Origin of the sequence: Comamonas sp. lk (assembly GCF_900564145.1) — a bacterium.
GTDB lineage: Bacteria > Pseudomonadota > Gammaproteobacteria > Burkholderiales > Burkholderiaceae_C > Comamonas.
This window is the reverse complement of sequence record NZ_UOOB01000002.1, coordinates 280,402-336,571: the sequence shown is the minus strand read 5'-3', so window position 1 is coordinate 336,571 and position 56,170 is coordinate 280,402. Positions and strand designations below refer to the sequence as shown.

Genomic DNA, 56,170 nt, shown 5'->3' with positions numbered 1-56,170 from the left:
CAAGCAGGGCATTGCGATTGCCGGCGCCCACGGCAAGACCACCACCACCAGCCTGGTCACCAGCGTGCTGGCCGAGGCGGGGCTGGACCCCACTTTCGTGATCGGCGGCAAGCTCAACAGCGCCGGCGCCAATGCCAAGCTGGGCCAGGGCGACTACATCGTGGTCGAGGCCGACGAGTCCGATGCCTCCTTCCTGAACCTGTTGCCGGTGATGGCCGTGGTCACGAACATCGACGCCGACCACATGGAAACCTACGGCCATGACTTCGGCCGTCTCAAGGGCGCTTTCGTCGATTTTCTGCACCGCATGCCTTTTTATGGCCGTGCCATCGTCTGCATAGACAGCCCGGCCGTGCGCGAGATCCTGCCCCAGGTGGCGCGTCCCGTGACCACTTACGGTTTTGCCGAAGATGCCCAGGTGCGCGCCGTCAATGTGCGCGCCGAAGCCGGCCGCATGCGCTTTACCGTGCGTCGCCAGAACGGCCAGAGCTACCCCGATATCGAAGTCGTGCTGAGCCTGCCCGGCGAGCACAACGTGCTCAACGCCCTGTCGGCCGTGGCTGTGGCCATGGAGCTGGAAATCTCGGACGAAGCCCTGCTGCGTGCTCTCGATGGTTTCAAGGGCGTGGGCCGCCGCTTTCAGCGCTACGGCGATCTGCCTGCCAGCAATGGCGGCACCTTCACCGTCATCGACGACTACGGCCACCACCCGGTGGAAATGGCTGCCACCCTGGCTGCGGCCCGTGGTGCCTTCCCCGGTCAGCGCCTGGTGCTGGCCTTTCAGCCGCACCGCTACAGCCGCACGCGCGACTGTTTTGAAGATTTTGTGAAAGTCATAGGTAGCGCGGATTCCGTGCTGCTGGGCGAGGTGTATGCCGCCGGCGAAACGCCCATCGTGGCCGCTGACGGCCGCTCCTTGGCACGCGCTCTGCGTGTGGCCGGCAAGGTGGAGCCGGTGTTTGTGGAAAACATTGCCGATCTGCCAGCCGCCATCGCGGCCAATGCGCTCGGCGGTGATGTGTTGCTGTGCATGGGTGCGGGCTCCATTGGTGCCGTGCCCGGAAAGTTGGTTGAGATGCTTCAAAAAAATGAGCTGGACGCGCAGCAAGGGAGCGCGCAATGAGCACATTCGGTACCAGTATTGATGTCAAGGCCCTGGGCAAGGTGGCCGTGCTCATGGGCGGTCGCTCGTCCGAGCGCGAAGTCTCGCTGATGTCCGGCACCGGCGTGCTGGCGGCGTTGCAGTCCAAGGGTGTGGATGCCCACAAGTTCGACCCGGCAGAGCAGGGGCTGGACCAGCTCAAGGCGCAAGGCTTTGACCGCTGCTTTATCGCCTTGCACGGCCGCTTTGGCGAAGACGGCACGGTGCAGGGTGCGCTGGAGTTGCTGGGGATCCCCTACACCGGTTCTGGCGTCATGGCTTCCAGCATTGCCATGGACAAGATCATGACCAAGCGCATCTGGCGCTTTGAGGGTCTGTCCACGCCCGACTGGCGCATGGTCGCCAGCGCCGAAGACACGCTGGCCGCGTTTCAGGCTCTGGGTGCGCCCATGATCGTCAAGCCGGCACGCGATGGCTCCAGCATGGGCCTGACCAAGGTGATGACGGCCGATCAATGCGCCCAGGCCTATGCGCTGGCGGCCCAATACGACGCCGAAGTGCTGTGCGAGGAATTCATTGCCGGCGACGAGACCACCTGCCCGGTGATTGGTAGCGGTGCTGCTGCCCATGCCTTGCCCGTGATCCGCATCGTGGCGCCCGAAGGCAATTACGACTATCAGAACAAGTACTTCACGGACACCACCCAGTACCACTGCCCCAGCGGACTGCCCGAGCAAGAAGAAAAAGCCATTCAGGAACTGGTGGAAAAGTCCTTTCGCACCCTGGGCTGCCGGGGCTGGGCGCGTGCCGACATCATGATCCGCGCCAGCGATCGCAAGCCTTTCTTGCTGGAGATCAATACCTCGCCGGGCATGACCGGGCATTCTCTCGTCCCCATGGCTGCGCGTGCCACCGGCGTGAGCTATGAAAACCTGTGCCTGGGCCTGTTGGCCAGCAGCGCACTGGACGACGGAGAAGCGGAGCACGTATGAATCGCAGCCAGCCCTCAGCCGTTCCCTTTGACGTCAGACTCATGAATATCACCGCCACGGTGCTGTTCATGGGTTGTCTGGCGTTGCTGGTGGCTGCGCTGGGCTGGTGGCTGATGCGAACGCCGGCTTTCAACATCGGGCGCATCGTGGTCGAGGGTGAGCTGCAGCACAACAACGCCGTGACGTTGCGTGCCAATGTGGCGCCGGTGCTCAAGGGCAACTTCTTTACGGTCAACCTCAAGTCCGCCAAGGAAACCTTCGAGCAAGTGCCGTGGGTGAGGGAGGCGCAGGTGCGCCGCGAGTACCCCAACGGTCTGCGCGTGATCCTCAAGGAGCACACGGCCGAGGCCTTCTGGGGTCCCGAGACCGGCTCGGGTCTGGTGGACAACGCGGGCGAAGTGTTTGAAGCCAATCTGGGCGAGCTCGATCGCGAAGGCCTGCCGCGTCTGCAAGGGCCTGAAGGCTCGGCGCCCCGCATGCTGAAGATGTACCGCCAGATGGTTCCGGCCTTGAAGCCGCTGGATGTAAGCGTGGATGGCCTGGTGCTCAACGCGCGCGGCAGCTGGCAGATGACGCTGGACAACGGCGCGGCCCTGGAGCTTGGCGGCGGCACGCATGAAGACGTGATGCAGCGCGTGCAGCGCTTTGTGCGCACGCTGCCGCAGATCACCTCCCAGTACCGGCGCACGGCCGAAGCGCTGGAGTCCGCCGATTTGCGTTACGAAGAAGGCTATGCCTTGCGTCTCAAGGGTGTGACCACGGGCTCCGGTCCCGCTGCGGCTGCAGCGCGGGCGCGGCGCTGACAGGAGTCGGGGGCGCAGATGCAAGGCAGTCAACAGACAGACAAAGACAAGACAGAACCTACCGGGGGCGGATGCTGATATGGCAAGAGAATACAAGGATGTGATCGTTGGACTGGACATCGGCACGGCCAAGGTGATGGCGGTGGTGGCCGAGGTCGGGTACAACGGCGAGCTCAAGCTGGCAGGGCTGGGCGTGGCTCCCAGCAACGGCTTGAAGCGCGGCGTGGTGGTCAATATCGATGCCACGGTGCAAAGCATTCAGCAGGCTTTGAAGGAAGCCGAGCTGATGGCCGACTGCAAGATCCAGCGCGTATGCACAGGCATCACGGGCAGTCACATCCGTGGTCTCAACTCCAGCGGCATGGTGGCCATCAAGGACAAGGAAGTCTCGCCCACCGATCTGGCCCGCGTGATGGAAACCGCCAAGGCCATCAACATCTCGTCCGACCAGCGTCTGCTGCTGGTGGAGGCCCAGGAATTCGTGATCGACGGCCAGGAGGTGCGCGAGCCTATCGGCATGAGCGGCATCCGTCTGGAAGCCAAGATTCATATCGTGACCGGTGCGCAGAGCGCGGCCGAGAACATCATCAAATGCGTGCGCCGCTGCGGCCTGGAAGTGGAGCAGCTGCTGCTCAACCCCCTGGCGTCGGCGCAGGCCGTGCTGACCGATGACGAGCGCGAGCTGGGCGTGGCCGTGGTCGATATCGGTGCCGGCGCCACCGACGTGGCCATCTTCACCGGCGGCGCGATTCGCCACACGGCCGTGATCCCGATTGCCGGCGACCTGATCACCAGCGATATCGCCATGGCGCTGCGCACGCCGACCAAGGATGCTGAAGACATCAAGGTTGAAAGCGGCTATGCCAAGCAGCTGCTGGCCGACCCTGATGCCCAGGTGGAAGTGCCGGGCCTGGGCGACCGCAGCCCCCGCATGATCAGCAAGCAGGCGCTGGCCGGCGTGATCGAGCCCCGCGTCGAGGAAATCTTCTCGCTGGTGCAGCAGGTGATTCGCGAGTCCGGCTACGAGGAAGTGCTGTCCTCGGGCATCGTGCTGACCGGCGGCAGTGCCGTCATGCCCGGAATGATCGAACTGGGCGAGGACATCTTCCTCAAGCCCGTTCGCCGCGGCATTCCCAAGTATTCAAGTGCGCTGGCCGACATGGTCGCCCAGCCACGTGCCGCCACCGTCATGGGCCTGCTGGAAGAAGCACGCCTGGCGCGCTTGCGCGGTTTCAAGGTAGCCCAGAAAAGCGGAACCATGAAGACCGCTTTCGGCCGGTTCAAGGACTTCATCGTGGGGAACTTCTGATATGCGCAGCCATCGCTTGTTTATCACCGGTCCGCCCCAGATGGACTTTTCGCGTTTTCGGCGACGAAGACGACGAACACCTGACGAATCAATGATTGTTTTTCCACAGCAGCGACTATCCACCACTAAAGAACAGGAGCACCACCATGCCCATCGACATGATTGAAGTTGAAGAGTTCAACCAAGGCACGCAGATCAAAGTGATCGGTGTTGGCGGCGGCGGCGGCAACGCCGTCGACCACATGATTGAACGCGGAGTGCAGGGCGTGGAGTTCATCTGCGCCAACACCGATGCGCAAGCTTTGCTGCGCAGCCGTGCTCACAGCACCATTCAGCTCGGTGGTAGCGGCCTGGGCGCTGGCAGCAAGCCAGACAAGGGTCGTGAGGCTGCGGAAGTTGCTGTGGAAGACATTCGCGCCGCCATCGAAGGGGCGCACATGCTCTTTATTACGGCCGGCATGGGTGGTGGTACGGGTACGGGCGCAGCTCCTGTGATTGCGCGCGTGGCCAAGGATATGGGCATCCTGACGGTGGGCGTGGTGACCAAGCCCTTCGAATGGGAAGGCGGCCGCCGCATGCAGAACGCTGACAACGGCCTGGCTGAGTTGGAAGCCAATGTGGACTCGCTGATCGTTGTGCTCAACGAAAAGCTGCTGGACGTGCTGGGTGACGATATCTCGCAAGACGAGGCTTTTGCTCATGCCAACGATGTTCTGAAGAACGCCGTGGGCGGTATTGCGGAAATCATCAACGAGTACGGCCATGTGAACGTCGACTTTGAAGACGTGCGCACCGTGATGGGCGAGCCCGGCAAGGCCATGATGGGTACGGCCAAGGCCTCCGGCCCCGACCGCGCCCGCATTGCCGCCGAACAGGCCGTGGCCTGCCCGCTGCTGGAAGGCATCGACCTGTCCGGCGCCAAGGGCGTGCTGGTGCTGGTGACTGCCGCCAAGGGCAGCCTGAAGCTGTCCGAGTCGCGTCTGGCCATGAGCACCATCAATGCCTATGCCTCGCCCGATGCCCACGTGATCTACGGCGCTGCTTATGACGACACCCTGGGTGACGATATCCGCGTGACGGTGGTGGCCACCGGCCTGTCGCGCCCCAGCATGCGCCGTCAGAACATCCAGGTGGTGCAAGGCGGTTTGCGCACCGGTACCGACAATATGACGGTGAGCATGCCTCCTCTGGGTGCCGGCGTGGACTTTGGCACGGCCAACACCAATGTGCCCAGCGTGTGGCGTACCAACCGTGCCCAGGCTTCGGAGCGTGTGAGCGCTCTGTCTTCCGGCGGCATGGACGACGTGGAAATCCCCGCTTTCCTGCGCAAGCAGGCGGACTAAGCCAAGCCCCTGAGGAGAGCGGCGCTGCCCACGCAGTCAGCTGCCATGGCCCTGGTTCCGTTAAGGACTAAGGCCTTCATCAGTTCGCTGTATCGCAGCGATTAACACAACCCTGTGTCGACGTAAGCCGCCACGGGGTTGTCCCATTTAAAATAGCGCCATGCTCCAACAACGAACCATCAAGACCATTTCCCGTGCCGTAGGTGTGGGCCTGCACAGCGGTCAGCGCGTCGAGTTGACGCTGCGCCCTGCCCAGCCTGATACCGGCATCGTGTTCCGTCGAGTGGATCTGCCGGAGCCGGTGGAGATTCCGATTTCCGCCGACGCGGTGACTGATACGCGCATGGCCTCGACCATAGGCAGCGGTGGCGCCAAGGTGCACACGGTGGAGCATCTGATGTCGGCCATCGCCGGCCTGGGTATCGACAACCTCTATGTGGACATCACGGCCGAAGAGGTGCCGATTCTCGACGGCTCCTCGTCCTCTTTTGTATTTTTGCTGCAAAGCGCGGGCGTGGAGCTACAAAAAGCGCCCAAGCGCTTCATCCGCGTGAAAAGCCCGGTGGAAGTGCGCGAAGGCGAGGGCAACAACCTCAAATGGGCGCGTTTTGATCCCTACCACGGCTTCAAGCTGCGCTTCGAGATCGACTTTGCCCATCCGGCCGTGGATTCCACCGGCCAGTGCGTGGAGTTCGACATGGGTCTGGACAACTACACCCGCGACATCGCCCGTGCCCGCACCTTTGGCTTTACCAAGGATGTGGAGATGCTGCGCAACAACGGCCTGGCGCTGGGTGGCGGGCTGGACAATGCCATCGTCATGGACGACTACAAGGTGCTCAACAGCGACGGTCTGCGCTATGACGACGAGTTTGCCAAGCACAAGATCCTGGATGCGATCGGCGATCTGTATCTGATAGGCAAGCCCATCCTGGGTGCCTACAGCGCATTTCGTTCCGGCCACGGCCTGAACAACAAGCTGTTGCGCGCCATGCTGGAGCAGCCCGAGACCTGGGACGTGGTGACGTTTGACAACGAGAAGCAGGCTCCCAAAGGCTTTGTCCTGTCCTCGCTGGCCTGGTAAGCACAAGACACGATCATGCTGATCTTTCGCTGGCTGGCCACCTTGCTGGTGCTCTCATCGGCGCTGGCTTTCATCTTTTACCTGGGCACAGGCCGGCCGCACTATAAAAAGCTGGGTTTTCTGATCCTCAAGTGGACGGTGGTTGCCGCTCTGGCCTTTTTTGTCGTGCTGTTTGTCGGGCGTATTGCTTGAGATTTAGGCCAAAAAAAGCAGTTAGTGCTTGATGTACATGCGCTTGTAGCTATCAATTTCACAGTTGTTGCCTGCCACTGTTACGGCTGTTTCTGCCTTGTAAACCTGTCGAAAAATGCCGGTAAAGCGGCACTCTCTCACGTCACAGCAGAGTGAAAGCGCGTGATCATGGGCTTGTGGCATCCGCATGGGCTTCTGTTTGAAGAACGCCGGATCGCCAGATTTCTTGAGAAAGGAAACAAGCCATGTCCCGTCTGACTCACCGAATTCTTTGCGCTTCCATGGCCGCCTGCCTGGGTCTTGGCAGTTTGGCCGCTTATGCCCAGCCCGGCCCGCCGCGTGAGGGCCGCGGCAGCGAGCGAGCGGATGATCGTGGCCACTACGACAACCAGCACCAGGACCGAAACCGTTATGACAACCGCCATGACGGTCGCCATATGGGTCGCGACGAGCATCGCGGCGCAGGTCCCGATCACCGCTGGACCCGGGGCACACGCGTGCCGCCGCAGTACCGGGGTCACAACTATGTGGTGAATGACTGGCGTGCTCACCGCCTGCCGGCTCCACCGCGCGGCCACCACTGGATTCAGAACGGCAGCGACTATCTGCTGGTGGCGATTGCCACGGGCGTGATTGCCTCCATGGTGCTCAACAGCAGCTATTGACGGGCTGCTGCGCCGATAGAAATAAAAAAAGCCGTGGTCTGGGCCACGGCTTTTTTGCAGGACAGGGGCTGGCTCAATCCTCGGTCACGCGCTCCACCTTGCCGACCAGCAGGATGTAGGAAAGTGCGCCCAGCAGCGCCAGTATGGCGACATAGGCGATGGCCGGGGCAAAGCTGCCGCCCTGTACCAGGATGCCGATGATCAGCGGCGTCACGATGGCCGAAAGATTGCCGATCAGATTGAACACGCCACCGGTCAGGCCCAGCAGGCGGGTAGGTGCCAGGGCCGAAACCAGAGACCAGGTAATCGATGCCAGACCGTTGCCAAAAAAGGCCAGGGCCAGGAAGAAGATCACCCAGGAGGTGGACTCCACATAGTTGGCGCCGATCATGGCGGTCGAGATCAGCAGGCCGGTGATGATGGGTGTCTTGCGTGCGGCGCCCAGGCTTGCGCCGCGACGAATCATCCAGTCCGAAAGAAAGCCGGAGCAGAGCACGCCGACAAAGGCGGCCAGAAACGGCAAAGAGGCCAGAAAGCCCGATTGGATGTAGTCCAGGCCGCGGTACTTCACCAGGTAGGTGGGGAACCAGGTCAGGAAGAACCACAGGGTGGAGGTCAGGCAGAACTGGCCCAGGTACACGCCCCAGAGCTTGCGGCGCGACAGCACCAGACGGAAGTCCTTCCGGTTGAATGCCTGCTTTGTCTTGGCCGCACTTTGCTTGCCCAGATCCACCAGGCCGCCGCCGGCACGGATGTGCTCGATCTCGGCCGCGTTGGCGCCCTTGAAGTCACGTGGCTCACGGTAGATCAGCCACCAGATCACTCCCCAGGCAATGCCGGTGGCCCCGGTGACGACAAACACCATATGCCAGCCATGGCTGTGTTGCAGCCAGCTGAGCACCGGCGTCAAAAAGGCCAGGCCGACAAACTGCCCCGAGGTACAAAAACCAATGGCGGTGGCGCGTTCCCGCTCGGGAAACCAGGCCGTGACCACGCGGTTGTTGATGGGGTAGGCGGGGGCCTCAACCGCGCCCACCAGCAGGCGCAGGCCCACCAGCACGGCAAAGCTGGTGCCAAAACCCATGAGCAGCGTGGCGGCCGACCAGAAGATCAGTGCCAGCGCATAGAGCAGACGCGGGGCAACCCGGTCAACCAGCCAGCCGCCGGGGATCTGCATGGCCGCATAGGTCCAGCCGAAGGCAGAAAGAATCAGGCCTTCCTGCACGGTCGTCAGGCCAAATTCGTCCTTGAGCGCGGGCAGGGCGATGGAGAGGTTGTTGCGGTCCAGGTAGTTGATCACCACGGTGATGAACAGCATCACCATGATCAGGTAGCGGCTGCGGGTCGGCTTGTTGAGGCCGGCCATGCCTTGAACAGTGGCGCTTGTCATGGGTCTTGTCGCCGAGCAGATGGGCTGGTGCAATCCCGTTGCAAGGATCAGGGCGCAGGATTAATTGGGGCGGGGAAACAGGGCACGGGTGTCTGCCAGGATGGCGCGCATCCAGAGGCTGGCGTCTTCGCTGTTGCGGTTGCGTATGGCCTCAAAAACCTTGCGGTGCTGTGGCAGAGCTTCGTTGAAATGGCGTGCCTGTTGGGCGTTGGTGGATAGCAGGCTCTCGAGTGCGGAGGCAATCATGGCACCCAGTGAGGCGATCAACGGGTTGTTGGTGGCGTTGAGAATGGCTTGGTGAAAGCGCAGGTCTGCACTGACCCATTCATGGATGTCCTGGGCGGATTCCATGAGGGTGAAGGCTTGTGTCAGTTGTTCAATCTGGCAAGGGGTGTGGATTCTGGCGGCGATGGCGGCAGCGGCGGGCTCCACGATCTCGCGCATGGTGGTGAGGTGGGGGATGAGTGCCTGGCCCATGTGCTGCTGGTTGATCCAGCGCAGCACGTCGGGGTCGAACAGATTCCATTGCTCGAATGGGCGCACGCGGGTGCCTGCACGTGGTTTGGCCTCCAGCATGCCTTTGGCGCCCAGAACCTTGATGGCTTCGCGAATGGCGGTGCGGCTGACGGAAAGGCGGGTGCACAGCTCCTCCTCGTTAGGGAGGGTGGTGTTGGGGCCGAAAGGAGGTGCGACGATGAGCTGGCCTATGGCGTCGACCACCTGGGTGTGAACTTTGCTACTGCCCTGGCTGCGTGGGGCGTTGAGGGTGTGAGGCATTTTCCCGGCTGGCAATGGTTTGTTTGTCATGCAAATTGATGAGATGTCTGAATCAGCAAGACATCGGTCTGCATGACTTTTGGTGACGGTAGGCTCAGTACACCCGTCCGCCTCGGTACATGGCGTGCTGCTTGCGGTTCAGATCGGTGGCCTTGGCCATCAGACTCAGGGCTGCAGAGGCATGGGCATGGGTAATGGCCAGCCCCAGGGCGTCGGCGGCATCGGTGCCGGGCAGGCCCGGTAGCTGCAGCAGGCGTTTGACCATTTCCTGGATCTGGCTCTTGGCCGCGCGGCCATGGCCAACCACGGCCTTCTTCATCTGCAGGGCCGTGTATTCGGCAACCGGCAGATTGGCATTGACAAGGGCGGTCAGTGCCGCGCCGCGGGCCTGGCCCAGCAGCAGCGTGGATTGCGGGTTGACGTTGACGAAGACGATTTCAACGGCCGAGGTCTGGGGTTGGTAGCGCTGCGTCACTTCCGAGATGCCGTCAAACAGCACTTTCAGGCGGCCTGGCAGGTCGCCCAACTCCATTTGGGTGGTGCGAATGGTGCCGCTGGCCACATAGGACAGGCGCTGGCCGTCCATGTCGATGACGCCGAAGCCCGTGGTTTGCAGGCCGGGGTCGATTCCTAGAATACGCATGGTGTTTGATTATCCATATTGCCGCCGGCCGGCCGCTGTGCGCCGAAGATGGCGGTGCCGGGCCAAGGTCACCTTGTAAAACCGGGCTTGAGCGCGCCCCTTCATTCATGGCGCTGCCGGCAGGGCATGTCAGGGGATGGCCACCATGGGTATATAGCGTGCAATCGTGCGCGAGCGCTGCGCCAGATACCCCGATTGCTGCATTTTTTCAAAGCGCTTGGGCTGGGGCAGCATGGCCGCCAGGCGAGCGGCTTCCAGGGGGCTGAGCTGGGCTGCGCTTTTGCGAAAGTAGCGCTGTGCGGCCGCTTCGGCGCCGAATATGCCCTGGCCCCATTCCACGTTGTTGAGGTAGATCTCCAGAATCCGCTGCTTGCTCAGAAACAGCTCCAGCAGCTGGGTCAGCACCAGCTCCTGCCCTTTGCGCAGAAAATTGCGCTCCCCCGACAGCAGCAGATTCTTGGCCAGTTGCTGGCTGATGGTGGAGCCGCCATAGATCTTGGCGGGGCGGTCTGTCGCCTCGGCACGGGCTTCGGCGCGGACATTGCGCTTGTAGGCTTTCTCTATGGCTTCCCACTGTACGCCGCCATGCTCCATGAAGCCCGCATCCTCCGAGGCAATGACGGCGCGCTTGAGGTTGTCGGCAATGCGGTCGTAGCCCACCCATTGCTGGCGCCAGTGCAGACCGTCCTTGCTGTGCAGCATCTGCCAGATTTCAGAGCGCTGAAAAGTGGTGGATTTCGGGTCCCAGGCCGCCATCAGCGCAATACGCAGCACAAAAAACAGCTGCAGCAGCACAAAGGCGCAAAGCACCAGAACCAGCAGGCGGGTGAAGGCTTTCATGAGAGAGAAATCAGGCGTGGCGGGCTTCAGTCTGCAGCAGCGCACGCAGCTCGTCCAGTACCTGGGCCGAGGGCGGGCGAACGCCGCGCCACAGCGCAAAGGATTCGGCGGCTTGCTCGACCAGCATGCCCAGGCCGTCGCGCGCTAGCGCGCCATGGCTGCTGGCCCAGTCCAGAAAATTCTGGGCAGCGGGGCCATACATCATGTCGTAGGCCAGACTGCGTGCGTGCAGCACGCTGGCGGGCGCGGGCACGTCAGCCCCGGCCAGGCTGCTGGCCGTGGCGTTGATGATGATGTCAAAATTCTGAGTTAAATCGGTCTCAAGCGCAGATTTTTCAAGCGCAAGCAGCTCTACTTTATGTAGCGAAGCCATGGGCGCGTGCTGTTCCACCAGAGCCTCGGCCCTGGCATGGGTGCGGTTGACCACGGCAATGCGGCGGGGCTTTTGCTCGATCAGCGAGCCCAGGGCACCGGCTGCCGCGCCGCCTGCGCCCAGCAGCAGCACATCGCATCCGGCAATCTGCACGCCGGCATTGCGGGTGATGTCGGCGACTATGCCCAGACCGTCGGTGTTGTCGGCGTAAATGCCGTCGGCACTGAACACCAGGGTGTTGGCGGCCCCTGCCAGACGCACGCGCTCGCTGGCGCTGCTGGCCAGCTCGGCCGCCTGCAGCTTGAAGGGCACGGTCACATTGCAGCCCTTGCCGCCGCGACGGGCAAAGTCCTGGGCGAAAGCCGTAAAGCCATCGAGAGGCACCAGGGCGCGCTCATAGTTCAGGGCCTGGCCGGTGAGCTCGGCAAAGCGGGCATGAATCCAGGGCGAGCGGCTGTGCGCCACCGGGTTGCCCATGACGCAGTAGTGATCAGCAGACAAAGTCATATAGCGTGGGGCGCAATGCCCGGGTGTGATGGCCGGCAGAGGAGCTGCCAGCCGCGTTGGGTTTATTGCACCCTGGTTTCCAGAGTGCTGTCGCGGGTGAATTTGAAGCGCGAGACCACGGCGATCTGATCGGCCTTGCCGCGCATGGCCTTGCCAAAGCGACCGTAAGGCCCGGCGGCGCGGGCAATGCTTTCGGCGCGGCCATCGAGCAAGGGGTTGCCCGAGCTTTGCACCACGTCGGTCGAGAGCACGCGGCCATCGTGGTTGACGGTCAAAATCATGACCAGCTCGCCATACAGCTTCTGGCCTTTGCTGTTGGGGAAGTTTTCCGTGCCTTTGTCTTCCACCTTGCGGCGCAGCGCATCGTAGTAGACGGCGTACACCGCTTCCCTGGTGGCCGGGCTGATGTAGCGCTTTTTGGGGCGGGCGTTTTCGGTATTGATACGGCGCTCGATCTCGGCCAGCAACTTGACCAGCTGGCGGCGCTTTTCTTCCTGTGCCTCGTTTTCCTGCGCTTCGGCCGACAGGCGCGGGTCCAGCGGCGGCAGGGCCGATACCTGCTGGCGCAGCTGGGTCAGCAAGTGATTCTGCTGTTCCTGCATGGCGTCTATCTGCTGCTGCTTTTCCTCGACGTCATCGCCCACGGCCGTCAGAGCCGAATAAGGCATGGGGCTGGTGGCCCGGCCTTTGTCGGCCTCGCCGCCGCCGGCCAGCGAGGTCTGGGCAATGGCCTGGGCCTTGTCCGGCAACTCGCTGGCACGGGCGTTGACGAGAATGACTTCCAGCGGCGTGTCCTGAAACACCCGGTCAAAGCGTTCCGGGTCCACAAACCTGACGGTCAGTGCAATTGCATGGAGCGCAATGGAGACGCCCAGCGCAATCTGCAGCGTGCTAAAGCGTCGGAGAGTGGAGGGCGGGTTCACGGCAGCGCGTTGGGCGAAGGAAGGCGATGGTCAGACTCAGGCTTTGGGCGCGTCGGCGGCCGGCGCATCCGCATCGTTCATGTCCACCGCAATGGCAATCGGGCCGGCCACGGTTTCCTCGTCGTCATCGCCGGCATCGTCGTCGGCGGGCGCCGGTGTTTCGGTATCCAGGCGCTCGATCAACGTGCCGGAGATATCCAGCGATATTTCGTCGATCTCGCCCAGCTTGATGCGCACATGGGCGCCGCGCGGCAGATTCTGCGCACCCAGCACCGGCAGCACCAGGGGCAGATTGTCGGCGCGCACCAGGAAGGAGCCGTTGGGGCCTTCCTTGAAGACGCTGGCCGTCAGTTCGGTAATGCCGTTCTGCTCCAGGTATTTGAGCGTCCAGAAACGCTCCATGCCGGCCTGATAGCCGTTGTAGGCGCTGTAGGCACCATCAAAGCTGCTGATGATGCCGAACAGCTCGGCATCCTTGGGCTTGAAAGGCGCAGCCAGAGCGGCTGTCTTGCCGTGGCGGGCGCAGGCAATGATCTGCCACTGGTTGACCAGATCCACATAGCGGCGCAGCGGCGAGGTGGCCCATGAATAGGCCTTCACGCCAATGCCTGCGTGGGGCAGGGCCTTGGTGCTCATGCGCACCTTCACGCCGGGGGCCAGGCTGGCCTGGCTGCGGTAAATGCCGGGCACGCCGTGCTCGGCCAGCATCAGGCCCCAGGTGCTGTTGGCCACGATGGCGGCCTCGGCCACGATCAGGTCCAGCGGTGCGCCGCGCTTGCGCACGGTGATCTGCACCTGCTCGTCGCCCTTGGGCTCGGCACCGTCGTTGCCGATCAGGCGGAAGTTGTAGTCCGGGCGGTTGAAGTTCTCGGGCTTGCCGCGCACCACTTCGCGGCCGGCTTTGAGATGCTTGGACCAGCGCTGCAAAAATGTGAGCTCCTGGCGCTTGTTCAACAAGGACTGGGGTGTGTTTTCAACCTCAATCGATGGATCGGCCAGCCATTGCTCGGTCACGATGTGGTCGAGCTTGTCGTAGCGGAAGTTGACCTCCACCGGCACGCGCTCCAGGCGGGTTTCGGTGGCCGTGATCTCCAGCGTCTCTTCGTTGATGGTCACATACAGCGACACGGCAGGATTGGCGCGGCCTTCATCCAGGGTGTAGATGTGCACCACCTCGTCGGGCAGCATGGTGATCTTGTAGCCAGGCATGTACACCGTGGACAGGCGGGCGCGGCCCAGCTTGTCCAGCTCGCCACCGGGCGTGATGGCCAGGCCGGGAGCTGCAATGTGAATGCCCACGGTGACCGTGCCGCTGCCCAGGCCGCGCACCGACAGGGCATCGTCGATTTCCGTCGTGGCCGAATCGTCGATGGAGAAAGCCTGTACCTCGGCCAGCGGCAGATCGTCCGGCGGCAGGGGGGCGGTAACCGAGGGGAACTGGGTGCCCTTGGGGAAGTTGTCGAACAGAAAGCGCTTCCAGTGGAACTGGTAGGCGGAGTCGATCGCTCCTGCGCGGTGCAGCAAGTCCAGGGGCGCCATCTTGGTGGCGCGGCTGGCCTCGACCACGGCCTTGTATTCGGGCGCGTTCTTGTCGGGCTTGAACAGAATCTTGTAGAGCTGCTCGCGAATCGCCTGCGGGCATTCGCCGCGGCCCAGGTCCTGGGCCCAGGCATCGATCTGGGCCTGAATCTGCTTTTTCTTCTCTATGGCCGCCAGTGCCTGCTGCACGATCTCGGCGGGCGCCTTCTTGAAGCGGCCCTTGCCTGCGCGGCGAAAGTAATGCGGTGCTTCATAGAGACGAAACAGCGCGGCGGCCTGCTCGATGAGCGTGGCCGACGCGGAAAAGTAGTCGCGCGCCAGGTCGGCAAAGCCGAACTCTTCTTCGGGGGCGAACTCCCAGGCCAGGTCCAGTTCGATCTCGTCGGCCTTGGCCTGACCCTGGGCGATCAGCTCGGCAGGAGCCGGCTTCTCGAACTTGAGCAGGATATTGGCGGCCTTGACCTTGACCCGCTTGCCCGAGTCCAGCTCGATTTGGGCAGAGGTGTCGGCTTCAGAGAGGATGCGCCCGGCGAGGAATTTGCCGGCTTCTTCAAACAATGCGTGCATAGCCGGGCATTTTCCCACGAGCCGGGCCGGGTGCGATGGTGCTCAGGTTCCGCGTCAGAAATCAGTGGCCCTGCATGCCTCTGTAACCAGAGGCCGGGCAGGCGGTTTTCAGGCCAGGGCCAGAAACTCGTCCACGCGTGTCAGGTATTCCTCGAAATTGGACAGGGCATGGTCTCCGCCTTCCTGCACGATCTGCAGGGCATGGGGATAACGCTCGCTCATCTCGCGCCAGTCCAGCACTTCGTCGTTTTCGGCGATCAGCACCATTTCGGGGGCGGCCGGCGTCAGGGCGCGGGTATCGAGCTGGCGCAGCTCGTCTATGTATTCGGGGCGAAAGAAAAAGCTGACGTCCGGGTCATGCCACTGGGTTTGTTCGCCTATGCAGCGCTCAAGGTCCCGGGCGGGGTTCACGGCGGGGTTGATCATCACGCTTTTGCAGCGCGCCAGCTGGGCCACCCAGCTGGCGTAGTAGCCGCCCAGCGATGAGCCGACCACGGCCATGGTCTCGCGCGGCCAGCTGGCAATGCCTTCGACAATCAGGGCTGCTGCCTCGCGCGGAGAGGGCGGCAGCTGCGGGCACCACCAGCGTACGCGGGAGTGCTGGGAGCCCACGTAATCGGCCAGGATGCGGGCCTTGTTCGATTGCGGCGAGGAGCGAAAGCCGTGCAGATACAGCAAATGGGTGGTGGTCATGGCGGCAATCTCCTCTTGTTGATATGGGTTACAGCAACGACATTGTGGCCCCGAGTCGGCGGCAATGGCCCGGCTCCGGCGTTCGATGGCGGCAGCTTGTCAGCAAAGCTCAACCCTGCAGCGAACACGGCGGCTCGCTCCCACGATAATTGCCGCCCATGTCTGCCAGAGAATTCGACAAGCCTTCGCTTTTGCAACGCATCATCCCGCTGTTTCGCGGTTTTGATTTCATGCTGCTTTTGTTGGTCTTGGCTCTGGCCGGGATCGGTCTTTTAGCCATGTATTCCTCGGGTTTTGACCATGGCACCCGCTTTACGGACCACGGCCGCAACATGCTGATTGCTGCCGCCCTGCTGTTTGTGGTGGCCCAGATCCCGCCCGCACAGCTGATCAAGGTGGCGGTGCCGCTCTACACCCTGGGCGTGGCCTTGCTGGTGATGGTGGCGCTGTTCGGCATTACCAAGAAGGGGGCCACCCGCTGGGTGAATGTGGGGGTGGTGATTCAGCCCTCTGAGCTTTTGAAGATTGCCACTCCGCTGATGCTGGCCTGGTGGTTTCAGCGCCGTGAAGGCAATTTGCGCGCCACGGATTTTGTGATTGCTTTTGTGCTGCTGATGGTGCCGGTGGGGCTGATCATGAAGCAGCCCGATCTGGGTACCTCCCTGCTGGTCATGGCAGCCGGCCTGTCGGTCATCTTTTTTGCGGGCCTGCCCTGGAAGCTCATCGTGCCGCCGGTGGTGCTGGCGGTGATCGGCATTTTTCTGATCATCTGGTATGAGCCCCAATTATGCGCAGACGGCGTGAGCTGGTACTTTCTGCATGATTACCAGCGCACGCGGGTTTGCACGCTGCTGGACCCGACCCGCGATCCGCTGGGCAAAGGCTTTCACATCATCCAGGGCATGATTGCCATCGGCTCGGGTGGCGTCTGGGGCAAGGGTTTCATGGCGGGCACGCAAACCCATCTGGAATTCATTCCCGAACGCACCACCGATTTCATCTTTGCCGCCTATTCGGAAGAGTTCGGTCTGGTGGGCAATCTGTTCATCATTACCGGCTTTTTGCTGTTGGTCTGGCGCGGCCTGGCCATTGCCATGAATGCCAGCACCTTGTTTGGACGCCTGATGGCCGCGGCCGTGGCCATGATTTTCTTTACCTATGCGTTTGTGAATATGGGCATGGTCAGCGGCATCCTGCCCGTGGTGGGCGTGCCCTTGCCCTTCATCAGCTATGGCGGCACGGCCATGGTGACGCTGGGTCTGGCCCTGGGCGTTCTCATGTCCGTCTCACGGGCGCAGCGACAGCTGCCCGGTAGCGATGGGCATATCCCTCATTCCTGAGTGTAATAGGGCGTGTTGAAATTCACAAAAATGTGAGCGGCAACCGCTTAAATACATTGGTGATTGGCAGGTTTTGATTTCAATATGACCCTGTGTAGGCGTGCGCCGCTACTTTTTTGAAAAGCGCTGGCTTGGCAAACATGCTCTTGCCCAAGGCCTGAACAAGGTTTAAAAATAGCAACTGAGGGGCCAGAAGACCGACTCAAGCGGGAGCGGCAGGGCCCGGTGGGTTCCCGGCAATCGCGGGAACAAAGCGTGAGTGCAATGGAACGGAATGCTGTTCAGCCTGGTGGAGCAGCATTCCGTTTTTTTATGTGCGCGCCGGCTGTGCTGCGGCCTGAAGCCGGACAGGTCATGCCCCAGTCTCTACAATGCTTTCCATGATCTCCCGCGAACCCACCATCGAACGCTTGGCTACGGCCCGTCAGTTGCTGCTAGAGCCTTTTGGCCTGGACGAATCCCATCTGTTCCGTGCGCTGGCTGAAATCCGCTCGCATCAGGTTGACGATGCAGACCTTTACTTCCAGTACACGCGTGCCGAAGGCTGGAGCCTGGAAGAGGGCATCGTCAAGACCGGTTCGTTCTCCATCGACCAGGGTGTTGGCGTGCGCGCCGTCAGCGGCGAGAAAACGGCATTTGCCTATTCCGACGATATTTCCGAAGCTTCGCTGCTGGATGCGGCACGTACCGTGCGCTCCATCTCCGGAGCCACCCAGTCGCGCCGCGTCAAGGCCGGCACGCCCAAGATTGCCAAGAGCCGTTCGCTTTACCCGGGTCTCGATCCCATCAGCACGCTGGACAGCACGACCAAGGTCGAGCTGCTGGGCAAGGTGGAAAAGCTGGCCCGCGCCAAGGACCCACGTGTGGTTCAGGTCATGGCCGGCCTGGCCAGCGAATACGACGTGGTGCTGGTCGCCCGTGCCGATGGCACGCTGGCCGCTGACGTGCGCCCACTGGTGCGTCTGTCCGTGACCGTGATCGCCGAACAAAAAGGTCGTCGTGAAGTGGGTTCTTCCGGTGGTGGCGGCCGTTTCGGTCTGGCCTATTTCAGCGATGAGCAGATCAGCCAGTATGTGGATGAAGCCGTGCACGCGGCCCTGGTCAACCTCGAATCGCGCCCCGCTCCGGCTGGTGTGATGACCGTGGTGCTGGGCTCGGGCTGGCCGGGCGTGTTGTTCCACGAAGCCGTGGGGCACGGCCTGGAAGGTGACTTCAACCGCAAGGGCTCCAGTGCCTTCAGCGGCCGTATCGGTCAGCGCGTGGCCGCCAAGGGCGTGACGGTACTGGACGACGGCACGATTGCCGACCGCCGCGGCTCGCTCAACGTGGATGATGAAGGCCATGCCAGCCAGAGCAATGTGCTGATCGAAGATGGCATTTTGAAGGGCTATATCCAGGATTCCATGAATGCCCGCCTGATGGGTGTCAAGCCCACAGGCAATGGCCGCCGCGAAAGCTATGCCCACATTCCCATGCCGCGCATGACCAACACTTATATGTTGGGTGGCGACAAGGATCCGCAGGAAATCGTGGCCTCCATCAAGAAGGGCTTGTATGCCACCAATTTCGGTGGCGGTCAGGTGGACATCACCAGCGGCAAGTTCGTGTTCTCCGCCAGCGAAGCCTATTGGGTGGAAAACGGCAAGATCCAGTACCCCGTCAAGGGCGCAACCATTATTGGTAGCGGTCCCGAGTCACTCAAGCACATCAGCATGATTGGCAATGACATGCGTCTGGATTCGGGCGTGGGCACTTGCGGCAAGGAAGGCCAGAGTGTTCCCGTGGGCGTGGGTCAGCCTACGCTGCGCATCGACGGTCTGACGGTCGGCGGCACGGCATAAGCCGCAGCCTGAAAGGGCAGCGAGCCTGCCCTTTTCAGTCAGGATTGCGGCTTGCGTCGACCTGTTAGCCTATGAATGATAGGGCCCCCCCGGGTAATCCGGTGCTCACAACGTGCTAACAATCGGTTACCTTTGCGGCATCGCTTGTCTGCAGAGTTTTCCCCCATTTCCATGTCCCAACTATCCGGTCCTTCGCCGTCCAGCCTGTCTACATCGGTGATGCTGATGTTGAGCCGGCCTACGCACTGGCGAGCCAGGGGCTCGGATAGCTCAATGGGGCGGCTATGGCTCAACGATGTACTGCAGGCCGATCTGCAGCCCATGCGTGAGCAGCTCTCCCATCTGTCCAATGCGCTGGAAGGCGCTATCTGCCTGCGCCGCCAAGGTGCGTCTCGTGTGGCCGTGAAAGAGCAAGCCCAGGCTTTGCGGCGGGTCGCACAGCAGCATCAAGCTTTTCTTGACACTTTGGGAGCGGACTGGCGCAGCTTGCGTGAATTCGTGTCCTACCGGCATCTGGTGGGTCACTTTCATGGCGCGGTTCAGACCTGGCAACAGGCCGTGCTTTTGAATGACGGGCAGGAATCTGCCTGTTTTCGCCAGTGTGAGCAGCTGGGCTGGACGCTGTTGGGCGAGGCTGCCATCGTGATGGACATGTTTGTGCAAGGCATGAACTTTTGCGATGCAGAGGATGACTTGCTGCCCTATGGGGTCGAAGAATCGCCGTCGCTTGTCAGGGGGCTGCTGCAGCGCTGCCACCAATGGCTCTCGGGTGCATTTCGCTAGTTTTGCCCGTCTGTCGTCATGTCTGGCCAGGTTCATCCTGGCTTTTTTCATGGTGCTGAGTCAGATTTCAGGCATTCTTCGCAATGCGCAGGAATATCCAGAATGGACGGTCTTAATTCTTTGTTTTAGCATTTTTATTCAATAAAAATGTAAATAAAGCAATATTATTGATTGTGTGCACTGTGGTGTTCCCCTCTGAAGGGCTCGCTTTCCCAGGTCGGATGCCTACCTGTGCGTTCTAGCGCTATGTTGCAGTGCGCAAAGCCTGTGCTACATTGAAAGACATGCAAACGCAACGCGCCTATTACTTTTACTTTTGGTTCTCGCCCCCGGCGGCTGAGAGGTAAGCGCGCGCACCTGCAAACAAACCTCCCAAAGAACCGCCGAAGCTGTAAAGCCCGGCGGTTTTTTTTCACCCCTACGTTTTAGCGCTCCCGGTTTACATCGATCAACGACCTCACGAAAGCTTGCAATGACTGCTCTGAACGCATCCACCGCCGATTCCTGGTATCGCAACGGTTCTCCCAAAACAGGCCAGACCGATGACGCACGTATCAAGGACATTACCGTGTTGCCCCCTCCAGAGCACCTTATTCGCTTCTTCCCCATCTGTGGCACGCCCGTGGAATCGCTGATCAGCGACACGCGCCGCAGCATTCACAACATCATGAATGCCAAGGACGACCGCCTGCTGGTCATCATCGGTCCCTGCTCGATTCACGATACGGCGGCCGCTCTGGATTACGCCCGCCGTCTGGCAGCCGTGCGCGAGCAATACAAGGACACGCTGGAGGTGGTGATGCGCGTGTACTTCGAGAAGCCCCGTACCACCGTGGGCTGGAAGGGCCTGATCAACGATCCCTACCTGGATCAAAGCTACCGCATCGACGAAGGTCTGCGTATTGCCCGCCAGTTGCTGATCGACATCAACCGCATGGGCGTGCCTGCAGCCAGTGAATTCCTGGACGTGATCTCGCCCCAGTACATAGGCGATCTGATCAGCTGGGGTGCGATTGGCGCGCGTACGACCGAAAGCCAGGTGCACCGCGAGCTGGCCTCCGGCATTTCCGCGCCCATAGGCTTCAAGAACGGCACCGACGGCAATATCCGTATCGCCACCGACGCCATCCAGTCGGCCAGCCGTGGTCACCACTTCCTGTCGGTGCACAAGAATGGCCAGGTCGCCATCGTGCACACCGGCGGCAATCAGGACTGCCACGTGATTTTGCGCGGCGGCAAGACCCCCAACTACGATGCCGGCCATGTGGCCGCTGCCTGCAAGGATCTGGAGGCTGCAGGCCTGAATCCAACGCTGATGGTGGATTGCAGCCATGCCAACAGCTCCAAGCAGCATGAGCGTCAGAAGGACGTGGCCCGCGATATCGCCGGCCAGATTGCCAGCGGCTCCAACAGCGTGTTCGGCGTGATGATTGAAGGCCACATCGTTGGCGGCGCCCAGAAGTTCACTCCCGGCAAGGACGATGTGGCGGCGCTGACCTATGGCCAGAGCATCACCGATGCCTGCCTGAACTGGGAGGATTCGCTGGCGACGCTGCAAGAGCTGTCGCAGGCCGTCAAGCAGCGCCGCGTGATGGCGGGTGCCAAGGCAGAGGCTGAAGTCGCGGCCTGATCGATGGCCTAGACGTGAAAAAGGCTGCAGAGTTTGCGCTCTGCAGCCTTTTTCGTTGTGGATCCGCTGATTGATGCAGCTTGATGGCCGTTTAGTGGCGTGTGTCCTCGGCGGGTGGTGGCGTCATGCCGCAGCCATTGATGCTGCCGTCGATGCGCGACAGGACCAGCAGCAATTGGCGCTTGTCAAAGTCGCTGCGCTTTTCCCACTCATGCTCGGCCAGAGGGTGGATATGGCTTTGATGGGGTAGCTGGCCCTTGGCATCGATCAGCGCACGCAAGCGTGGCAGAAACACCCATTGCAGCCATTCGTGCAACTGCAAGGTGTCGTACATAAAAGGCATGGTCGACTCCAGCGCCTTGGGGTTGGGCGCAGTGGCAGACCATAGTTGCTGGGCTTGCAGCTCAGCTTCCAGTTGCTGCAGATGTTCCAGCAGTTCGTTGTGCATATGTGCGGTAATCATGGTGATGCTCAAAGCTGAGGGCGAAAGCCAGAGTTTTCAATAGTGTGTGCTGTCAGATGCCGACCATGGCTTGATGCTTGCAAAAAGTCAAAACTGAGGTGACGACAGGGTTACAAAAGTCTCGCCTGGGCTTGAACTATGCATTTTTGCCCCTATATTCAGACATCATCTGCACCAAGTGCTATGAAATTCGTTGTCTTGACCCGGTGTTAACCGCCGATTTTTGGTAACTGCCGTGATGCATTGACAGCATTGAGTGCTGCAAATTCAATAGCGCAGTTGTCTGCCAACCGTCAGCTTGGCCGGAATCAGGATGCGAGACAGCCCTTAAGCTGTACCCATCAACTACGGTAGCGACCCGCTTGCCGCATATCTGCGGCGTGTGCGGGTGGGCTGCCTGTCATGACAGGATGAGAGGAAATTCATGCGTAGCGAAGTGATAGTGGTTTTAGAGGCCGATCGTGAATTCCGGGTGGACACCGAATCCTTGACGCCGGTGAGCTCGGACCAGGGACGTCTGTGGCTGGATCAGCAGTTCATCGCGCTCGATTGCGAGCCCCTGCGCGCGACTGGCAAAGTGCTGCTGGCCGACAAGCTGGTCGTCGTGGCACGGGAAGCCCGCAATCGCCCCGATCTGTTTGACAACGAAGATTGGCGCAACAACTATGCCGTGGCCGCTCAGGCCGTGCTGTCCAAGCCGCTGATCCGTGTGGATGTGCCGGCCATGTCCATCAGCTATTGATGCTATCGATAAAGTAGCTTCATGCTCTTGATTTATTTAGGGTTGTGCACTGTTTGATGGCTTGCTGAAGCTTGCGAGGCGATCGCAGCGAATCTTGGCAATCAAAAAAAGCCCACGACCAATTGGCGCGGGCTTTTTGCTGTCTGGGGCAGCTGCTTACCGGGTTACCAGCGCTTCCAGTAGCTTGGCGTGTATGCCGCCAAAGCCTCCATTGCTCATGCAGACAATATGGTCGCCATGCCGTGCCACGGCCGTGATCTGGGCAATCAGCTCATCAATATTGCCAGCGACCTGAGCGCGCTGGCCCGGACCGATGCCCATGGGTGTCAGCGCTTCGGCGGCGTCCCAGTCCAGGCCCGCCGTATGGCAAAAAGCCAGATCGGCGCTTTCCAGCGACCAGGGCAGCTGGCTTTTCATGGTGCCCAGTTTCATGGTGTTGCTGCGAGGCTCGAAGACGGCAAGGATGCGGGCCTCGCTGCCGAGCTTGCGGCGCAGGCCGTCCAGCGTGGTGCGGATGGCCGTGGGGTGGTGGGCAAAGTCGTCATAGACCTCGATGCCGTCCACCGTGCCGCGCAGTTCCATGCGGCGCTTCACATTCTGAAAGCGTGACAGCGCTTCGCAGGCGACCTGGGCGCTCACGCCCACATGGTCGGCTGCAGCAATGGCTGCCAGGGCGTTGAGCTGGTTGTGCACACCGGTCAGCGACCAGGAAAGATGAGCGACTTTCTTGCCGCGCAGCAGCACGTCAAAGTCGCTGGGATCGCCGTCGGCGCTGAAATCGCTGACGGCTGTGCCAAACGTACGTTCTTCGCTCCAGCAGCCCTGGCTGAGTACGCGGGTCAGGCTTTCTTCCAGGCCGTTGACCACGACGCGGCCCGTGGCAGGCACTGTGCGCACCAGATGGTGGAACTGGCGCTCGATGGCGGCCAGATCGTCAAAGATGTCGGCGTGATCGAATTCCAGATTGTTGAGCACTGCCGTACGCGGGCGGTAGTGCACAAATTTGCTGCGCTTGTCGAAGAAGGCCGTGTCGTATTCGTCGGCCTCGATCACAAACAGCGGCTCATCACCCACAGGGCCGGGCCCGTTGGTCGGACGCTTAACAGAGCCCAGGCGGGCAGAGACGCCAAAGTCCAGCGGCACGCCGCCCACCAGAAAGCCGGGCTGAAGCCCCGCGCATTCCAGCACCCAGGTCAGCATGGAGGTGGTCGTGGTCTTGCCATGGGTGCCGGCCACGGCCAGCACGTGGCGGCCGCGCAGAACATGCTCTGCCAGCCACTGCGGTCCGCTGGTATAGGCCGCGCCGGTATCCAGAATCGCTTCCATCAGCGGGAATTTGGGCGAGCCGTCGGGCAGGCGCTTGCGGCTGACCACATTGCCCACCACATACATATCGGGCTGTAGCGAGATCTGGTCGGCGCCATAGCCTTCGATCAGCTCGATACCCAGCTGACGTAGCTGATCGCTCATGGGTGGATAGACGCCCGAGTCGCAACCCGTGACCTTGTGACCGGCTTCGCGTGCCAGAGCGGCCAGGCCTCCCATGAAGGTGCCGCAAATGCCCAGAATATGTATGTGCATGGGCGGGCATTCTACGTTTGTGCATGCGCTATGTGGGCAAGCCAGTCGGCGCAATGAGCGCTCTGTTAACCTTTATTATCAAATTGATAGCTGCTTGCGCATATTGATACGGGGTTTGAACGCTAAATGCCGGATTGCTCCGGCGAGACAGGGCTTATAGCGATGAACACAAAAGGCCTGGACCTTCAGGCTTGGGCCACAATGCCTGAAGACATCTGCCAGATGCCGCCAGATACCTACTCTTGTTATGAGCCTGAATCCTGTGACCGATGAAATTGCCCAGACGGCCGCCCGCATGGTGGTGGAAGAAGGACTGGAATGGGGCCCTGCCAAACACCGGGCCGTGCGCCAACTGGGGCTGCCCAGCCGTACCGCCTTGCCTGACAACGAGCAGCTGGAAGCTGCGGTGCGTGAATATATAGAGCTGTTTTGTGCCGACACCCAGCCGGTGGAGCTGCTGGCTTTGCGCGAGCTGGCTCTGGTCTGGATGGAGAGACTCACGGAGTTTCGCCCGCATCTGGCGGGTGCCGTCTGGCGCGGCACGGCAACCCGGCTGTCCGATATCTATCTGCAGCTTTTTTGCGATGATCCCAAGTCGGCCGAAATCACCTTGATCAACAACAATGTGCAGTACGAACCCAGCACGGTGACTGGTTTTCACGGCCAGCCGGTGGAGGCGCTGTCCATCCATTCGCTTTGCAAACCTCTCAATGAGCGCGTGGGTATACATTTGATGGTTTATGACAGGGATGATGTGCGTGGTGCCCTCAAGCCCGACAGCGCTGGTCGCAGCCCGCGCGGTGATGTGCAGGCTCTGCGCAAGCTATTGGCACAGGAGGATGGCAATGCCTGAAGGCGCAAAAGAAAGTCAGGCCGTCGATGATCACGAGCAGATCAGGTCGCGCAGCTCCCGGCGCCTGTGGTTGACGGGCGGCGTGGCGGTGGCTGCAGCGGCTGCCGGCGCCGGTGTGGCCTGGTGGCGCAGCCAGCCTCAGGCCATGGGGCCAAGCGCCGAGCAGCAGCTATGGAGCCAGGTTTTCGAAACTGCGGATGGCAAGCCTTTTGCCATGGCTGACTGGCAGGGCAAAAGTGTTTTGCTCAATTTCTGGGCCACCTGGTGCCCGCCCTGCGTCAAGGAAATGCCCATGCTCAGTGCGTTTGCGGCGCAGCAGGCGCGCCACGGCATACAGGTCATCGGTTTGGCGGTGGATAAGAATGAGGCGGTGCTCAGATTCCTGCAGCGTCAGCCAGTGCAATACCCCGTGGCAATGGCCATGCAAGGCGGTCTGGGCCTGACCCGTACCTTGGGAAATCTGCAAGGAGGCCTGCCGTTCACGGTGTTATTTGATGCCAAAGGGCAAGTACGACAACGTAAAATAGGTGAGTTGTCTGGCGAAGATCTTGCTAATTGGAGTCAGAAGAGCTGATTTGACGAAAACGTGGCGTCAGAAAAGTGCAGGAAATGCTAATTCCATGGCGACGTTGCTGAAAAATATGGGCTATTGCACGCAATAGGGCGAATTTGAGGTAAATTCGCGCCCTGTTTAGTTTTAAGCCGCTGGAGCTCTCATGGATTTGCGAAAACTCAAGACCCTTATTGATCTGGTGTCCGAATCGAACGTTTCGGAACTGGAAATCACAGAAGCAGAGGGCAAGGTCCGTATCGTCAAGAGCGAAGGCGCCGTGGTGCAGCAGTTTGTCGCTGCCCCCATGCAAGCTGCCGTGCCTGCTGCCCCTGTGGCCGCAGCGCCCGTGGCTGCCGCTCCCGCAGCGGTTGAAGGCCATGTGGTCAAGTCTCCCATGGTCGGTACCTTCTACCGCGCTTCCAGCCCTGGCGCCAAGCCTTTTGTGGATGTGGGCAGCCAGGTCAAGGAAGGCGAGACCATCTGCATCGTTGAAGCGATGAAGATCCTCAACGAAATCGAAGCCGACAAGAGCGGCACGGTGGTGCGCGTGTTGGGCGAGAACGGCCAGGCCGTGGAATACGGCCAACCCCTGTTTGTGATCGAGTGATGATCTTCGGGTAACGAATGCTGCACAAGCTTCGCTACCAAGGTGCGCCAGCCCAGGGCGGCGCGACTGAGTCATTGGCAGTGGTCTGTGCCGAGGTGCAGGCAACAAGCTGCGAGGAACTTCATGTTTAAGAAAATTTTGGTTGCCAATCGGGGCGAAATTGCCCTGCGCATCCAGCGCGCTTGCCGCGAGCTGGGTATCAAGGCGGTGATGGTGTATTCCGAAGCCGACCGTGATGCCAAGTATGTCAAGCTGGCCGACGAGGCCGTTTGCATCGGCCCCGCTCCGTCGTCGCTTTCCTACCTCAATATGCCGGCGATTATTTCGGCTGCCGAGGTGACGGACGCTGAAGCCATTCACCCTGGCTATGGCTTCCTGTCCGAGAATGCCGACTTTGCCGAGCGTGTGGAAAAGAGCGGCTTTACCTTCATTGGCCCTACGCCTGAGAACATCCGCATCATGGGTGACAAGGTTTCGGCCAAGCAAGCCATGATCAAGGCCGGCGTGCCCTGCGTGCCTGGTTCCGATGGCGAACTGCCCGACGATCCGGCGCTGATCAAGCGCATTGCCAAGGCCATTGGCTACCCCGTGATCATCAAGGCCTCGGGCGGTGGCGGCGGCCGTGGCATGCGCGTGGTGCATACCGAAGCTGCGCTGATCAACGCCGTGCAAATGACCAAGGCTGAGGCCGGCGCTGCATTCGGCAATCCTGCCGTCTACATGGAAAAGTATCTGCAAAACCCACGTCACGTGGAAATCCAGATACTGGCCGATACGCACAAGAACGCCGTCTATCTGGGTGAGCGCGACTGCTCCATGCAGCGCCGCCACCAGAAGGTGATCGAGGAAGCTCCGGCTCCCGGTATTCCCCGCAAGCTGATTGAGCGCATCGGTGAGCGCTGCGCTGCTGCCTGCAAGAAAATCGGCTATCGCGGTGCGGGTACTTTCGAGTTCCTGTTTGAAAACGGCGAGTTCTACTTCATCGAGATGAACACCCGCGTGCAGGTGGAGCACCCCATCACCGAGCTGATCACGGGTATCGACATTGTGCGTACCCAGATCATGATCGCTGCGGGCGAGAAGCTGCCTTTTACCCAGCGCCAGGTCGAGTTCAAGGGTCACGCCATTGAGTGCCGCGTGAACGCCGAAGATCCTTACAAGTTCACGCCTTCGCCCGGTCGTATCACCATGTGGCATGCGCCCGGTGGCCCCGGCGTGCGCGTGGACACCCATGTCTACAACAACTACTTTGTGCCGCCCAACTACGACTCCATGATCGGCAAGATCATCACGTACGGCGACACCCGTGAACAAGCCATTGCCCGCATGCGCACTGCGCTGCAGGAAACCGTGGTGGAAGGCATCAATACCAATATTCCTCTGCACCAGGATTTGATGGTTGATTCCAAGTTCATGGAAGGCGGCACCAACATCCACTACCTTGAAGAGTGGCTGACGCACCGCAACACCAACAAGCGATGATGAGGCGAGAGCCCCGTTTGACGCTGTGACTTCTTATGCTGGCCTCTGGCGACGGAGACCAGCATTTTCGTTTTTCAGGAAAGTACGATTGACGTGAACCCGGCGCGCTCAAGGCATTTGCTTCTTGGCGTACCCCGGTCTATGTCGATTCGAGAAAGGATGGCCCATGTTTGAGCTGAGCCTGTTGTGCCCGGAAGACCGGGTTGAAACCATCAGCGATGCGCTGGATGCCCTGGACGCGCTGAGCGTTTCGGTGGAAGACGCTGACGCACAAACCGACGCCGAGCAGGCATTGTTTGGCGAGCCCGGCATGCCCCCACCCAAAGACGGCTGGCAGCGCAGCCGCGTGATTGCGCTGTTTCCCAACGAGGAAGCTGCCAGGGAAGCACGCGCCTTGCTGGAGCCGCAGGACTTTTTTGAAGGCTGCTCTGTGCTGGCCGTCAAAACGGTTCCCGAGCAGGACTGGGTGCGCCTGACGCAGTCGCAGTTTGCCCCGGTGGACATCACGCCAGAGTTCTGGATTGTGCCCACCTGGCATGAGTTGCCCCCCGAGGCCAAGATCAGCATTCGCCTGGACCCAGGTCTGGCCTTTGGCACCGGCACTCACCCCACCACCCGCATGTGCCTGCGCTGGATCTCTCGCCAGGCTGAGGGCACGCTGAGCCGCACGCTGGATTACGGCTGCGGTTCCGGCATTTTGGCCATCGGTGCTGCCAAGTTCGGTGCCACCGAGATCGACGCGGTGGACATCGATCCCGCTGCCGTGGAATCGACCAACTACAACGCCAGTGCCAATCATGTGCAGCTGAAGTCGGGTCTGCCCGATGCGGCCGGTGGTGCATACCAGACCGTGCTGGCCAATATTCTGGCAACCCCGCTCAAGGTGCTCGCTCCTTTGCTGTGCGCCCGCGTACAAGCCGGTGGCAATCTGGTGCTGGCCGGTATTTTGGAGCGCCAGGCGGACGAGCTCAAAGAGGCTTATGCCCCTTATCTGCAGCTGGAAGTGGCGGACAGCGAAGACGGCTGGATCCTTATGACGGCTCAGCGCGCTGCCTGAACCTACTCAAGCTCGTGACAGATGCAGGCTCGTCCCACTGGGGTGCGAGCCTGGTGCTGCCTACAATTGCCAACCGATGAGCCAAGTCACACGCTGCCCTTCTTGCGAAACCCGTTTCAAAGTGGTCGCCGACCAGCTGCGAATTTCGCAAGGCTGGGTGCGCTGCGGTGTTTGCCAGAACGTTTTTGATGCCTGCGAAGATTTGCAGGCATGGGACGAATCCGCGCTGCCCGCGCCGCTGAATGCCCAGCAGGTCGAGCCTCAACAGCTGGCTGCTGAGGCTGGTGTTGCATCACATGCACAAGCGGATGAGCAGGCGGATGTGCGGGCGGTTGCTATTGAAGATATAGCTTCAAGCGCACATCAGGAAAAGGCTTTATCGGAGTTTGACTCCGAGCCTGAGAGCGCAAAGACCGAGACTCTTGAAGTCGCGGCGCCTGATGAGCTTCATGCATCTGTGCCCGATGCAGCAGCCGTGCCGAAGCCCGAGGTCCATGCCGAGACGCATGCCACTGTACCAACGCAGCACCCGCAGGCGTCTTCCGAGCCTTTGCCTGGGGATCAGGCCCAGCTTGAAACATCGATAGCCGTGGCACCCGGTGCGGCGGACGTCCCCGGCGAGGCGGATGCCTTGTCGGACAGGGGTGAAGCCGCCAGCGACGATATGCCGAAGCCGGCAGATGACCAGGATGCAGCAGCTGTGGCCTCTAATTCTGATGCTTCTGATCCCGCTGTTGTTGCCGATGCGGCATTGGTGCAACTACCAGCCACAGTGGATGATCGTGGCGCTGCAGATACGGATGACGAGCGCGATGCGTCCGTCGATACCGCCCTATCGCTTGATGCGACAGAGCCGGGCTTTGTGCGTCAGGCACGCCGGCAGGCTTTCTGGCACAGCGCGGCGGTGCGCGCGGCCTTGCTGTTGGGCTCTTTGCTGGCCGTTGCGGCACTGGTGGCTCAATATGCATGGCAGCAGCGTGATGCGCTGGCTGTGCAGTATCCGGCGCTGCGTCCGTCGCTTGGCGTGTTGTGCAAGGCCGCAGGCTGCCAGCTCCAACCCAGGCGCGAGATTGCCGATGTCGTCATCAGCAGCTCGGGCTTCAAACAGCTGGCGAACGCCGGCACCAACACATACCAGTGGAGCCTGAGCCTGGAAAACCGCTCCGCAGTGGCGGTGGCCATGCCCATGACCGAGCTGACACTGACCGATGCCCAGGACAAGCCGCTGCTGCGGCGTGTGATTGATCTGCAGCCGCTGGGTGCGCCCCTGCAATTGCTACCAGGCCAGGAATGGAGTGCGAGCATCTCTGTGCAAGTGCAGCCTCTGTCGGCCCCCGTGGCTGGCTATCGTGCCCTGGTTTTTTATCCCTGATTGAATCAAGAAAGAGAACGACATCATGGCCGCTTTGATCTGCGGATCGCTGGCATTCGACAACATCATGACCTTTGAAGGTCGTTTTGCGGACCAGATTCTTCCCGACCAACTGCACATTCTGAATGTGTCGTTTCTGGTGCCTACCTTGCGCCGCGACTTTGGCGGATGCGCCGGAAACATTGCCTACAGCCTGAAGCTGCTGGGTGGCGATGCCTGGCCCATGGCCATGGTGGGCAGCGATGGTGCCGGCTATGTGCAGCACTTCAAGGATCTGGGGATTGAAACCGCCCATGTGGGTCAGTTGCAGAGCACGCACACGGCCCAGTGCATGATCATGACCGACCGCGACAACAACCAGATCACGGCCTTCCATCCCGGCGCCATGATGCAGGCGCATGAGAACTGCATCACGCCCGCCATGGCCGCTCAGGCCAAGGTCGGCATTGTGGCGCCTGACGGCCGCCAGGCCATGGTGGAACACGCTGCCCAGTTCAAGGCGGCAGGCATTCCCTTTGTCTTTGATCCAGGCCAGGGCCTGCCTATGTTCAACGGCGAGGAACTCAAGGCCTTCATCGAGCAGGCCGACTGGGTTGCGGTCAACGACTATGAAGGCAAGATGCTCAGCGAGCGCACGGGCTGGAGTTTTGCGGAACTCTCCTGCAAGGTGCGCGGCCTGATCGTGACGCTGGGCGCCGAAGGCTGTGAGGTCTGGGTGCAGGGCGAGAAAACGCTGGTAGCCCCCGTCAAGCCTGCTGCCGTGGTGGACCCCACGGGCTGCGGCGATGCATGGCGCGGAGCCCTGTTGTTTGGCCTGGAGCGCGGCTGGGATCTGGTGCGCTGCGCCGAACTGGGCAACCGCATGGGCGCGCTGAAAATTGCGCACCGTGGCCCGCAAAACTATGTGCTGGACTTTCAGCCCTGATTGGTCAGAAACCTGAGGCCATAAAAAAGCCCGGCTCTCGCAAGAGGCCGGGCTTTTTTTGAGTGCCGAGCAGTCAACCGATTGCTTAGGGCTTGTTGCCTGTGGGGAAGGGCCATGCAGCCTGAGGTGCCAGCTTGGTCTGAGCGATAGGTGCTGGAGCTTCTGCTGCAGGGGCAGGGGCCGTAGCCGCTTTCTTGGCAGCAGCCTTCTTGGGTGCGGCAGCCTTGGCAGTCACAGCTTTCTTGGGGGCAGCAGCCTTGGCGGTCGCGGCCTTCTTGGGAGCTGCAACCTTGGCAGTCACAGCCTTGGTGGCGACCTTCTTGGGTGCAGTAGCGGCCTTGGCGGTCACAGCCTTGGTAGCGGCCTTCTTGGGCGCAGCAGCGGCCTTGGCGGTAACAGCTTTGGTGGCGGCCTTCTTGGGCGCAGCGGCGGCCTTGGCGGTCACAGCCTTGGTAGCGACCTTCTTGGGCGCAGCAGCGGCCTTGGCGGTCACAGCCTTGGTAGCGGCCTTCTTGGGCGCAGCAGCGGCCTTGGCGGTCACAGCCTTGGTGGCGGCCTTCTTGGGCGCAGCGGCGGCCTTGGCGGTCACAGCCTTGGTGGCGGCCTTCTTGGGCGCAGCCGCGGCCTTGGCGGTCACAGCCTTGGTAGCGGCCTTCTTGGGCGCGGCAGCGGCCTTGGCGGTCACAGCCTTGGTGGCGGCCTTCTTGGGTGCAGCAGCGGCCTTGGTGGTCACAGCCTTGGTAGCAGCCTTCTTGGGAGCAGGTGCAGCAGCCTTGGCAACCACAGTCTTGGTTGCAGCCTTCTTGGGAGCAGGTGCAGCAGCCTTGGCAGCCACAGTCTTGGTCGCAGCCTTCTTGGGCGCGGCGGCCTTGACGGCCGTGGTCTTGGTTGCAGCCTTCTTGGGCGCAGCGGCCTTCACGGGTGCAGCCTTCTTCACGGCTTCAGTCTTGGGCGCGGCCGCCTTTTTTGCAGACACTTTTTTCTCGGTCGTGGCCTTGGCGGCCGTCTTCTTCGCAGTTGCCATCATTTTCTCCTTAGTTGATTTGCATAAAACGCTTCGCAACTTTTCAGCTGAGAAGCGATTCAAGGCGATGTGGAGTGACGCATCGCAATGAACACGGATCCGCTTCAACCTCAATACGCATTTTTAGTAGCAATGAAGTGAAGCAAGTCATGACTCGCATTGTGCCTGCTAAGAAGCAATTAATCCCAAGAAAGTGCGCCTCCGGTCTGATACTCGATCACTCGTGTCTCAAAGAAGTTACGTTCTTTCTTCAAATCGATCATTTCGCTCATCCAGGGGAAGGGATTTTCTTCGCCAGGGAAGAGTTCTTCCAAACCAATTTGTGTGGCGCGACGGTTGGCGATGTAGCGCAGATAGCCCTTGAACATCGACGCATTCATGCCGAGCACGCCGCGTGGCATGGTGTCTTCTGCGTACTGATATTCGAGCTCCACAGCCTTGCGGAACAGCGCATTGATTTCCTGCTTGAACTCGGCAGTCCACAGGTGCGGATTTTCGAGCTTGAGCTGGTTGATCAAATCGATGCCGAAATTGCAGTGCATGGATTCGTCGCGCAGGATGTATTGGTACTGCTCGGCCGCACCCGTCATCTTGTTCTGGCGACCCAGGGCCAGAATTTGCGTGAAGCCCACGTAGAAGAACAGACCTTCCATCAGGCAAGCAAAGACGATCAGGCTCTTGAGCAGGGTCTGGTCGTTTTCGGGCGTGCCGGTGTTGAAGTTGGGGTCCATGATCGCCTCGATGTAAGGGATCAGGAACTCGTCCTTGTCACGAATGGATTTGACTTCGTTGTAGGCGTTGAAGATTTCCGATTCATCCAGGCCCAGCGATTCCACGATGTACTGGTAGGCGTGGGTGTGGATGGCTTCTTCAAAGGCCTGGCGCAGCAGGAACTGGCGGCATTCGGGCGCCGTGATGTGGCGGTAGGTGCCCAGCACGATGTTGTTGGCGGCCAGGGAATCGGCCGTCACGAAAAAGCCGAGGTTGCGCTTGACGATGCGGCGCTCGTCTTCGGTCAAGCCATTGGGGTCCTTCCACAACGCGATGTCGCGCGTCATGTTCACTTCCTGGGGCATCCAGTGGTTGGCGCAGGTGGCCAGATACTTTTCCCAGGCCCACTTGTACTTGAACGGAACCAGCTGGTTCACATCGGTCTTGGCGTTGATGATGCGCTTGTCGGCAGCATTCACACGCTTGTGGGTACTGGTGGACGTGCCGGCTTCGGCGCTGGCAGCGGAAGGGGCAAAGGTGTCGTCGTCAAAAGACAGCATATCTTCTCCAAAGCGCTACAGATCCCTTGGGATCCGTAGCAATGTTGAGCTTTTAACGCTTACTCTTGTCGGCTTTGAGTGCCGCCATCAAGGCGTAAAACGTCTGCTCTGTTTTTTCGTTAAATCCGAAAATTTCGGGTTGCCAAATTGCGGCAAGCGCAATTAGTACAAGGAGTGCAATGCAAACGGTGCGGGAGTCGAAGCTCATCAAAAAACTCGTTAAGTGATGACATCCTCGCCGGGCGTAAGACCCGGTGAGGGTCTTACGTACTGTTTACAAACGCTCCTTTACTGGCAGGCTTCGCAGCCTGGGTCGTCAATCGCGCAGAACTTGATGTCCGTGGCAGGCGCCTGGGCACGGGCAGCGGCAGCGGCCGCTTCCAGTGCGCTCACTGCGGGCTTGGCTGCGGGGGCAGCTGCCGGAGCGGCAGAGGACACGGCATTCAGCGTGCGGCTTTGAACCGTCGATTTTTCAATCTGGGTCGCGCTGGTGGTGCGCAGATAGTAGGTGGTCTTGAGACCACGCTGCCATGCCAGCATGTACGTGTCGTTGAGCTTCTTGCCCGATGCGCCGGCCATGTAGATGTTCAGGCTCTGGGCCTGGTCAATCCACTTCTGGCGGCGTGCAGCGGCTTCCACCAGCCATTGGGGTTCCACTTCAAACGCGGTGGCGTACAGGCTCTTGATCTCTTCGGGCACGCGGTCGATGGCGCGCAGAGAGCCGTCAAAGTGCTTGAGGTCCATGACCATGACGTCATCCCACAGGCCCAGGCGCTTCAGGTCACGCACCAGATACTGGTTGATGACGGTGAATTCGCCGGACAGGTTGGACTTCACGGACAGGTTGCCGAACGAAGGCTCGATCGACGCATCCACGCCCACGATGTTGGAGATGGTGGCCGTAGGCGCAATCGCCACGCAGTTGCTGTTGCGCATGCCGTCCTTGGCGATCTTGGCGCGCAGAGCGTCCCAGTCCAGCTGAGCCGAACGGTCCACTTCCACATAGCCGCCGCGGGCTTTTTCCAGCAGGTTCAGAGTGTCCAGAGGCAGGATGCCCTGATCCCACAGCGAGCCCTTGAAGGTAGAGTAAGTGCCGCGCTCCTTGGACAGCTCGGTCGAAGCCCAGTAAGCGTAGTAGCAGATCGCTTCCATGGCCTGGTCGGCAAACTCGACAGCGCCGTCGCTGGCATAGGCCGTGCGCATTTCGTACAGCGAGTCCTGGAAGCCCATCAGGCCCAGGCCCACGGGGCGGTGGCGCAGATTGGAGTCCTTGGCCTTTTGCACGGCGTAGTAGTTGATGTCGATCACGTTGTCGAGCATGCGCATGGCCGTGGTCACGGTCTTGCGCAGCTTGTCATGGTCGAGCTTGCCGTCCTTGATGTGCTGAACCAGATTCACGGAGCCCAGGTTGCAGACCGCAGTTTCGGTGTCGCTGGTGTTCAGTGTGATCTCGGTGCACAGATTGGACGAGTGCACCACGCCCACGTGCTGCTGGGGCGAGCGGATGTTGCAAGGGTCCTTGAAGGTGATCCAGGGGTGGCCGGTCTCGAACAGCATCGAGAGCATCTTGCGCCACATGTCGGTGGCAGGAACCGTCTTGTGCAGCTTGAGCTCGCCCTTGGCGGCCTTGGCTTCGTAGGCGGTGTAAGCCTTTTCGAACTCGGCGCCGAACAGGTCGTGCAGATCGGGAACGTCGGAAGGCGAGAACAGGGTCCACTGGCCTTTTTCCAACACGCGCTTCATGAACAGGTCTGGAATCCAGTTGGCCGTGTTCATGTCGTGGGTACGGCGGCGGTCATCGCCGGTGTTCTTGCGCAGTTCCAGGAATTCTTCGATGTCCAGGTGCCACGATTCCAGGTAGGTGCAGACGGCGCCCTTGCGCTTGCCGCCCTGGTTCACGGCCACGGCCGTGTCGTTGACAACCTTCAGGAAGGGGACCACGCCTTGCGATTCGCCGTTGGTGCCCTTGATGCGGGCACCCAGAGAACGCACGCGCGTCCAGTCATTGCCCAGGCCGCCGGCAAACTTGGACAGCAGAGCGTTTTCCTTGATGGCGTCGTAAATGCCGCCCAGGTCGTCGGGCACGGTGGTCAGATAGCAGCTCGACAGCTGCGAGCGCAGCGTGCCGCTGTTGAACAGCGTGGGCGTGGACGACATGAAGTCGAAGGAGCTCAGCAGTTCATAGAACTCGATGGCGCGGGCGTTGCGATCCTGTTCATTGAGCGCCAGGCCCATGGCTACGCGCATGAAGAAGGACTGAGGCAGCTCGATGCGTGTCTTGCGGACGTGCAGGAAGTAGCGGTCATACAGCGTCTGCAGACCCAGGTAGTCGAACTGCTGGTCGCGCTCGGCCTTCAGGGCAGCGCCCAGGCGGGGCAGGTCGTACTGGAGCAGCTCGGGGTTGAGCAGCTCGTTGTCCACGCCGTTTTGCACAAAGCCGGGGAAGTACTCGGCATAGGCCGCTGGCATTTCCTCGGGTTGCACGTCGCGGCCCATGACTTCGCGCACGATGGTGTGCAGCAGCAGGCGGGCGGTGACGTAGGTGTAGTCGGGGTCTTTCTCGATCAGCGTGCGGGCTGCGAGGATGGAGGCCTTGTACACCTCGGCCAGGGGCACGCCGTCATAGAGGTTGCGCAGCGTCTCGGCGACGATGGGGGCAGCCTGGATGTCAGCATTGAGGTTGCGGCAGGCCGACTCGATCAGCGCCAGCATGCGCTGCTGGTCCAGGGGCACGCGCTGGCCGTTGTCCATCACATGCAGCGAGGGTGCGGGAGCGGCAGCGGCAATGGCAGCAGCTTCGGCAGCCTTCTTTTGCTCGGCACGTTCCTGGTTGCGGCGATCGCGGTACAGCACATAGGCGCGGGCCACATCGTGGTGACCACCGCGCATCAAGCCCAGCTCGACCTGATCCTGAATGTCTTCGATATGGAAGGTGCCGCCTTCGGGGCGCGAACGCAGCAGGGCACGCACCACGGCTTCGGTCAATTCATTGACGGTGTCGCGCACGCTGGCGGATGCAGCTCCCTGGGCACCGCGCACGGCCAGGAAGGCCTTGGTCAGGGCGATGGCGATCTTCTGGGGGGCAAAAGGCACTACGTCGCCATTGCGGCGAATGATTTGGTAGTTGTCAGCAGTCGCAAAGGATGCGTTTGCGGCGCCAGTTTGCGCGGCAGAAGACAGGGGATTCAGCACTTCTTGCATAAGTTTCCTCTGGATCGAAATGTGGATAAGGCAGGCAGCGGCCTGCACAGGTGGCAGGCCCTCAAGGATACGGATCAGCGCTTCGGTTTACACATGGTTTGCACAGGGTGTGCACAAGTTGTAAACACTAGATATGGGGTCTGAGGCGCTTTCAAACACTACCGGTAGTGTATCGCTGTTGAATTGAACAGGGTGGCTGAATGCCTGAAATCACCGTGATTCACGGCGCTCAGATGCTGGTGGCGGGCACCCGATTACGGCTGCAAACCCCCGTATTTCCGTGCTTTGCGGCGCTTGGCGGCCTGGCTGGAAAATTTGTAAAAAATTCATGTGTTTGCATCAGGCGACAGGCTAGGCCAAGACGCTATTGACAGTACGGAGAATGCCGGTGAATCCGACCGTAAAGCGAAGAGCCTGCTAGGGGCGTGCAGCTGTTCGCCCGCATGGTAGGCATGCCGGAAGGCATAAAAGATAGCGGTAAGCGCAGCCATGAAAGAGGTTCAGGCTGTTTTCGACTTAAACCCAAAGAAGCAAAAGCGCTGCTTGCTCCTGATTTAAGAGTGCTGTTGGCTTTACGATTGTGCGTTCAGGCCGCGTCTCAGACCAGGGAGGGGAATTCCCAGACACTGGTCGCGTGGCCTGCATGCAAGCTTTGCCGCAATCTCTGCCAGTCAAAGCCGCTGCCCGGATCCTGTTTGCGGCCCGGGGCTATGTGCTCGTGGCCGGCGATATGGCGCACGGGGTAGTGCGCGCCTATGGCCTGGCACAGGCGATCCAGGGCCTGGTACTGTGCAGCTTCAAACGTCAGGCCTTCCAGGCCCTCCAGCTCTATGCCGATGGAGTCGTCGTTGCAGCGCTCGCGCCCGCGCCATTGAGAAACGCCTGCGTGCCAGGCACGGTCGTCGCAGCTGACGAACTGCCAGATCTCGCCAAGCCGGGTAATAAAGAAGTGCGAGGACACTTCCAGGCCGCGAATGCCCTGGTAGTAAGGGTGGGCGTCCCAGTCGAGCTGGTTGGTGAAGAGCTGCTGCACGGCGCCTGTGCCGTACTGGCCGGGAGGCAGGCTGATCGAGTGCAGCACCACCAGATCAATATCGGCCCCCGGCGGGCGCAAGCCGTAGTTGGGTGAAGGCAGGTGGCGAGCGCTGTCTAGCCAGCCTTTTTTCCAGCAGCCGGGCGAGGACTTATGGATTGCTGCGGTCATGGTCCGGGCTTTCGGAGTCGCCGCGTGTGCCATCGCCGGGCAAGCTGATGCCCAGACGCTCGATGCGGTAGCGGATTTGTCTCAGGCTGATGCCCAGTTTGGCGGCCGTGGCCGTGCGGTTGAAGCCGTGGTCCTGCAAGGCGCGCTCCAAAATAGCGCGCTCCTGGTTGTCCAGCCACGACTGCAGATCGTCAGGCAGGTCGTCGGATGCGGGTTCAGGCGAGGTAAGGGGCGCGGCGGTGGTCACGCCCGGTGGTGGCGGTGGCGGGGTGAAGCCGTTGGCGGCTGGCTGTGTACCGTTTTTCTCAAGGGCGATTGCCATTTCGGCTGCTGCAGCGGCCAAGGCTTGCTCGGGAATGCGCAGCGGCCCTTCGTCGCCCAGGGCGATGGCTCGGTGCAGCACGTTCTCCAGTTCGCGCACATTGCCCGGCAAGGGAAGCTGGGCGATCTGGGCCAGGCTGGTGGCATCCAGCTCGGGCTCGGGCATCTGGGATTCGCGGGCCAGCCTTGTCAGCAGGGTGCGGCACAGGGCCGGCAGGTCTTCGCGGCGCTCGCGCAGCGGCGGTAACGCAATCTCGATCACATTGAGCCGGTAGTACAAATCCTGGCGAAAGCGCCCGCTTTGCACATCGGCAGCCAGATCACGGTGGGTGGCGCTGACGATGCGCACGTCCACTGCTTCCTCCTGGGTGCTGCCCAGAGGGCGAACCTTGCGCTCCTGTATGGCGCGCAGTAGCTTGGCTTGCATGGCCAGCGGCAGATCGCCGATTTCATCGAGAAACAGGGTGCCGCCCTGGCCGGCCTGAAAGTAGCCGGGCCTGTCCTGGGTGGCGCCGGTATAAGAGCCTTTGCGGGCGCCAAAGAATTCGGCCTCCAGTAGGTTTTCCGGAATGGCGCCGCAGTTCACGGCAATCAAGGGCCCCTGGCTGCGCTGGCTGCAGGCATGCAAGGCCTGGGCCGCCAGTTCCTTGCCGGTACCCGATTCCCCGTGAATCAGTACGGGGGCCATGCCCTTGGCCACCTTGGCAATGCGCTGCTTGACGGACTGCATCAGTGCCGAGGAACCTACCAGTGCCAGCAGTGCATCGCCGCCAGCGGCCGTGCCGGTGCTGGCGGTGCTTGTGGCGGCAGGGGCCGCACCCGGCGGCGGTACGGCGCCAATGCCTTGCACGGCCGAGGCCACGACCTGGCGAAACTGGCGCAGATCCACCGGTTTGGTCAGGTAGTCAAATGCACCGGCGCGCAGCGCTTCCACCGCGTTTTCGGCCGAGCCGTAGGCGGTGATGACGATGCAGCGTTCGCGACGCTGCTGTTCACGCAGCTCCAGCAGCAGCTCCATGCCGCTGCCGTCAGGCAGGCGCATGTCGGAGATCAGCACATCAAAGCGGCGCGACTGCAGTTGCTCGCGCGCTTCCTGCACGCAGGCGGCGGTTTCCACACGGTAACCTTCCCTCAGCAAGGTCAGCTCGTACAGAGTGCGCAAATCAGGTTCGTCATCGACCACAAGAATCGATGCGCTGGCAGAGGTGGTGGAAATAGAGGTCACAGGGCTTAGACCACAATCAAATCGAACAGGGATTGCGCACTGGCAGGCCCTGCGCTGCTGCTGAACACCACGGTGAAGGCATTGCCTTCCTGCATGCCTTGCGGTGTGGGCCGGGGTAGTCGCTGATAGCTGATGGTGGCACCGTAGCGCTGGCACAGCTCACGGCAGATATAAAGGCCCAGTCCGCTGGAGCGGCTCTGGGAAGAGAAGAACGGTTCGAACAAATGCCGCAGCACGCTGCTCTCCAGCGGTGCGCCATCGCTCCAGACCTGCAGCCAGCTTTGCTCCGCCGTGGCGGGGATGAAGGCGCTGACACCATGCCCGCTGACAATTTGCAGACTGTGTGCCTGCTGCGCATGGCTGCGGTGGCGTTGGGCATTGTCCAGCAAATTGACCAGCACACGGCGCAGATGCTCCTCGTCAAAGTTCACGACCTGCTTGGGGGCGGCCAGATGGAGCTCCAGCAGATGTTGCTGTGAGGCCTGGCTTTGCCATTCGCGGCAAGTCTGCGCTGCATGGCGATCCAGCGCCAGCGGCGGGGTTTGGGCCAGAGCGTCCTCCTGCTGCACGCGGGCAATATTCAGGATTTCCTCTGCAATGCGGTTGAGCCGCTCGGCATTCTGATTGACGATGTTGCACAGCTGCTGCGCTCCTGGCTGGCCCGCTAGGTCTTCTGCCAGCAGGGCATTGGCCTGGACAATGGCGGCCAGGGGGTTGCGAATCTCGTGGGCGACCGCGGCCGACATGCGGCCCATGGAGGCCAGCTTTTCGGTACGCAGCTGGGCCTCCATCTCCCGCAAATCATGCAGAAACACCACGCACAGCGAGTCAGCGGATTCAGCATCGCCGGCCATCACTTCGGTAATGCGTGTGCGCAGGTGCAGGCCGGTGCGTCCCTGCTGGGGTGTAGCCTGCAGATGCACCGTGGCCGTGAGAGGGCTGTTCTGGGCAAAACTCAGCTGCACGGCATCCATCAGCGGTTCCCAGGCGGTTTGGGTCTGTAGCGAAAAGCTGGGCGGATGGGTGGGCAGCAGGCTCAGCAGCCGCAACGCAGCCGGATTGGCCTGCTGCACGCGCAGGCTTTGATCGACGACCAGCACGCCGTCAGACAGGTTGCTGATGACCAGGGCGTTGACCTGCTCTTGTGTCTGTGTGCGCAGGCGGCTGTGCAGGGCGGCTGCCCGCTCGCGACGCACGCGGCGCGAAAGATCCTGCGTGAGATAGGCCATGCCGAAATAGCCGGCGCAGGTGAAGGCCGTCTGGTAGTAGGCCTGGGTGGCATCGCTGCCCTGGCTGGCATGCAGCCATGAAACCATGGCCAGCAAGAGCAGCGTGACGCTGGCGGCCGTGCCCATGGCCAGCAGCATGCTGCCCAGGGCCGATGCAATCAGAATCGGGATGGCGAGCAGCGCCATGTAGTTGAGGTTGCTCGATTGCAGAATCTGCAGCAAGAAAACCGCTGCAATATCCACGCCTATGACGGGCAGCCACTGCAGGCCGGCCGTAGGCGCGGGCAGATTGCGCGCCGCTGCCCAGCGCATTACCACGGTCAGCGTGAGATAGCCCAGGCACACCAGCCAGACCAAGGGGCTGGCCGTGGCTTGCAGCTGAGTGCTCAGCGCCTGAAGCAGGACCAGAGCCGTGGCCAGCAGCACGCGGCCGCTCAGAAAGGCTTGCCAGATACGTATGAAGGGCGCATTGAGGCTGGCATCGGCCTGCCGTGTGATGGAGACATCCAGTGGAATCATGGTTTGGGCCCATGGTGACTGGGATGAAGGCTGCTCCATCAGCGACGGGCCGCCTGCGCCTGGTGTTCGGCGCTGCAGTAAAAGCGGCTTTTTTCGGTCAGCGCCTCGGCGCGCGGCAGGTGCACTCCGCAGTGAGCGCACTCCACCATGTCCTGCGGCGCAGCCAGCTTGCGCCCGGCGGCGGGCTGGGGGCGTTCCATCTGCACCTTGCGACGCTTGCTGCGCCAGATGCCGACCGCCACGACGATGACCAGGAGAACCAGCAGGAATTTCATGCGCCACGCCCCAGCAGTACTTCAATCACAAAGCGCGAGCCCACATAGGCCAGCAGCAACAAGAGCGCGCCGGCATACAGCACACGCACCGCGCTTTGGCCGCGCCAGCCAAAGCGCTTGCGCCCGAACAGCAGCACGGCAAACGTGATCCAGGACAGCAGCGAAAACACGGATTTGTGATTCCACACCCAGGCCTTGCCGTACAACTGTTCGCCAAACAGCCAGCCTGCTGCCAGCGTGGCCGTGAGAACCGCAAAGCCTGCGCTGACGAAGCGGAAAGTCAGGCGCTCCAGGGTCAGCAACGGCAGGCCGCTGTCGTGGTCGCCACCTTGGCGCATATTGCGCTCCGCCCGGTTCATCAGGGCCGCATGCACCACGGCGGCGGCAAATAGGCCATAGGACGCAATGCCCAAAGCCAGGTGCAAGGGCAGCCAGGGCGATGCATCCACATGCAAGGGCTTGCCGGGGAATAAAGCCGTGAGCATCACCGCGATGCTGCCCAGCAAGGAAAGCGGCCAGCGCGAGCGCAGCTGCGGGTACAGCTGCTGCTCCACCACATAGACCGTGAGCACCAGCCAGGCGGTGATGGACAGCGCCGGGGCAAAGCCGAAATGCGGCTCCTGGGCCAGCAGACCCCAGGCCAGAGCCAAACCGTGCAGAGCCCAGGCCACGCGCAGGCTCAGTTTGGCCACTGTTTCCCGAATCCGTTGGGAGGCCAGCGCTGGAATCGCATAGGCAAGGGCTGCGGCGAGCGCCAGAGCCCAGGCGGAAAGACTGGTGCTGGCTGCAGAATAAGGCAAGGAGAGCATGCTTTCTATGATAGCTGCGAGGACTCGTAGTCGCCTTTTGTGTGCGGACCAGGCAAGGACTGATTTTTCAATGGCAAGCTTGCTGTCTGCGTGTTGGGCCCGCACACGGTTGCGTCTTTGGGATTTGGCCTTGTGCAGAGGGCTTTGTGGGGAAGGCCGGCTTCGGCTGCATTCTGGCGGCATGGCTACACCCGCTCGAAGGGCTGGTTGCCAGGCATGGCGATGGTTGCACCGATGAAAGCGCCTACTTTGCAAGGGCAGACCACTGAGAAGCAGGGCAGTTGGTAAAATGGAGCGCTTCAGGCGGGCAGGCACTGCTTTTCCTGCCAGAAAAGCTGATTGCGGCCCAAGCCGCCCGACCTCGAGTCTTAAGGGACTCACCCTGAGGCGGCAGCACCGTCTACAACTTCAGAACACTCCTGCTTATGGCCTCCGCACTGACCGACAAACTCTCGCGACTCGTCAAGGAGATGCGTGGCCAGGCCCGCATCACCGAATCCAATGTGCAAGACATGCTGCGCGAAGTGCGCATGGCCTTGCTGGAAGCCGACGTGGCCCTGCCCGTGGTGCGCGACTTCATTGCCCGCGTCAAGGAAAAAGCCCTGGGCCAGGAAGTCATCAGCTCGCTGCAGCCCGGCCAGGTGCTGGTGTCCATCGTCAACAAGGAACTCTCGGCCACCATGGGCGAGGGCGTGGCCGACATCAACCTCAACGCCCAGCCGCCAGCCGTCATCCTGATGGCCGGCCTGCAGGGTGCCGGTAAAACGACGACTACGGCCAAGCTGGCCAAGCATCTGATCGAAAAGCGCAAGAAAAAAGTGCTGACGGTCTCGGGCGACGTGTATCGCCCTGCGGCCATCGAGCAGCTCAAGACCGTGACGGCCCAGGCCGGAGCCGAGTGGTTCCCGTCCACGCCCGATCAAAAGCCGCGCGACATCGCCGTGGCCGCCCTCGATTACGCCAAGCGCCATTTCTTTGACGTGCTGCTGGTGGATACGGCCGGCCGTCTGGCCATCGACGAATTGCTGATGGCCGAAATCAAGGACTTGCACGCCACCTTGAAGCCCGTCGAAACCCTGTTTGTGGTCGATGCCATGCAGGGCCAGGATGCGATCAACACCGCCCGTGCCTTCAAGGAAGCGCTGCCGCTGACCGGTATCGTGCTGACCAAGCTCGACGGTGACTCGCGCGGTGGTGCGGCCCTGTCGGTGCGCCAGATCACGGGTGCGCCCATCAAGTTTGCCGGTGTCTCCGAAAAGCTCGACGGCCTGGAAGTCTTCGATGCCGACCGCCACGCGCAGCGCGTGCTGGGCATGGGCGACATCGTGGCCCTGGTCGAGCAGGTCACCAAGGGCGTGGACATGGAAGCCGCGCAGAAGATGGCCGAGAAGCTCAAGAGCGGCGACGGCTTCGACCTCAACGACTTTCTGGCCCAGTTGCAGCAGATGAAGTCCATGGGCGGCCTGTCCACCCTGATGGACAAGCTGCCGGCTGAGCTGGCGGGCAAGGCCGGTGCCGTGGACATGGACAAGGCCGAGCGCGAGATCAAGCGCAAGGAAGGCATCATCTGCTCCATGACGCTCAAGGAGCGCAAGCACCCGGCCCTCATCAAGGCCACGCGCAAGAAGCGCATTGCCGACGGTGCCGGCGTGCAGGTGCAGGAAGTCAACCGCCTGCTCAAGGAATTCGAGCAAATGCAGACCATGATGAAGAAGTTCAAGGGCGGCGGTCTGATGAAGATGATGAAGAAGATGGGCGGAATGAAGGGCATGAAAGGCATGATGGGCGGCGGTATGCCCAAGCTGCCGTTCTGATCGGCTAACGACTGCCCCGCAAAAAACGCCTGTGACCCAGGCGTTTTTTCATGTCTTGCTCTTGAAAACATAGCTTTCAGCGCTTACTGGATATGAGTTATCTGCTGAAAATTGCTTGAAGACTCTGAAAAGTTGAGACAAGTTGCTCACATTTTTTGTAAGAATTGACGCACGTGCTGGAGTCGCGACCTGCTTTCTGAGAACATGGCCCGCATGAAAGCACAAGCCAAGATGTCCATGACTGACTTCAGCGCCGGGCGCAGACACTGCGCGCTGGTGCTGGCCGCCTCTCTTGCCGGCCTGCTCGCAGCTTGTTCGTCAGCTCCCAAGAGCCGACCTCGGCCTGCAGCTCAAGGCGGTGGTGTGGGTTCTGCGCAGGCGCTCAATCTGGCCGATGATCTGCGCGAACCCCTGCTGGCGCGCACCATGCTGGTGGTCAACACGCCTTATACCTATGGCGGCAACTCCCCCGAAGGCGGCTTTGACTGCAGCGGCCTGATCCAGTGGGCGGTGGGCGGGATCACCGCCAGTCGCCTGCCGCGTACCACATCGCAGTGGGCGCAGGTCAGCAGCCCCGTGGAGGTGCGCTCCCTGATGCGTGGCGACTTTGTGTTTTTCAACACCCTGGGCAAGCCTCACTCGCATATGGGCATTTTTGTGGGCAATGGCCAGTTTGTGCATGCGCCGTCTTCCGGCGGTACGGTGCAGCGGGTGCGCATGGACAATGTCTACTTTGCCAAGCGCTTTACCGAGGCACGCAGCATTTTTTCATGAGGCAGCTGCCATAAAGCAAAGGGACTGAACGGCAGTCCCTTTGTTTTTGATAGCGGCTCGCGCTTTCATTTCAAGCGCTGCAGGCCGATTCAAGCCGCAAGCTGGGCCGGGTGCTCGGCCGGCGGCGCAGGCGCTGCGGTCAGCGGCAGATGCCAGTCCATGGCATGCCAGGGGTGCTTGGCTTCGGTGACCCACTGGGCCACTTCCTCGGGGGTGAAGGCCTTGCCCAGCACATCGGAGCGGCCCTGTGCCTGCCACTGGATTCGGCCTTGGGCATAGGCCTGGCCGAAGCTCAGCCAGCTGTCAAAGCACTGCTGGGCGCGCTGGGCGTTGAGCATCAGGACGTCCCAGTGCGTCTCTTCGTCCACCCATTCCAGCAAATAGGCGCAGCGCACAAAAAACGTGACCCGGGCGCAGGCAAATGCCATGGCCGCGCGGGGATTGTCGCTGCGGTGCAGGCGTTGCAGATCCAGCATGAACCAGCGCTGACGCATGGCATCCGGCAATTGCAGGCGTATCTGCTCGTCGCCAAGATCGGTGCGCAGGCCCAGATGGTGCAGCACCATGGGGCGCAGCTGCCTGGCCAGGGCTTCGTCGGCACCCTGGAGTTGGCTGGCAAAGCCGCCTTGCATGGCGTGATAGGCCGTGGGATGGGCCAGCGCCAGCGCCCAGTTGCGCTCGGCGCTGCCCGCCTGGTAGCTGATCATGTCGCCGCGGTTTTGGGCTTCCTTCAGGTTGCTAAAGCCTCTGCGCAGCATCCAGAAGAACCAGGCCAGCAGCAGACCCAGAAAAATCCACCAGCCACTCATGCCCGCCCTCCTGCACGCAAAGGCCGCTTGCGGGCCAGTTGCAGTGCCTGCTGCAGCGCTGCAGATTTGGGCATGCGCTCTATGACTTCGCTGTCCACGGCATCCTTGCGAGCCGCCACCATCCATTGCATCAGCGGTGTACGCAGAGGAAGCTGGGGCAGCAGATCCGGATGGCGGTTGAGCAGCCACAGCTGCTCGCTCTCGCTGTGCAACTCGGCCACGGTGCACCAGGGCGTCAGCTGCGAGTCCTCGGCCAAGATCTCGGGCGGGCGACGCACAATACCCATGGTCAGTGCGTCGTGCGGCGCTTCGTCGTTGAGCGGCAGGTGGTTGAGCAGGGCTACGACATCGGGCGCATAGCGCGCAATCGGGGGGCGGTTTTGCTTGCCCTTGATCTGCTCGATCTGCAGACTGCCGTCTTTTTGCATCACGGCATTGACGGTGATGCGCGGCTGGGCCGAGCCCGTGCGGTAGCTGAACAAGCGCATCTTGCCGGACTCCAGGCCGCTGGCGTAATGCTCGCCATAGCCGCCGTTGAAGTGCTTGCGGTCCGAGAACTGCCCCACGCAATGGCCCATCATCTGGCTCTCATAAGCCATTTCCTGGCGCAGCTGCGGGCTCTTGGCGTCGAACTCCACAAAGATGCCCAGCTGCCCGCGCACAATGCCGTGCACGGCGTTCTTGGAATGCTCCAGCCAGCCCGTGCTCTGTTTTTTCTGAAAAGCCAGATGCTCCAGCGTCCAGCGCGCCAGGGCCTGAGGGCAGTTCACGCGCTGCAGCTTGCCTTGCAGCGAAGTGCCTTTGCGGGTGGAGAGAAACTCCACCAGGCGTGTCTCCAGCGCCAGCACCATGGCTGCATCCGGCTCTATCCACCACAGGTCGGGCAGATCAATGCCCATGGCCTTTTTGCCAAGCCGCTCCAGCGCCCAGGCTGGTGCTTCCTGGCGGCCCAGCAGCTGCTGCAAGTCATGGGCATTGGCAATGCGTTGCAGCACAGGGGGCTCGGCCTGCAGATTGCCAATCACATGGCGGTAGAAATGGTTGGCCAGCCAGGCCGAAATCTCGGGCGCATCGCCGCGTGCGGCGCTGCGCTGGGCTATGGCCTGCTTGATGGCTGGAGCATTGACCACATCGCGGGCCTGATAGGCGCTGGCGGCGGCTGTGTTGGCTTGGGTTTGACTCACCAAAATTTCCACCATGGCTTGCGGCCGGAAGCCGCTTGTCCATTGGCCGCAGCCTCACGTTCGGCCAGCTTGCGTTCGGTGCGCTCAATGCACTCGCGCGATACGCGGCGCTCGCTCTCGTCGCCGTCGTTGTCCTTGTCCAGATAGCTTTGGGCTTGCTGGTGCAGGGCCAGGGCTTCCTCCAGCAGCTCGGGATAGGCTTCCAGTGCACAGGCCAGCCGGCGTAGCGGGTAGCAGTCCCGTAGGGCAATGACTTCCTGCTGGTGGCTGCGCAGGCGTGGCAGCACCAGCTCGGGGCGGGTGATGGAGTAAAAATCCAACATGGCCATCAGTGCGGCCAGATAGTCACGGCGTTCGCTGCGCTGTTCGGCTTCGTCAAGCTCGTGAAACCATTGATCCAGGCGCTCGGTCCAGATGCTGATTTCGTCATCGCGGTCCAGCCGGTACAGCGCGTAAGCGACAGAGGGCAGGTAGCGGGGCGGATCATGGCGGCCATAGCCATGCTCCTGCGCAAAGTGCCACAGGCGCTCGGCCTCCATCACCGTCTGGCTGTAGTCCTCCTTACCAATCGCGCACCACACCAGGCTGTTGTGATGCTCGGCAAACGGGCTGCTGGCCAGGCCTTTGTGGTGCAGCGCAGCGGCTTCGTCGTAGCGATTCTGAAAGCGGTATTTGATCGCCAGGTTGTTGCACAGCATGGAGTACACATGCACATCGGCATCCTTGAAGGCTCCCTGGCCCGTAGACCAGAAGCTCTCAAAGCGTCGCAAGCTTTCTTCGTAGTAGCGCAAGGCCAGCTGGCTGCGCACTTCGCTGGGCGGCAGCTTTTTCTTGCCGCCCAGCAGCGGGGCCAGTTCTTCATCGTGGTCCAGCGTCACCCCGACGGCATAGCACCAATGGGCGCCGTAGGCCTCGGGGAAAGGGCGAGCCAGCGCTTCTTCCAGCGGCAGCACGGCAAAGCGTGCCGCCCAGAGCGCGGACAGCTTGTCGCCGTCGGCCAGATCCGGGCGCTGGCCCACGGATTGCTCTAGCAAGGGCAAGGCTTGTTCCAGCTGGCGCTTGGCGGCATGGCGCATGCCCTGCGTCAGGGCGAGCAGGATGTTCTGCGGCTCGCGTGCGCGTACGAAATCCAGATAGAAATCGGCGTTACGGCTTGGCATCTTCTCCTGCGCAAACAGATAGTGCATATCGGTATCTGCGTGGACCATGGCAAGAATCAGCGCCCAGGTGATGGCGCGGCCGGTGTCGGCATCGACATCGCTGTCAAAGCGCTGCTGCGCCAGTTTGCAAGCGGCGACGGCAGAGAGGGGGCGGGCGTGCATCACGCTCTCCAGCGCCAGGGCCGCGGCCTCGTCCAGACGGTCGGCCTGCATCAGCCATTCCAGATGCAAGGCGCTGAAAGGATCGCCCTGGTCATCGGTCAGGCTCACGCGGCCCAGCGGGGCCAGCTGCAAAGCGGCGTCCAGCTGGCCTGCCAGCGCACAGGCCTGGGCCTGCAGTCGCACAATCCTGACTTTGCGATGGGCCTTGATGGCTGGCGAGGGCGGCGGGTTTTCCGTGCGCTGCAATTGCTGCTCGCAGGCCATGAGCAGCGAGGGCAGACTGGCCGTGGCAACGGGCAGGGCGCGGTCGGCCAGCTCCATCCACTGTTCAAAATCCACCTCCTGCTCGGGAGCGGCATCGCGCAGCGTCTGGATGGCGTTTTGCACATGGCCGGTGGCCGCGCCGGCATTGCCGCGTTTCTGGGCCAGCTCGGCCTTGCGCACCAGGGCCATGGCATCGCCATGGGCCAGATGGGCCTCGTTGTCCGGGTTGGCGCGTTCGCGGGCGCGGTGCAGATCCACGCCCAGCTCGGCGATTTCCCAGGCCTGGACCTCGTCGGTCATCCACTGCCAGCCGTGCCAGTAGCGATCGGTATCGATGTCCGCCGGCAGCTGGGCAATGGCCTGGGCTGCGGGCAGGAGCAGCGCGATGGCCGATGCCTTGTCAAAGCCCAGACGGCTCTGGATATCGCTGAGCGCAATGCGCACCTGTGCATCGGCCGGGCGGCGCTCGTCGGACTGCAAGGCGCTTTGGCGATGCGTCTGCAAAAAGCGATTGGCAATCTCGGGCTTGTCCAGCATCAGCCAGAAATCGTGCACGCGCTCCAGATCGTTGACATTGGCGGGGGCAAAGCTCTGCTGCTCCATCAACTCTGCAGCAGCCGCCATGCGGTCCTCGCGATTGATGGCGGACTGGTCTTCGTCGTAATCGTTGAGCAGCTCGTGGGCCTGGTCGATAAAGGCGTGCAGGGCATCCCCTTGCAAAACGGCTGCATGGCTTGGTAGGTTCATGGTGTCCAGATCAGGAAGCGCTAGGCAATCGAAGGCAGGGCAAGGCCTAGCCAGGCTTTCATACTATCTGTTGATTTTTGCTGATATTTCGTCGGCAATGGCCTTTAACGTTCTGTTACTTGAGACTTGACTCCGCTGCAGAATGGAAAAAAGCCTGACGCAGAGTTCTCTGCGTCAGGCTTTGGTATGCGCTGCTGCGCGCCAGTGTGGCGGGTGGCAGAAAGTGGGCGCTCAGTCCTTGAGCACAACCTCGCCGCGCAGCGTGTAGGCCTTGGCTTCGGTAATTTTGACATCAACCAGCTGGCCGATCAGGCGTTCGTTGCCAGGGAAGTTGACCACGCGGTTGCATTCGGTGCGGCCCATCAGCTCGCTGCCGTCGCGTTTGCTCAGGCCTTCGACCAGCAAACGCTGCACGGTGCCCAGGCGTTCTTCGCTGATTTCCTTGATGTTGTTGTTGATCACGGCCTGCAGCTCATGCAGGCGGCGCAGCTTGACTTCGTGCGGCGTGTCGTCGTGCAGATTGGCGGCGGGCGTGCCGGGGCGGGGGCTGAAGATGAAGCTGAACGAGTTGTCAAAGCGCACATCGTGGATGAGCTTCATCATCTTCTGGAAGTCTTCTTCCGTCTCGCCGGGAAAGCCCACGATGAAGTCGCTGCTCATGGCCAGATCCGGGCGGATGGCGCGCAGCTTGCGAATCGTGCTCTTGTATTCCATAGCCGTGTAGCCGCGCTTCATGGCCATCAAAATCTTGTCCGAGCCGTGCTGCACGGGCAGGTGCAGGTGGCTGACCAGCTTGGGCAACTTGGCGTAGGCCTCGATCAGGCGTGGCGTGAACTCGTTGGGATGGCTGGTGGTGTAGCGTATGCGTTCGATGCCGGGGATTTCGGACACGTATTCCAGCAGCAAGGCGAAATCGGCAATCTCGGCCGTGTCGCCCATCTTGCCCAGATAGGCATTGACGTTCTGGCCCAGCAGCGTGACTTCCTTGACGCCCTGGTCGGCCAGACCGGCCACTTCCACCAGCACGTCTTCAAACGGACGGCTGACTTCTTCGCCGCGCGTATAGGGCACGACGCAGTAGCTGCAGTACTTGGAGCAGCCTTCCATGATGGAGACAAAGGCCGAAGCACCTTCGACACGGGCCGGCGGCAGGTGGTCGAACTTTTCGATCTCGGGGAAGCTGATGTCCACCTGCGGTTTGGCCTTGGCCGCGCGGGCGTTCAACAGATCGGGCAGGCGGTGCAGGGTTTGCGGGCCGAAGACCACGTCCACATAGGGCGCGCGCTTGATGATTTCTTCGCCTTCCTGGCTGGCCACGCAGCCGCCCACGCCGATCAGCACGCCTTTTTCCTTGAGGTGCTTGATGCGGCCCAGATCGCTGAATACTTTCTCTTGCGCCTTCTCGCGCACCGAGCAGGTGTTGAACAGGATCAGGTCGGCTTCTTCCACGTCCTGCGTGGGCTCATAGCCCTGGGCGGCGCCCAGCACGTCGGCCATCTTGTCCGAGTCGTACTCGTTCATCTGGCAGCCAAAGGTTTTGATGAAGACTTTTTTGCTCATGGGGAATACTCGTTGTCGCTGCAGTCTGTGGTGGCTGCAATCACAAAAGTCATAGCAGCTAGCGCATGCCTGACTTTGGTTTTAATAGATAAATGTCATGGGCTGATTGCGCAGCGTGCGCAAGCAGCTCATCAATTTGTAGTGGCGACCTAGCTGCCGAAGATGCGCATCAACCCGGTTTTGGGCTGGATGGGCTTGTACTTCTCGATCTCGGCCGGGGTCAGAATCCAGGCAGTGTGCAGGCCAAGGGTCTGGGGTTCGATCACATAGCCGACCAGCATTTTCTGGCCTGCGTAGTTGTGGGCGAAAACAATGGTGCGCTCCTGGCTGAACAGACGAAAGCCGGGAGTGGTGCGAACGGCCTGGCCGTTGATGGCGACTTCGGGAAAGTTGGTGACCGTCAGCTCGCCAAACAAGGCGGTGGGCGGAAAGTTGCGCGGCTCGTTGGAGGGCAGGCCCTGGGCCATGGCCGTCAGGCTGCTGCCGGCGGCAGCGGCCAGCAAGCCGGCGGCCAACAGGCGACGGCCCGAGAAGAGAGCGGAGGTGCAGCGGTTCATGGTGTTTATCCAGGGGCTGGGTTCAGTGCAGACGGCGTCCGCACAGCAGCTGTGATTTTACGGACTTGGCGAGCAGGCAGGGGCGTGCTCAAGCTTTATCGCTGTCGGGCAGTGCATGTCCGCCGGCCGCATACAAGACCGCCTGCGGCGGGCGGCACAGGCCCCAGAAGCGCAAGCCCGTCAGCTCGGCCATGCGCACGCCCATGGCGGTGGGAGCCGAGATGGTGACCAGCGCCGCCACGCCCAGCTTGGCGCATTTGCGCACCAGCTCGTGGCTGCCGCGGCTGGACAGCACCACAAAGCCCGGCTCGCTCAAGCGCGCAGTACGCGCCAGGCGGCCCAGCAGCTTGTCCAGGGCGTTGTGGCGGCCCACGTCTTCCAGCACTTCGTGCAGCTGACCATCGAGTGTGGCCCAGCCGGCGGCGTGGATGGCTCCGGCCTGGGCATTGAGAATTTGTTTGGCCGACAGCGCATCGATGGCGCTGCAAACCGTGGTCACATCTACCCGGGCCAGCCAGTCATGCGCGGGCAGGGGCGAAAAGTCCAGATCCAGTGCGGCAAAGCTTTCCACGCCGCAGACGCCGCAGCCGGTACGCCCCGTCATGCTGCGGCGGTGGTCCTTGAGGCGGGCAAAGCAGCGCGATGAAATCTCCAACTGCACCTGCATGCCATCCATGCCGGCAGGCAGGCCGGCTGCTGCGGCAGCCACGGGCGTGACCTCGATGCCATAGCAGTCGGCAGCGCTGTCCAGAATGCCTTCGCTGAGTGCAAAACCCAGGGCAAAGTCTTCCAGATCCAGCGGCGTGCCCATCATCACGGCGTGGGAGATGCCGTTGAACACCAGGGCAATCGGCACCTCGTTGGCCAGCACGCGATCCTGCGCCAGCGGCTCTTGCTGCAGCTGGTGGCGCTGCACGGCAAAGTGGCTGATGGCGGGAATGTGCGGCGGCGGGGTACAGGCGCTGGGACTGGTGTCGGTCATGGCTGCCATTATCGATTCAGCCCGCCGCAGTCTTCAGTCCAGCAAGGCCATGCCCTTGATCTGGGCGAAGACCTGCTTGCCTGCCTGCAGCTGCAGTGCCTTGCAGGAGTGTCTGGTGATCCGGGCCAGCAGCCGGGCCGAGCCTTTTTGCAGCGACACCATGACCTGGCCCGGACCGTCCTCGCGCAGGTCCAGTACCTGGCAAGGAAGGATGTTGAGAATGCTGCTGCCTTCGGCGCGCGTCAGGCTCAGGCTGACATCGCGGGCCTGCACGCGCAACTGCACCTGGCTGCCTATGGGCCTGGGGCGTGCCATGACCAATTGCAGCTGGCCGCCGTCAAAGCTCAGCGTGCTCAGGTAGTCGACCATGTCGTGGGTCTGCACGGTGGCATGGATCACGCTGGAGGCCAGATCGCCTTGTGTCAGCGGCAGATCCAGGCGGGAGAGCAAAGCGGTCAGCGGGCCTTGGGCCACCACCCGGCCGCTTTCGAGCAACACCATGTGTTGGGCCAGGCGCGCCACCTCGTCCATGGAGTGGCTGACATAGACGATGGGAATCTGCAGATGGCGCTGCAACTGCTCCAGATAAGGCAATACCTCGGCCTTGCGCTGGGCGTCGAGTGCGGCCAGGGGTTCGTCCATCAGCAGCACCTGGGGACTGGTGGCCAACGCCCGGGCAATCGCCACGCGCTGGCGCTCTCCGCCCGACAACGTGGCCGGCATGCGATCCATCAGATGGCTGATGCCCAGCAGCTCCACGGCCCGTTCCTTGGAGACCTGGCGGCGCTCTACCGGCGTACGCTTCATCCCGTAGTCGATGTTTTTCTGCACCGACAGATGCGCAAACAGGCTGGCTTCTTGAAACACATAGCCCAGCGCCCGCTGGTGCGTGGGCAGCCAGTGGCCGCTGGCGTCGTCTTGCCACAGGGCCTCCTTGACGGCAACCCGGCCCCGGGCGCGCTCCAGCCCGGCCAGGCTGCGCAGGCAGCTGGTCTTGCCGCAGCCGGACGGCCCGAACAAAGCGGTCACGCCCTGGCCCGGCAGCTCCAGATCGACATTCAGCTCGAAGTCTGCACGCTGCAATTGCAGGCGGGCGGCGATGAAGGGGGAGGTACTCATGTGCGACGCTTTCTTTTGCCGCCGGGCCGCCCCAAGGCAAAAAGCGGCCCCCTTGGGGGGCAGCGGCTACACGTGAGTAGAGCAAGCGTGGGGGTCATTTTTTTGGCTGCAGCCAGTTCAGCGCCAGCAGCACGATAAAGGAGAACACCACCATGCCGGCCGCCAGCAGATGGGCATGGCCGTACTCCATGGCTTCCACATGGTCGTAGATCTGTACCGAGACCACGCGCGTTACGCCGGGGATGTTGCCGCCCAGCATCAGCACCACGCCAAATTCGCCCACGGTATGGGCAAAAGTCAGCACGGCGGCGGTGATGAAACCGGGCTTGGCCAGCGGCAGGGCCACGGTCAGAAATCGGTCCAGCGGGCTGGCGCCCAGGCTGGCAGCCGCTTCCATGGGGCGTGTGCCCAGGGCTTCAAAGGCGCGCTGCAACGGCTGGACGGTGAACGGCATGGAATAGATCAGCGAGCCCACTACCAGCCCGGCAAAGGTGAAGGGCAGATTGCCAATGCCCAGCGATTGGGTGAGTTGACCAATCGGACCGTGAGGGCCCATGGTGACCAGCAGATAAAAGCCGATCACCGTGGGCGGCAGCACCAGGGGCAGGGCGACCACGGCGCCAATCGGCCCGGCCCAGCGCGAGCGCGTGTGGGCCAGCCACCAGGCCAAGGGCGTGCACAGCAGCATCAGCAGCACGGTGGTGACGCTGGCAAGTTTGAGCGTGAGCCAGATGGCGGCGTAGTCTTCGGCGGTCAGTTGCATGAAACCCAAAAAATAACCCTTGACCATGCCAGCTTAGCCCAGCACCGCCAAGGGAAGAGCGAAATCTTTGCGGCCTAGTTTGAGGCGGAAAACCGCCTCAAACCCTTTTATTGCAAGCGTCAGAAGCTATAACCGTAGGAGCGGATGATTTCCTGTGCCTTGGGGCTGCGCAGGTACTTCATGAGTGCCGAGGCGGCTTCGTTGTCCTTGGCGCTGTTGAGCACAATCGCGTCCTGGCGAATGGGCTCGTGCATATTGGCCGGCACTTGCCAGGCCGAGCCTTCGCGGATCTTGCCGTTTTCCATGACTTGCGACAGAGCCACAAAGCCCAGCTGCGCATTGCCCGTGGCGGCGAACTGGTAGGTCTGGGCAATGTTCTCGCCCATGACGACCTTGGGCTGCACTTGCGAGGTCAGGTTCAGCTTGTTCAGGACTTCCATGGCGGCTGTGCCGTAGGGCGCCAGCTTGGGGTTGGCAATCGCGATGTGCTTGTAGTCGCCGGTTTTCAGGACGGCGCCCTTGTCATCCACATAGCCGGCCTTGGGGCTCCACAGCACCAGGGTGCCGATGGCATAGGTAAAGCGTGAATCGGCCAGACCCTTGCCTTCCTTGGCAATCTTCTCGGGCGTGGTGTCGTCGGCGGCCAGCAGGATGCCGAAGGGCGCGCCATTGTTGATCTGGGCGTAGAACTTGCCGGTGGCGCCAAAAGACAGCTCGGCCTTGTGGCCGGTATCCTTTTCAAACTCGGTGGCAATCTTCTTCATGGGGGCGGTGAAGTTGGCCGCCACGGCTACGGTCACCTCGGCCGCTTGCGCCTGCACGGACCACAAGCCCAGCACGGCCGAACTGGTCACGGTCGCGATCACGGCCGCAGAGCGTGCCAGTTGAAAGGAAAAACGCGAGGCAGGCAGAGCAGTCTGGGTCATGGAAATTTCGCTATTCATAAATGGAATAACGAGTGTAATCTTTTTTAATGCTCAAGGGCCAGCGAGGAAAATCCAAGGCAGGGCATGATGGCGCCCATGTCAGAAAAAGAATTTCACGAACAAGAGCAGCGCGAGACTTTTGACGCTGCCGGTCTGTCCAGCAATTCGCTGTCTCAGGCTTTGGGCTACGACATTGCCGACCGGCGCATCGCCATCCTGCGCGGAATAGCGCACAGCGGCTCCATCTCCCAGGCTGCACGCGATGTGGGCGTGAGCTACAAGGCCGCCTGGCAGGCCATTGATACCCTGACCAACTTGGCGGGCGTGCCCCTGGTGGAGCGCAGCGTGGGCGGCGCCGGCGGCGGCGGCGCACAGATCACGGCGGCCGGTGAATCCCTGCTGGCCACGGCCGAGACCATGGAGCGCATGCGCGCCGAAGTGCTGCAGCGCGTGCAAAGCGGGCAGAGCCCGGGCGACGCGCCTGCGGTGGTGAATCTGGGTCTGATGACCAGCATGCGCAATCAGTGGCCCTGCACCGTGCTCAAGGTCGAATCCCTGGGCGCCCAGATTCGCGTGTGGCTGCGCCCTGCGGGCGAGACCGAGACGCAGTGGAGCATTGCCGCCCGCATCACCCCCGAGAGCTATGAGCTGCTGGGCCTGGCGCCCGGCGTTTCGGTGCTGGCGCTGTGCAAGGCCACGGCCGTCAAGGTTTTCAAAGGGCAGGAGCGCCCCATGGCCGCCACACAGGCCATCAATCTCTGGCCCGCACAGGTGCAGCGCGTGACGCGCGGCGCGGCATCGCTGGCCGATGAACCCGTGGCCTGTGACGAAGCCGTGTGCCGCCTGACCTGGGGCGCGCAGATTGTGGGCTTTGCCCCGGCCCAGAGCGGGCTGGATGCGCAAGACAGCGTCTGGCTGGAAGTTCCGGAAGCTGCCGTGGTGGTGGCGGTGACGGCATAAAAACGCCGCCGGCCCGTGGCGGGCGCGGCGGCGAAAAGGGAGGAATCAAAGGGGAAAGATTCCCTGGGGGTCTTCAATCGACCTTGAGACCGATTTCCTTGATCAGCGGCGCAAAGCGCGCACGTTCCTTGGCGTGGTGGTCCACAAACTCCTGGCGGCCCATGCGCGGCTCGGGTGTGGCGCCCAGTCCTTGAATCACCTCGATCACATTCTTTTGCTCCAGTGCCTTGAGCACGCTGGCGCGCACCGCTTCCACCACGGGGACGGGCGTGCCGGCCGGGGCGTAGATGCCGAACAGCGTGTCGGCATCAAAACCGGGCAAGCCGCTTTCGGCCAGTGT

The 56,170-nt window shown here is 61.6% G+C and carries 52 protein-coding genes (2 of these 52 running past the window's edge); 23 read left to right on the top strand and 29 right to left on the bottom strand.

What is annotated here, in order from left to right; all coding sequences use genetic code 11:
* The 8 genes from murC to EAO39_RS20315 all read left to right on the top strand — a co-directional run.
* On the top strand, positions 1–1,123 hold the 3' portion of the coding sequence (gene murC / locus EAO39_RS20345; RefSeq protein WP_120971508.1) for a UDP-N-acetylmuramate--L-alanine ligase. The gene continues 311 nt to the left of window position 1, outside the view; the window shows 1,123 of its 1,434 coding nt (coding positions 312–1,434); the start codon falls outside the window, past its left edge; its stop codon occupies positions 1,121–1,123.
* Positions 1,120–2,094, top strand: a complete 975-nt coding sequence (locus tag EAO39_RS20340; RefSeq protein WP_120971507.1) for a D-alanine--D-alanine ligase — start codon at positions 1,120–1,122, stop codon at positions 2,092–2,094. The genes murC and EAO39_RS20340 overlap by 4 nt, the downstream gene beginning before the upstream one ends.
* Positions 2,091–2,897 (top strand): cell division protein FtsQ/DivIB, encoded by an 807-nt coding sequence (locus EAO39_RS20335; protein ID WP_120971506.1) that lies wholly within the window; start codon positions 2,091–2,093, stop codon positions 2,895–2,897. The genes EAO39_RS20340 and EAO39_RS20335 overlap by 4 nt, the downstream gene beginning before the upstream one ends.
* Positions 2,898–2,976: 79 nt before the next feature.
* Positions 2,977–4,206 (top strand): cell division protein FtsA, encoded by a 1,230-nt coding sequence (gene ftsA, locus EAO39_RS20330; protein WP_120971505.1) that lies wholly within the window; start codon positions 2,977–2,979, stop codon positions 4,204–4,206.
* A 146-nt stretch (positions 4,207–4,352) separates the two neighbouring features.
* Positions 4,353–5,549, top strand: coding sequence for a cell division protein FtsZ (ftsZ, locus tag EAO39_RS20325; RefSeq protein ID WP_120971504.1), 1,197 nt, complete (start codon positions 4,353–4,355; stop codon positions 5,547–5,549).
* A 160-nt stretch (positions 5,550–5,709) separates the two neighbouring features.
* Complete coding sequence (lpxC, locus tag EAO39_RS20320) at positions 5,710–6,633, top strand: UDP-3-O-acyl-N-acetylglucosamine deacetylase (RefSeq protein ID WP_120971503.1); 924 nt, start codon at positions 5,710–5,712, stop codon at positions 6,631–6,633.
* Positions 6,634–6,648: 15 nt separating this feature from the next.
* Positions 6,649–6,825: a hypothetical protein gene (locus EAO39_RS22785; protein ID WP_162989665.1), complete on the top strand. Its 177-nt coding sequence runs from the start codon at positions 6,649–6,651 to the stop codon at positions 6,823–6,825.
* A 245-nt stretch (positions 6,826–7,070) separates the two neighbouring features.
* Positions 7,071–7,490, top strand: a complete 420-nt coding sequence (locus tag EAO39_RS20315; RefSeq protein ID WP_120971502.1) for an RcnB family protein — start codon at positions 7,071–7,073, stop codon at positions 7,488–7,490.
* A 73-nt stretch (positions 7,491–7,563) separates the two neighbouring features.
* Here the strand turns inward: EAO39_RS20315 and EAO39_RS20310 are convergent, their stop codons facing one another.
* The 8 genes from EAO39_RS20310 to EAO39_RS20275 all read right to left on the bottom strand — a co-directional run bounded on the left by EAO39_RS20310 (position 7,564) and on the right by EAO39_RS20275 (position 15,742).
* Entirely contained in the window at positions 7,564–8,880 is a 1,317-nt protein-coding gene (locus EAO39_RS20310) for an MFS transporter (RefSeq protein WP_120971501.1), read from the bottom strand.
* 60 nt (positions 8,881–8,940) lie between these two features.
* Positions 8,941–9,657, bottom strand: a complete 717-nt coding sequence (locus EAO39_RS20305) for a FadR/GntR family transcriptional regulator (RefSeq protein WP_162989664.1) — start codon at positions 9,655–9,657, stop codon at positions 8,941–8,943.
* 94 nt (positions 9,658–9,751) lie between these two features.
* Positions 9,752–10,300 carry a crossover junction endodeoxyribonuclease RuvC gene (gene ruvC / locus EAO39_RS20300; RefSeq protein ID WP_120971499.1) on the bottom strand — a complete coding sequence of 183 codons (549 nt, stop codon included), beginning with the start codon at positions 10,298–10,300 and terminating at the stop codon, positions 9,752–9,754.
* A 129-nt stretch (positions 10,301–10,429) separates the two neighbouring features.
* The gene (mtgA, locus tag EAO39_RS20295; protein ID WP_120971498.1) at positions 10,430–11,140 is read right to left on the bottom strand and encodes a monofunctional biosynthetic peptidoglycan transglycosylase; all 711 of its coding nucleotides are present in this window, start codon (positions 11,138–11,140) and stop codon (positions 10,430–10,432) included.
* A 10-nt stretch (positions 11,141–11,150) separates the two neighbouring features.
* Positions 11,151–12,020 carry a shikimate dehydrogenase gene (gene aroE, locus EAO39_RS20290; RefSeq protein WP_120971497.1) on the bottom strand — a complete coding sequence of 290 codons (870 nt, stop codon included), beginning with the start codon at positions 12,018–12,020 and terminating at the stop codon, positions 11,151–11,153.
* Between the two features lie 62 nt (positions 12,021–12,082).
* Positions 12,083–12,943, bottom strand: coding sequence for an energy transducer TonB (locus tag EAO39_RS20285; protein WP_120971496.1), 861 nt, complete (start codon positions 12,941–12,943; stop codon positions 12,083–12,085).
* 36 nt (positions 12,944–12,979) lie between these two features.
* On the bottom strand, positions 12,980–15,049 hold the full coding sequence (locus EAO39_RS20280) for an RNB domain-containing ribonuclease (RefSeq protein WP_120971495.1): 2,070 nt from the start codon (positions 15,047–15,049) through the stop codon (positions 12,980–12,982).
* A gap of 108 nt (positions 15,050–15,157) precedes the next feature.
* Complete coding sequence (locus EAO39_RS20275) at positions 15,158–15,742, bottom strand: YqiA/YcfP family alpha/beta fold hydrolase (protein WP_120971494.1); 585 nt, start codon at positions 15,740–15,742, stop codon at positions 15,158–15,160.
* Between the two features lie 158 nt (positions 15,743–15,900).
* Here EAO39_RS20275 and rodA point away from each other — a divergent pair, with 158 nt between their 5' ends.
* The 4 genes from rodA to EAO39_RS20255 all read left to right on the top strand — a co-directional run bounded on the left by rodA (position 15,901) and on the right by EAO39_RS20255 (position 21,336).
* Complete coding sequence (gene rodA, locus EAO39_RS20270; RefSeq protein WP_120971493.1) at positions 15,901–17,082, top strand: rod shape-determining protein RodA; 1,182 nt, start codon at positions 15,901–15,903, stop codon at positions 17,080–17,082.
* A gap of 380 nt (positions 17,083–17,462) precedes the next feature.
* On the top strand, positions 17,463–18,923 hold the full coding sequence (gene tldD / locus EAO39_RS20265; protein ID WP_120971896.1) for a metalloprotease TldD: 1,461 nt from the start codon (positions 17,463–17,465) through the stop codon (positions 18,921–18,923).
* A gap of 171 nt (positions 18,924–19,094) precedes the next feature.
* A complete protein-coding gene (locus EAO39_RS20260) occupies positions 19,095–19,706 on the top strand; it encodes a hypothetical protein (protein WP_162989663.1) in 612 nt (203 codons plus the stop codon).
* A gap of 472 nt (positions 19,707–20,178) precedes the next feature.
* Positions 20,179–21,336: a 3-deoxy-7-phosphoheptulonate synthase gene (locus EAO39_RS20255; protein ID WP_120971491.1), complete on the top strand. Its 1,158-nt coding sequence runs from the start codon at positions 20,179–20,181 to the stop codon at positions 21,334–21,336.
* A 91-nt stretch (positions 21,337–21,427) separates the two neighbouring features.
* Here the strand turns inward: EAO39_RS20255 and EAO39_RS20250 are convergent, their stop codons facing one another.
* Complete coding sequence (locus tag EAO39_RS20250; RefSeq protein WP_120971895.1) at positions 21,428–21,799, bottom strand: YqcC family protein; 372 nt, start codon at positions 21,797–21,799, stop codon at positions 21,428–21,430.
* 424 nt (positions 21,800–22,223) lie between these two features.
* On the opposite strand from EAO39_RS20250, the gene EAO39_RS20245 reads away from it, so the two are divergent.
* Entirely contained in the window at positions 22,224–22,541 is a 318-nt protein-coding gene (locus EAO39_RS20245) for a hypothetical protein (protein ID WP_120971490.1), read from the top strand.
* Positions 22,542–22,697: 156 nt separating this feature from the next.
* Here the strand turns inward: EAO39_RS20245 and mpl are convergent, their stop codons facing one another.
* Complete coding sequence (gene mpl, locus EAO39_RS20240) at positions 22,698–24,122, bottom strand: UDP-N-acetylmuramate:L-alanyl-gamma-D-glutamyl-meso-diaminopimelate ligase (RefSeq protein WP_120971489.1); 1,425 nt, start codon at positions 24,120–24,122, stop codon at positions 22,698–22,700.
* A 247-nt stretch (positions 24,123–24,369) separates the two neighbouring features.
* Here mpl and EAO39_RS20235 point away from each other — a divergent pair, with 247 nt between their 5' ends.
* The 7 genes from EAO39_RS20235 (at position 24,370) to EAO39_RS20205 (ending at position 30,971) form a co-directional block, all read left to right on the top strand.
* Positions 24,370–24,975: a hypothetical protein gene (locus EAO39_RS20235; protein ID WP_205589451.1), complete on the top strand. Its 606-nt coding sequence runs from the start codon at positions 24,370–24,372 to the stop codon at positions 24,973–24,975.
* Complete coding sequence (locus EAO39_RS20230; protein WP_120971488.1) at positions 24,968–25,549, top strand: TlpA disulfide reductase family protein; 582 nt, start codon at positions 24,968–24,970, stop codon at positions 25,547–25,549. The genes EAO39_RS20235 and EAO39_RS20230 overlap by 8 nt, the downstream gene beginning before the upstream one ends.
* A 142-nt stretch (positions 25,550–25,691) precedes the next feature.
* Positions 25,692–26,135: an acetyl-CoA carboxylase biotin carboxyl carrier protein gene (accB, locus tag EAO39_RS20225; protein WP_120971487.1), complete on the top strand. Its 444-nt coding sequence runs from the start codon at positions 25,692–25,694 to the stop codon at positions 26,133–26,135.
* A 123-nt stretch (positions 26,136–26,258) separates the two neighbouring features.
* Positions 26,259–27,617, top strand: coding sequence for an acetyl-CoA carboxylase biotin carboxylase subunit (accC, locus tag EAO39_RS20220; protein ID WP_120971486.1), 1,359 nt, complete (start codon positions 26,259–26,261; stop codon positions 27,615–27,617).
* A gap of 166 nt (positions 27,618–27,783) precedes the next feature.
* Positions 27,784–28,674: a 50S ribosomal protein L11 methyltransferase gene (prmA, locus tag EAO39_RS20215; RefSeq protein ID WP_120971485.1), complete on the top strand. Its 891-nt coding sequence runs from the start codon at positions 27,784–27,786 to the stop codon at positions 28,672–28,674.
* Between the two features lie 76 nt (positions 28,675–28,750).
* Positions 28,751–30,046 carry a zinc-ribbon and DUF3426 domain-containing protein gene (locus EAO39_RS20210; protein WP_120971484.1) on the top strand — a complete coding sequence of 432 codons (1,296 nt, stop codon included), beginning with the start codon at positions 28,751–28,753 and terminating at the stop codon, positions 30,044–30,046.
* A 25-nt stretch (positions 30,047–30,071) separates the two neighbouring features.
* Positions 30,072–30,971, top strand: a complete 900-nt coding sequence (locus EAO39_RS20205) for a carbohydrate kinase family protein (protein ID WP_120971483.1) — start codon at positions 30,072–30,074, stop codon at positions 30,969–30,971.
* 85 nt (positions 30,972–31,056) lie between these two features.
* Here the strand turns inward: EAO39_RS20205 and EAO39_RS20200 are convergent, their stop codons facing one another.
* The 9 genes from EAO39_RS20200 to ccsA all read right to left on the bottom strand — a co-directional run bounded on the left by EAO39_RS20200 (position 31,057) and on the right by ccsA (position 42,049).
* A complete protein-coding gene (locus tag EAO39_RS20200; protein WP_346427112.1) occupies positions 31,057–31,998 on the bottom strand; it encodes a hypothetical protein in 942 nt (313 codons plus the stop codon).
* Between the two features lie 176 nt (positions 31,999–32,174).
* The gene (locus tag EAO39_RS20195) at positions 32,175–33,266 is read right to left on the bottom strand and encodes a ribonucleotide-diphosphate reductase subunit beta (protein ID WP_120971482.1); all 1,092 of its coding nucleotides are present in this window, start codon (positions 33,264–33,266) and stop codon (positions 32,175–32,177) included.
* 52 nt (positions 33,267–33,318) lie between these two features.
* A complete protein-coding gene (locus tag EAO39_RS22780; protein WP_162989662.1) occupies positions 33,319–33,474 on the bottom strand; it encodes a hypothetical protein in 156 nt (51 codons plus the stop codon).
* 80 nt (positions 33,475–33,554) lie between these two features.
* A complete protein-coding gene (locus EAO39_RS20190) occupies positions 33,555–36,467 on the bottom strand; it encodes a ribonucleoside-diphosphate reductase subunit alpha (RefSeq protein ID WP_120971481.1) in 2,913 nt (970 codons plus the stop codon).
* Positions 36,468–37,065: 598 nt separating this feature from the next.
* The gene (ampD, locus tag EAO39_RS20185; RefSeq protein WP_120971480.1) at positions 37,066–37,671 is read right to left on the bottom strand and encodes a 1,6-anhydro-N-acetylmuramyl-L-alanine amidase AmpD; all 606 of its coding nucleotides are present in this window, start codon (positions 37,669–37,671) and stop codon (positions 37,066–37,068) included.
* Positions 37,652–39,217 carry a sigma-54 dependent transcriptional regulator gene (locus EAO39_RS20180; RefSeq protein WP_120971479.1) on the bottom strand — a complete coding sequence of 522 codons (1,566 nt, stop codon included), beginning with the start codon at positions 39,215–39,217 and terminating at the stop codon, positions 37,652–37,654. The genes ampD and EAO39_RS20180 overlap by 20 nt, the downstream gene beginning before the upstream one ends.
* Before the next feature lie 5 nt (positions 39,218–39,222).
* Positions 39,223–40,965, bottom strand: a complete 1,743-nt coding sequence (locus tag EAO39_RS20175; protein WP_120971478.1) for a PAS domain-containing sensor histidine kinase — start codon at positions 40,963–40,965, stop codon at positions 39,223–39,225.
* A 38-nt stretch (positions 40,966–41,003) separates the two neighbouring features.
* Positions 41,004–41,240: a PP0621 family protein gene (locus EAO39_RS20170; RefSeq protein WP_120971477.1), complete on the bottom strand. Its 237-nt coding sequence runs from the start codon at positions 41,238–41,240 to the stop codon at positions 41,004–41,006.
* The gene (gene ccsA / locus EAO39_RS20165) at positions 41,237–42,049 is read right to left on the bottom strand and encodes a cytochrome c biogenesis protein CcsA (RefSeq protein ID WP_120971476.1); all 813 of its coding nucleotides are present in this window, start codon (positions 42,047–42,049) and stop codon (positions 41,237–41,239) included. The genes EAO39_RS20170 and ccsA overlap by 4 nt, the downstream gene beginning before the upstream one ends.
* Before the next feature lie 425 nt (positions 42,050–42,474).
* Here ccsA and ffh point away from each other — a divergent pair, with 425 nt between their 5' ends.
* Complete coding sequence (ffh, locus tag EAO39_RS20160) at positions 42,475–43,863, top strand: signal recognition particle protein (RefSeq protein ID WP_120971475.1); 1,389 nt, start codon at positions 42,475–42,477, stop codon at positions 43,861–43,863.
* Between the two features lie 213 nt (positions 43,864–44,076).
* Complete coding sequence (locus EAO39_RS20155; RefSeq protein WP_120971892.1) at positions 44,077–44,637, top strand: C40 family peptidase; 561 nt, start codon at positions 44,077–44,079, stop codon at positions 44,635–44,637.
* Positions 44,638–44,726: 89 nt separating this feature from the next.
* On the opposite strand, the gene EAO39_RS20150 is transcribed toward EAO39_RS20155, so the two are convergent.
* The 9 genes from EAO39_RS20150 to modA form a co-directional block, all read right to left on the bottom strand.
* Positions 44,727–45,446, bottom strand: a complete 720-nt coding sequence (locus EAO39_RS20150; protein ID WP_120971474.1) for a DUF1266 domain-containing protein — start codon at positions 45,444–45,446, stop codon at positions 44,727–44,729.
* Positions 45,443–46,645: a hypothetical protein gene (locus tag EAO39_RS20145; protein WP_120971473.1), complete on the bottom strand. Its 1,203-nt coding sequence runs from the start codon at positions 46,643–46,645 to the stop codon at positions 45,443–45,445. The genes EAO39_RS20150 and EAO39_RS20145 overlap by 4 nt, the downstream gene beginning before the upstream one ends.
* Positions 46,627–48,963, bottom strand: coding sequence for a hypothetical protein (locus EAO39_RS20140; RefSeq protein ID WP_120971472.1), 2,337 nt, complete (start codon positions 48,961–48,963; stop codon positions 46,627–46,629). The genes EAO39_RS20145 and EAO39_RS20140 overlap by 19 nt, the downstream gene beginning before the upstream one ends.
* A 231-nt stretch (positions 48,964–49,194) precedes the next feature.
* The gene (gene miaB, locus EAO39_RS20135; protein WP_120971471.1) at positions 49,195–50,523 is read right to left on the bottom strand and encodes a tRNA (N6-isopentenyl adenosine(37)-C2)-methylthiotransferase MiaB; all 1,329 of its coding nucleotides are present in this window, start codon (positions 50,521–50,523) and stop codon (positions 49,195–49,197) included.
* 149 nt (positions 50,524–50,672) lie between these two features.
* On the bottom strand, positions 50,673–51,080 hold the full coding sequence (locus tag EAO39_RS20130; RefSeq protein WP_120971470.1) for a hypothetical protein: 408 nt from the start codon (positions 51,078–51,080) through the stop codon (positions 50,673–50,675).
* Positions 51,081–51,168: 88 nt separating this feature from the next.
* The gene (fdhD, locus tag EAO39_RS20125; RefSeq protein ID WP_205589449.1) at positions 51,169–52,062 is read right to left on the bottom strand and encodes a formate dehydrogenase accessory sulfurtransferase FdhD; all 894 of its coding nucleotides are present in this window, start codon (positions 52,060–52,062) and stop codon (positions 51,169–51,171) included.
* Between the two features lie 33 nt (positions 52,063–52,095).
* Positions 52,096–53,181, bottom strand: a complete 1,086-nt coding sequence (modC, locus tag EAO39_RS20120) for a molybdenum ABC transporter ATP-binding protein (protein ID WP_120971468.1) — start codon at positions 53,179–53,181, stop codon at positions 52,096–52,098.
* 94 nt (positions 53,182–53,275) lie between these two features.
* Positions 53,276–53,944: a molybdate ABC transporter permease subunit gene (modB, locus tag EAO39_RS20115; RefSeq protein ID WP_120971891.1), complete on the bottom strand. Its 669-nt coding sequence runs from the start codon at positions 53,942–53,944 to the stop codon at positions 53,276–53,278.
* A gap of 119 nt (positions 53,945–54,063) precedes the next feature.
* Positions 54,064–54,870, bottom strand: coding sequence for a molybdate ABC transporter substrate-binding protein (gene modA / locus EAO39_RS20110; RefSeq protein ID WP_120971890.1), 807 nt, complete (start codon positions 54,868–54,870; stop codon positions 54,064–54,066).
* Positions 54,871–54,966: 96 nt separating this feature from the next.
* On the opposite strand from modA, the gene EAO39_RS20105 reads away from it, so the two are divergent.
* Positions 54,967–55,830, top strand: coding sequence for a TOBE domain-containing protein (locus tag EAO39_RS20105; RefSeq protein ID WP_120971889.1), 864 nt, complete (start codon positions 54,967–54,969; stop codon positions 55,828–55,830).
* Between the two features lie 73 nt (positions 55,831–55,903).
* Here EAO39_RS20105 and EAO39_RS20100 read toward each other — a convergent pair whose 3' ends face one another.
* On the bottom strand, positions 55,904–56,170 hold the end of the coding sequence (locus tag EAO39_RS20100) for a tripartite tricarboxylate transporter substrate binding protein (protein WP_120971467.1). It continues 735 nt past the right edge of the window; only the last 267 of its 1,002 coding nucleotides appear in the window; the start codon falls outside the window, past its right edge — the gene reads right to left on this strand; the stop codon is at positions 55,904–55,906.

Bases quoted from the DNA above. Each gene is read 5' to 3' on its own strand.
- EAO39_RS20195 (WP_120971482.1), bottom strand. From the start codon at position 33,266: ATGCTGTCTTTTGACGACGACACCTTTGCCCCTTCCGCTGCCAGCGCC.
- EAO39_RS20155 (WP_120971892.1), top strand. From the start codon at position 44,077: ATGAAAGCACAAGCCAAGATGTCCATGACTGACTTCAGCGCCGGGCGC.
- EAO39_RS20235 (WP_205589451.1), top strand. From the start codon at position 24,370: ATGAGCCTGAATCCTGTGACCGATGAAATTGCCCAGACGGCCGCCCGC.
- EAO39_RS20340 (WP_120971507.1), top strand. From the start codon at position 1,120: ATGAGCACATTCGGTACCAGTATTGATGTCAAGGCCCTGGGCAAGGTG.
- EAO39_RS20200 (WP_346427112.1), bottom strand. From the start codon at position 31,998: ATGATGGCAACTGCGAAGAAGACGGCCGCCAAGGCCACGACCGAGAAA.
- EAO39_RS20175 (WP_120971478.1), bottom strand. From the start codon at position 40,965: ATGATTCCACTGGATGTCTCCATCACACGGCAGGCCGATGCCAGCCTC.
- EAO39_RS20145 (WP_120971473.1), bottom strand. From the start codon at position 46,645: ATGGTGGAAATTTTGGTGAGTCAAACCCAAGCCAACACAGCCGCCGCC.
- rodA (WP_120971493.1), top strand. From the start codon at position 15,901: ATGTCTGCCAGAGAATTCGACAAGCCTTCGCTTTTGCAACGCATCATC.
- aroE (WP_120971497.1), bottom strand. From the start codon at position 12,020: ATGACTTTGTCTGCTGATCACTACTGCGTCATGGGCAACCCGGTGGCG.
- EAO39_RS20210 (WP_120971484.1), top strand. From the start codon at position 28,751: ATGAGCCAAGTCACACGCTGCCCTTCTTGCGAAACCCGTTTCAAAGTG.
- ampD (WP_120971480.1), bottom strand. From the start codon at position 37,671: ATGACCGCAGCAATCCATAAGTCCTCGCCCGGCTGCTGGAAAAAAGGC.
- ffh (WP_120971475.1), top strand. From the start codon at position 42,475: ATGGCCTCCGCACTGACCGACAAACTCTCGCGACTCGTCAAGGAGATG.
- miaB (WP_120971471.1), bottom strand. From the start codon at position 50,523: ATGAGCAAAAAAGTCTTCATCAAAACCTTTGGCTGCCAGATGAACGAG.
- tldD (WP_120971896.1), top strand. From the start codon at position 17,463: ATGATCTCCCGCGAACCCACCATCGAACGCTTGGCTACGGCCCGTCAG.
- EAO39_RS20255 (WP_120971491.1), top strand. From the start codon at position 20,179: ATGACTGCTCTGAACGCATCCACCGCCGATTCCTGGTATCGCAACGGT.
- EAO39_RS20190 (WP_120971481.1), bottom strand. From the start codon at position 36,467: ATGCAAGAAGTGCTGAATCCCCTGTCTTCTGCCGCGCAAACTGGCGCC.
- lpxC (WP_120971503.1), top strand. From the start codon at position 5,710: ATGCTCCAACAACGAACCATCAAGACCATTTCCCGTGCCGTAGGTGTG.
- ccsA (WP_120971476.1), bottom strand. From the start codon at position 42,049: ATGCTCTCCTTGCCTTATTCTGCAGCCAGCACCAGTCTTTCCGCCTGG.
- accC (WP_120971486.1), top strand. From the start codon at position 26,259: ATGTTTAAGAAAATTTTGGTTGCCAATCGGGGCGAAATTGCCCTGCGC.
- EAO39_RS20245 (WP_120971490.1), top strand. From the start codon at position 22,224: ATGCGTAGCGAAGTGATAGTGGTTTTAGAGGCCGATCGTGAATTCCGG.
- EAO39_RS20130 (WP_120971470.1), bottom strand. From the start codon at position 51,080: ATGAACCGCTGCACCTCCGCTCTCTTCTCGGGCCGTCGCCTGTTGGCC.
- EAO39_RS20150 (WP_120971474.1), bottom strand. From the start codon at position 45,446: ATGAGTGGCTGGTGGATTTTTCTGGGTCTGCTGCTGGCCTGGTTCTTC.
- ruvC (WP_120971499.1), bottom strand. From the start codon at position 10,300: ATGCGTATTCTAGGAATCGACCCCGGCCTGCAAACCACGGGCTTCGGC.
- ftsA (WP_120971505.1), top strand. From the start codon at position 2,977: ATGGCAAGAGAATACAAGGATGTGATCGTTGGACTGGACATCGGCACG.
- EAO39_RS20275 (WP_120971494.1), bottom strand. From the start codon at position 15,742: ATGACCACCACCCATTTGCTGTATCTGCACGGCTTTCGCTCCTCGCCG.
- mtgA (WP_120971498.1), bottom strand. From the start codon at position 11,140: ATGAAAGCCTTCACCCGCCTGCTGGTTCTGGTGCTTTGCGCCTTTGTG.
- EAO39_RS20335 (WP_120971506.1), top strand. From the start codon at position 2,091: ATGAATCGCAGCCAGCCCTCAGCCGTTCCCTTTGACGTCAGACTCATG.
- modB (WP_120971891.1), bottom strand. From the start codon at position 53,944: ATGCAACTGACCGCCGAAGACTACGCCGCCATCTGGCTCACGCTCAAA.
- EAO39_RS20230 (WP_120971488.1), top strand. From the start codon at position 24,968: ATGCCTGAAGGCGCAAAAGAAAGTCAGGCCGTCGATGATCACGAGCAG.
- EAO39_RS20140 (WP_120971472.1), bottom strand. From the start codon at position 48,963: ATGAACCTACCAAGCCATGCAGCCGTTTTGCAAGGGGATGCCCTGCAC.
- modC (WP_120971468.1), bottom strand. From the start codon at position 53,181: ATGAGTACCTCCCCCTTCATCGCCGCCCGCCTGCAATTGCAGCGTGCA.
- EAO39_RS20310 (WP_120971501.1), bottom strand. From the start codon at position 8,880: ATGACAAGCGCCACTGTTCAAGGCATGGCCGGCCTCAACAAGCCGACC.
- EAO39_RS20205 (WP_120971483.1), top strand. From the start codon at position 30,072: ATGGCCGCTTTGATCTGCGGATCGCTGGCATTCGACAACATCATGACC.
- EAO39_RS20250 (WP_120971895.1), bottom strand. From the start codon at position 21,799: ATGATTACCGCACATATGCACAACGAACTGCTGGAACATCTGCAGCAA.
- EAO39_RS22780 (WP_162989662.1), bottom strand. From the start codon at position 33,474: ATGAGCTTCGACTCCCGCACCGTTTGCATTGCACTCCTTGTACTAATT.
- EAO39_RS20260 (WP_162989663.1), top strand. From the start codon at position 19,095: ATGTCCCAACTATCCGGTCCTTCGCCGTCCAGCCTGTCTACATCGGTG.
- ftsZ (WP_120971504.1), top strand. From the start codon at position 4,353: ATGCCCATCGACATGATTGAAGTTGAAGAGTTCAACCAAGGCACGCAG.
- EAO39_RS20105 (WP_120971889.1), top strand. From the start codon at position 54,967: ATGTCAGAAAAAGAATTTCACGAACAAGAGCAGCGCGAGACTTTTGAC.
- EAO39_RS22785 (WP_162989665.1), top strand. From the start codon at position 6,649: ATGCTGATCTTTCGCTGGCTGGCCACCTTGCTGGTGCTCTCATCGGCG.
- fdhD (WP_205589449.1), bottom strand. From the start codon at position 52,062: ATGACCGACACCAGTCCCAGCGCCTGTACCCCGCCGCCGCACATTCCC.
- prmA (WP_120971485.1), top strand. From the start codon at position 27,784: ATGTTTGAGCTGAGCCTGTTGTGCCCGGAAGACCGGGTTGAAACCATC.
- EAO39_RS20170 (WP_120971477.1), bottom strand. From the start codon at position 41,240: ATGAAATTCCTGCTGGTTCTCCTGGTCATCGTCGTGGCGGTCGGCATC.
- EAO39_RS20280 (WP_120971495.1), bottom strand. From the start codon at position 15,049: ATGCACGCATTGTTTGAAGAAGCCGGCAAATTCCTCGCCGGGCGCATC.
- EAO39_RS20315 (WP_120971502.1), top strand. From the start codon at position 7,071: ATGTCCCGTCTGACTCACCGAATTCTTTGCGCTTCCATGGCCGCCTGC.
- mpl (WP_120971489.1), bottom strand. From the start codon at position 24,122: ATGCACATACATATTCTGGGCATTTGCGGCACCTTCATGGGAGGCCTG.
- EAO39_RS20305 (WP_162989664.1), bottom strand. From the start codon at position 9,657: ATGCCTCACACCCTCAACGCCCCACGCAGCCAGGGCAGTAGCAAAGTT.
- accB (WP_120971487.1), top strand. From the start codon at position 25,692: ATGGATTTGCGAAAACTCAAGACCCTTATTGATCTGGTGTCCGAATCG.
- modA (WP_120971890.1), bottom strand. From the start codon at position 54,870: ATGACCCAGACTGCTCTGCCTGCCTCGCGTTTTTCCTTTCAACTGGCA.